Here is a 55624-nt window from a genome sequence, read left to right as displayed (position 1 = left end):
CCCGCGCCCGTAAGACGGCAGCATCCGATCCTGACGAAAGCATGAAGATCCCCCGCCATCGGGAAATGGAACGTCTGGAAATGGAACGCCTCGATCGGCCCTGCGGATACCACTGCGCAGCCTTTACAACAGCGTCCATTGTGACAAGGGGGCGCTGAGGCGTACACATGGTTTCCGGCCGTTCCCCTATTGTGGGGGAGCTGGTCGGCGTGCGCTGCGTGTGCAGGGTGAGTCCGACGGTACGGGGTTTTCCCATGGAGGCGGAACAGCGAATCCGGATATCGGTTCGCTGCGGTTGGCCGCCCGAACGCGCGACGGTGTCTGGTCGGTCCGGACGTACGACGGGGCCGGGGTGACCCGGACGCGCGTCACGACGTCCCCGGGGTGACGCTCCTCGGCGTTGCCGCGCCCCTGATGCCGCCGTCCGGCGACGGCGCGGACCTGGCGATGTTCGACGGCGCCGAACGCGGCAAGGTGATCGCCGCTCACCCGGGCGACGTCGAAGCGGCGCTCACCGTCTACGAACAGGCTTGGTTCCGCGAAGCGATGCCTTCTACGCCGACGCGCCAGAGATCCTGGACCTCCGCCTCGGCGGCCGCGCCCCGTCCGGATTCATCGACTTCTTCAACGGTGACGCACAGGAGCGACAGGGAGCCCAGGGGCGGTTCTGAGCCCCACCGCCCACGACCCCGATGGGACCGTGGGCGGTGAAGGCAGGGGGTGGCTACGTGCCCCGTTCGTGCGTGACACCCGGCGACGGACAGTTCGCAGCCGTCGGCCGAAGGGCCCGGGCGCGTTACCTATCCCACGTTTCAGCCGCCGTTTGAGCAACCGGTGCACGGCGATCCGTTGAACCCGGTAACCGGCGACCCACCCTGAGCCGGCGAGTGAGCGAGGTTTGCACATGCCCAGGACTTTTTCGCGCAGCGCCCCGCGCCGCCCCGCGACCGCGGCGCGCCCGCCGGCGGGCCGACCCGGCCGAGCTCATTCCCCGCGACCCACCCACTGATCGATCGATTCCATGGACTACTGCGTTCCTTGCCGCCGCCCTCTCAACGACACCGTGACGTGCCCGGAGTGCGGGGCGTGCGACGATGCCATGGCACTGCCGGGCGGGTCCGGCGACGATGCTCGGGCTGTCGAAACGGCTGTCGAAACGACTGTCGACAAGGCGGTCGACACGGCGGCGATGGAGGCCCTCTTCAGCGCCGGACCGGACCTCGCCGAGCCCTCCCCGCCTTCCCCGGCGCTGCCCACTCCGCGGGACCGGGCCGCCGAGACGACCGCCGCCCCGGCCGCGGCGCCCCTGGCCGAGGTTCCCGAGGTCCGGCGTCGTCACGGCGCGCCGCGCTGGAAGAAGCACGGGGCCCGGACCCTCTTCGCGGCCGCGTTCACCATGCTGGGCGGCATGGCTGCCGGCACGGTGCTTCCCGAGCCTGCGGGCAAGCCCCAGTCCGCGGGCCTCCCCGACGTGGCCCCGGGCCCGGGACAGACGTCCTCCGCGACGCCCCAGGGGGACGGTGCCGTACCGCCGCGAGCCTCACGCGCACCGGAACGTGCGGCCACGCACCCCGCCCGAGGAACCAGCAAGGGCCGTAACAGGGAGGTGATCCGGCCCCCTCGCGCAGCGGTCACGCAACCGGAGCAGCCCACGCCCGCAGCCCCTCCCACCACCTCGACTCCACGGCCCGCGGAGCCCACCCCGGCTCCCGGCCCGCCCAGCGGGCGCCCCAGCCCCTCACCCACCCCGGCGGCACCCTCCACTCCGCCCCCGGGCCCGCCCCCGAGCGGCACACCGGGCCCGAGCCCGAGCCCGAGCGGCAGTACGGCCGGCCCGCCCACGGCCGGCCCCGCCCCGACCCCCACGGTCAGGCCGCTGGCCGATGCGCTGCGCGGCCGGACGGGAGGACTCTGAGGCACGGCCAGGACGGGGGAGGCGGCGGTGCTTCCGCGGTGTCACGCGACGCGACCGAGGCCACCCGCGGCGTACGAACCCGGTCCGGCCGACCGCGACGAGGCAATGGCGAGAAGCGGCGAGAAGCATCGCCCCCGCTCAGGTCTTCCGTGCGTCCCCACCAGGCCGTCGACCGCTCCGGTCATCCGGAAGGAATACGAACCAGCTACGACGTCTTCGTGGTTACCGCCAGTACGGCACCCCGGCCGACGAGAGGGAGACTTCCCGCCAGGTGGTGCGGCCCGCCCCGGAGGCCGGCACCAAGGACAGAGGGGAACGGCATGATGAGCGGTCAGCTGTACGACGGGATCGGCGAGGCGTTCGAGGGCTTCAAAACCCTCCCTCTGGCGCGTTACGCGGAGGTGCCCGGCTTCCTCGCCCTCGTCGGCGACGTCAACAGCAAGTCGATCCTCGACCTGGCCTCCGGAACCGGCTTCTACAGCCGGGAGTTCAGGCGGCGCGGCGCATCCCACGTCCTCGGTGTCGACATCTCCTCCGCCATGGTCGACGCGGCCCGGGCCCTGGAGGACCGTGACCCGCTGGGCGTGCGCTACGAGGTCGGCGACGTCGCCGAGCTGCGCACCTTCGATGGCCGGACGGCGCGAGCGTCCCGGAGCGCGGAGGGGTGGACCGCGCCGGAGAAGTGCGGCGCGGCCCGATCCCGGTGACGGCTGCGACGGCCCGTCACGCGCGGTCCGGTGCCGGCTCCGGCTCGGAAGGATGCGCCGACGCACGGCGGGGGAGCAGCAGCGGGGTCGCCAGCAGGAGCACACCGGCCAGGCCGATGGCCGTACGCGGGCCGAGCACGCTGCCCAGCACGCCCCAGACGGCCGTCAGGAGCGCGGCCGAAGCCTTCGTCGTCACCGCCCAGGCGGACAGCGTGCGGGCGACCCGGCCGGTCGCGGTGCGCTGGAGGCGGTAGGTGGCGTGGACGGGGTTGAAGACCCCGCAGCAGAGGATGAGCCCGAGCTCGACGCCGATCACCAGCAGCAGCCCTCCGGTGCCCGGCCCCAGGAAGGCCAGGCCGACGGGCCAGATCGCGCGCAGCCATCCGGACACGACCAGGACCTTGTACGGCCCGAACCGGGTGGCGAGCGGTCGGGCCAGCCGTGAACCGAGCAGCCCTCCGATCGAGGGCACGGCGAAGGCGAGGCCGTACTGCCACGGTGTGAACCCGAGCGGGCCGAGCATCAGGACGGCCAGCAGCGGCTGGACGGCCATCACCAGGCCGTTGAACAAGGCGGTGTTGTAGAACAGCGGACGCAGCGCCGGGTCGGCGAGGATGTACCGCCAGCCCTCGAACAGGTCACCGGCCCGCAGGCGGGCGGCCTCCCGGCGGTCGGGCCGCGGCTCCTGCCCGCCCATCGCGCGGATGCCCAGGGCCGAGAGAAGGTAGCTGGCCGCGTCGGCCACCACCGTCGCCACCGGGCCCAGGAGCCCGATCGCGGCGCCGCCCAGCGGCGGTCCGATGATCGTGGTCGTCCACGCCGTGGAGTCGAATCGGGCATGGGCGACGAGCAGGTCCTCGGCCGGCAGCAGCGTCTTCAGATACGCGCCGGAGGCGGCGCGGAAGGTGATGTCGGCCGCCGCGACGACGACGGAGACCAGCAGGAGCTGAAGGAAGGTGAGCACGCCGAGCGCGAACGCGACGGGGATCGTCAGCAGCGCCGCGGACCGCACCAGGTCCATCGAGATCAGCACGGGCCGCTTGCGGCGGAACTCGACCCACGGGCCGAGCGGCACCGCGGCCGCCGCGCCCACCGCGGCCCCCACGGAGGAGAGCGCGGCGACCTCGGCCGGTCCGGCGCGCAGCACCTGGATGGCGATCAGCGGGAAGGCGCCGAAGGCGAGCCATGTGCCCAGGGCGCTGGTCCCGTACGCTCCCCAGAGCCACCCGAACCGGCGCCCCAGCCGCCGTCCGAGCAGATGCCCCGGCCGGTGTCCGCTCCCCATGCCCGACACCCCTCGTCACCCACTCGCACAGCCGAACCGCGATCGGAAACATCAAAGCGAGCACCGGGCCCGGGGATCAAACAACCACAGAGCCACCAGACACAACCAACGGTTGTACCTTTAGGCTGCCGGGATGGACCTCGACATCGTCCGCACCTTCGTCGCCGCCGCCGACACGGGGCGGTTCCAGGAGGCCGCCGCCGAGCTGGCGGTCACCCAGCAGGCCATATCCAAGCGCATCGCCGCGCTGGAGCGCGGCCTCGGCGTGCGACTGTTCACCCGGACCGCGCGTGGCGCCGAGCTCACCATCGACGGGCAGGCGTTCCTGCCCCACGCGCGCGAGCTGCTGCGCGTCGCCGAGCGCGCGGTCGCGTCCGTACGCACCGGCCGCCGTCCACTGCGCGTCGACGTGATCGCCTCGCGCGTGGCGCCATCGGGCCTGATGCGCGGCTTCCACGGCGCACACCCCGAGACCGACCTCGACGTGGTGACGCTCTTCGACATGGAGACGGCCATCGCCGCCATCCGGTCCGGCGCGATCGACGCGTCCTTCCGCGCCGTCGCCGTGCCCGGCCGGCCCCTTCCCGACGACATCGAGTCCTTCCGGGTGCTCGACGAACCGCTCCAGCTCCTCACCGGCCCCGCCCACGCGCTGGCGCGCGCCCGGTCGGTGACCGTCGCCCGGCTCGTCGGACACCGGATCTGGATGCCCGGCATCGTCCCTGGTACCGAGTGGGCCGCCTACTACGACGACCTCGTCGCCGAGTTCGGCCTCACCATCGAGGCGACCGGCCCCAACTTCGGCTCCGACGCGCTCCTCGACACCATCGCCGACACGCCCGCCCTCGCCACCTTCATGGGCGAGCACACCCGTCTGATCTGGCCCGCCGGCCACGGCCTGCGCCGCATCCCGGTGACCGACCCGACGCCCGTCTACCCGCACTCGCTCCTCTGGCACCGCGACAACCCCCACCCGGCTCTGGCCACCCTCCGTGCCCATCTCGCCGCCACAACGGCCGGCCACGGCGCCCCCGGGACCTGGACACCCGGCTGGGTGCTTCCGCACTGAGCCCCCGCAACCGAGTCCCCTTCACCGGGTGCCGGGCATCAGCTCCACCCGGACGCCGTCACGGACGTCGAGCACATAAGTTGTACCGGTGGCTGGTGTCCAGCCCAGGGGCAGCAGGTAGTAACGGCCACCCCGTTCGATGAGCCGCCGCAGGCCGGTGTACCGGTAGCGGAAGTGTGTGTCCTTGCCGAGGTCTTCGACGCGTATCCCCGGGCCCGCCAGGCTGAGGCGTTCGGTGGTCAGCACGACGACGGCCGTTCGGCCGACGAGGTTCCGTCCCGTCAGACGTGCTTCGGCCACTCCCAGGTCGTTGGCGGCCAACGTCACCGCCCACATGACCAGGAGCCCGGTCACCGACGTGGCCACCGCCTTGCCCACGGCACGGGCGTCACGACCGTCCGGGCGGCCCGCGGCTCGCCGCTGTGCGAGGGCGACGCCCAGCGCCAGCGAGAGTGCCGCTGCCCAGCCGTAGGGGTGGGTCCACCGCCAGAGGACGAGGGCGAGAAGACCCGCGGGCATCAGCAGCAGATCGGTGTGGCGGGCCCACGGGCCGGCGCGGCGCAGGAGCCGGGAGACGGGCGCGGGCCATGGGAGTCCGGTCACGAGGTCGGGGCGGAGGACCGCGTACGCCGTGAGGGTGAGGGCGATGATGACGGGCCTGCGCACCAGGTTCAGTGCCTGGATGGCCAGTTCGGGAAAGCCGATGCCCAGGGTGAAGACGTCGAGCCTGAAGTAGTGGTAGAAGGCGGTGAGATAGACCGCGCCGAGATAGAACATGGCGGCGGCGACGAGGGACGCCTGCGCGGCTGCCGCTCCGACGAGCCCGGCCGCGGAGCGGTCGGCCGGTGCGGGGGCAGCCGGGGGACGGGACCCGGCGGGACGGTGGAGGACGGTTCGTCGGGCCGCGGTGACACGGGCGCGCTGGAGCCGTTCGAGGCGGGCGCTGCGGGCGCTGCGGGCGCTGCGGGCGCTGCGGGCGTCGGCGGGGGCGGAACGGGCCGTCGGGCGACCCGTCATCGGCCGCCCGTGCCGGTCGGGTCCGGGACGTCGCCGGGGCTCGGGCAGGGCGGGTTCGACGGGCCGGGTGACGGTGAGCCCGGTGAGCCGCCCGAGGCGGAGGGGGCGGGGCCGTCCGGTCCGGAGCCTCCGTCCGCGCCGGAGGGTCCGGGGGACGTGCCGGTGCCGGGAGGGCAGCTGGGTACCGGCGTGCCGGAGCCGCCGCCCTCGCTCGCGCCCCCCGTGTCACCGCCGCCCCCGTCACCTCCACCGCTGGGGTCGATGCCGCCGCCCGGGTCGGGTCGCTGTCCGCCGGAGGCCGGGGGCGGAGGGACGGGAGGTATGGGGTCACCGCCGTATGAGGGGCTGCCCGCACCGCCGCCCGACGAGGAGTCGCCGGGCCGGTCACCCGTCCGTCCGCCGGAGCTGGTGGCGGTGCCCCCGCCGTGGGAGCCGGACGAGCTCGCGCCCTGACCCGTTCCGGATGCGTCGCTCCCGCCGGAGTGCTCGTTTGTCGGGACACCGCCTGCCGCGTCGGGATGGCCGCTCGACGGCGGTGCGGAGCGCACGGCACCGGAGGGTTTCGATGCGGGCTGCGACGCGCTCCTGTCCGCGTGACCGCAGGCCACGAGCACGAGCAGGACCGCGCACATCGCGGCCGACCTTCCGGCGTGCCGTCCCATGGGTGTCACCATGCCGCATCCCCCCCCATCCGGTGATGGTAGGAGCCGGCGCGGCCGGTGTCCCGCCCAGGACCGGCCATCTTCCGGCGCCGCAGCGCCGCGCGGAGCAGGGCGCGCGGCCCTGTTCCGCGCGGCGCTGCGGCAGGAACGCGTGAGCGCGTGGAGCGCGCGCCCTCCGTCGCCCGGGGGCCGCGATGGTCAGCCGGTCGCCGGTGTCATGGCGCGGGCGGCCCGCCGGGCCGGGAGGTGTCCGCCACCTCTTTGCGCGCTGCCCGCTGGTCCAGGTCGAACATCGGGATGAAGAGCTGCGCGAGCGGGCCGATGGCGACGGCGTAGATGATGGTGCCGATGCCGAGGGTCGCGCCGAGGAGGAACCCCACAACCAGGACGGTCAGTTCGATGACCCACCGGACGCCTCGGACCGAGTGCCCGCGGGCCGCCCAGCCGGTCATCAGACCGTCGCGGGGGCCCGGGCCCAGACCCGCGCCGATGTACGCGCCCGTGGCGACGCCGTTGAGCACGACACCCAGGATCAGCACGGTCCAGCGCAGCCACAGCGCCTCGGGCACGGGAGTCCAGGCCATGTAGAGGTCCATGACCGTGCCCACCAGCAGCACGTTGAACACGGTGCCGAGTCCCGGCTTGATGCGCAGGGGGATCCACAGCAGCAGCACCAGCGCGCCGATGATGTTGGTCCACATGCCGATGCCCAGACCGACGGTGCGGGACAGGCCCTGGCTCAGCGCGTCCCACGGCTCGACACCGAGTCCGGACTGGATCACCATCGCGTCGCTGACGCCGTACAGGCTGAGCCCGAAGAACAGTTGCGGCAGGCGGTGTGCGGGCCGGTCGGGGATCAGGGGGCGCTGAATGATCATGCCGATGCCGCGGGCCTTCCGGCCGGAGGCGGCCGGACGCGGCGTGCCGTTCGTCCGATCGGACTCGCCGTCTGCCGCGGGACCGAGACTGTCACGCGTCGATGGCATGGGAACTCCTGGGTTCTGGTTGCTCTGGGCGGTGGCGGGTGGACGGACGGGGAGCGTCCTCGGGGAAGGGGGCGGTGATCCATCGTGCCACCGCGTCGAGATATCCGGGGACCGCCATCAGGAAGGCGTCGTGGCCCGCCCTGGAGTTCTCCTCGTGGAAGTGCGCACAGCCGACACCCGCCTTGCCCAGTTGCTCCATGATGTGACGGCTGTGCTCGACGCCGTACAGCCGGTCCGACTCGAAGCTGAAGAGGTGCACGTCCGGTGACGCTTCGGCGACCTGTTCGTACGGCGTCGCGAAGGCGTCGAACAGGTCCATGGCGCTGGTCAGACAGAGGTAGCTGTTCGCGTCGAAGCGCGCGACCAGCTTGTCCGCCTGGTACTCCAGGTAGCGTTCCACGGAGAACGGTCCCCACGCGGGCACCCCGGGCGTGTGGGTACTCGCCGCGTGGGCGGAGTCCGGCGGCGGCGCGAGGTCGCGGGCGAACTTCGCCTGTAAGGAGTCCCCGGACATGTAGGTCAGGTGGCCGATCATGCGGGCGATGCCGAGTCCCGCGTCCGGTCCCTCACCGGGAGGGTAAGCGCCGTTGCGGAAGCGGGGGTCGCTGCGGATGGCGGCGCGTCCGATGGCGTTGAACGCGAGGTTGTCGGTGGTCAGCTGGGCCGAGGTGGCGATCAGGCCGAACCGCCTGGCGTCGTACGGGTGGCGCAGCAGCCACTCCAACGCCTGCATGCCGCCCAGGGAGCCCCCGACGACCGCGTGCAGCCGGCCGACGCCGAGGCGGCGTAACAGCTCGCGGTGGACGGTGACCATGTCGGCGACGGTGACCTGGGGAAACGGCTCCTCGGCGGTACGGTCGGCGGACGGGGCGGGGCCCATCGTGCCCGAGCAGCCGCCGAGGACGTTGGCGCAGATGACCTGGAACCGGTCCGTGTCGATCGGCCGGCCAGGTCCCACCATCGACTCCCACCAGCCCGGAGCGTCCTCGAGGCACCGCCGGGTCACATGCGCGTCGCCGGTCAGGGCGTGGCAGACGAAGACCGTGTCCGCGCCCGTGGGGTCCTCGGGCCCGTACCGCTCGAAGACCACCGGCACGTCGGTGAGGGTCCGGCCCGACTCCAGGCGCAGCGGTCGGTCCGCGCCGAAGAGCACCAGGCGCTCCGGGCGGCTGCCCGCGGGGCTGTCCCGGTGGTGGGCGGGGCGCGTCATCGGCGCCTCCGCGCGCGCTCGGCGGCGGCTGCCCCGAACGCGGTGAACAGCGGTTTGGAGACCGGGTCGGAGGCGGCGTACCACTCGGGATGCCACTGTACGGCGAGGGCGAAGGCGGTCGCGTCCGCCACCGAGACCGCCTCGACCACGCCGTCGGCGGTCGACGCCTCCAGGGTGAGGCCGGTCGCGAGCCGGTCGACCGCCTGCTGGTGCAGGGAGTTCACCCGTACGCTGTCCTGTCCGAGGGTCTCCCGCAGCAGGCCGCCGGGAGCCACCGCGATGTCGTGCACCGGGAGGTACTGCTCGTCCCGGGGCAGGCTGAGGTCCTCGCGGTGCGCCGCGCCGATCGGCAGTCGGCCGATGTCCCGCAGGGTGCCCCCGTAGGCCACGTTCAGCTCCTGGAGGCCCCGGCAGATCCCGAGGAAGGGCAGGCCCGCCTCGATCGCCATGGGGAGCAGCGTCATGGCCAGTTCGTCCCGCTCCGGTGCGCGCGGGCCCGGCGCGGGCGGCCCGTCGTAACGTTCGGGGGCCACGTTGGACTCGTGGCCGCCCAGCACGACTCCGTCGAAGCGGTCGAGGACCGACGGCAGCCAGGCGGCGGGGCCCTGGACCAGGGCGACCGCGCAGCCGGCGACGTTCTCCAGCGCCGACACGTAGACCTGGCGGACCGCCGCGTGCGGCACACCGTCGATGTCCTCGGTCACGCAGGCGAGGGCGACCAGAGGTGTGCCGGTGTCGGTGGTGTCCGTGGCGATTGCGTTCATACCGCCTTCAGCGCCTGGTCGAGGTCGGTGAGCAGGTCGTCGATGTGCTCGACGCCGACCGCGAGCCGGATGGACCCCTGGGTGACTCCGGCGGCGATCTGCTCTTCCTCGGGGAGTTGTGCGTGGGTGGTGGAGGCGGGGTGGGTGGCCATGGACCGTACGTCGCCGATGTTGGTGACGTGCGAGATGAGCCGGAGCGCCTCGATGAACCGGCTGCCGGCCTCCCGGCCGCCCTGGACCTCGAACTGCACCAGGGGGCCCGTGTTGCCGCCGAGGTAGCGGCGGACGCGGTCGGCCTCCGAGCCCTCGGTGAGGCTGGGGTGGATGACCTGATCGACGAGCGGGTGGCCGTGCAGGAAGGCGGCCACGGCGGCGGAGTTCTCGCCGTGCACCCGCATACGCAGCGGCAGCGTTTCCAGGCCCTGGAGCAGCAGGAACGCGTTGAACGGACTCAGGCAGGGGCCAAGGTCGCGCAGCAGGGTCTCGCGGGCCTTGAGGAGATAGCTGCTGCGGCCGAGCCCGCCGCCGAGGTCCTTGCCGGTGCGGGTCCACACGGCGCCGCCGTGCGCCGCGTCGGGCGTGGTCATCAGCGGGTGACGGTCCGCGTGCCGGTCCCAGTCGAAGGTTCCGCCGTCGACGATCAGCCCGCCGAGGCTGGAGCCGTGGCCGCCGATGTACTTGGTGGCGGAGTAGACCAGGATGTGCGCGCCGAGCTCGATGGGGCGCAGGACGTACGGCAGCATCGTGTTGTCGAGGACCAGCGGAATGCCGTGCGACTCGGCGGCCCGGGCGACCTCCTCGATGGGGAAGAGGCGCAGCCGGGGGTTGGGCAGGGTCTCGCCGAAGTAGCAGCGGGTGCGTTCGTCGGTGGCGGCGGCGAAGTTCGCGGGGTCCTCGGGACTGACGAACCGCGTCTCGATGCCGAACCGGGCGAACGTGTTCGCCAGCAGGTTCCAGGTGCCGCCGTACAGCTCGTTGGAGCTGACGATGTTGTCGCCCGCCTGGCAGATGTTGAGCAGGGCGAGGCTGACGGCGGCCTGCCCGGAAGCGACGGCCAGTGCGGCGGCGCCGCCGTCGACGGCGGCCATGCGTTCTTCCAGGACGTCACAGGTCGGGTTGTTGAGCCGGGTGTAGGCGTGGCCGTCCTGGAGCAGGTCGAAGATGCCCGCGGCGACACCGGTGCTGGGCAGTTCGTAGGCGGCGGTCTGGAAGATCGGCGTCACCATGGGCGGGGTCGGTCCCAGCCTCGCCTGGGAGCCGCCGTGCACCGCGGCCGACTCGGGACGGGTGAACTGCTTGGCTTCGAGGCCGCCCGTGTGACGGGCCGTGGCGTCGGCGGTGCGAGGGGCCGCGGGGGTCTCTATGTGGTCAGGCTGCGACATCGCGTCCCTCTTGGATCGGTTTGACGGGCGTGGCTTCTTCGGTGCGGCTCATGTAGCGGACGATCGCCGACATGGTGCTGGGCTGGCCTTCGGGCCCGCGCTGGAACAGTCCGCCCAGCGCTTTGTCGACGGCCGCGTAGTTGGGGTCGCGGAGCCGGACCTCGCGCGTTTTGCCCAGGTTCCAGAACGGGGTGCGCGGGTCGAGGTGGTGCTCCAGGTGGTAGTTATCGTTGTGGATGCCGGTGAGGAACTTCTCCCAGCTGCGGCTCTTGCGGTTGCGCGTCATGTACAGGTCGACGTTCGAGTCGCGCACCAGCGGCGTGTGCTCGGAGAGTTCGATGTACCAGCCGAGGATCTGGAAGCTCGTGAGGTACGGAATCACCCAGAACAGCAGAAGACCCAGCAGCCACCCGCCGTACCAGGCGAGCCCTACGACGAGTCCCCAGAACAGCCAGAACCCGGCCCGGTCCAGCATCCGTCGACGCCGCTGCGCGGGCGTGGACGCCTGGGTCCGCTTCTCGACGCCCTTGAGGACGCGGTAGCGGTTGCGCACGAGATAGCGCAGATAGGCCCAGGTCTGAGAGCCGAGCAGCGGGAAGATGACCACCCTGCGTACGTAGTTGGCCGTGGCCGACTCCCGGTACGCCCCCTGTTCGATGAAGAACCGCAGATCGGGGTCGCCGTCCGGGCTGCCGAGCTTGGGGTGGTGGGTGAAGACGTGGGAGACCTTGTAGGCGTAGTGCTGCTGGAAGATCGGATACGCCGTCAGCAGTGTCCCGGCGAACATCTGTAACCGTTTGTTGGCGACGCCCACGCCGTGCGCGCAGTCGTGCAGCAGGGTGGACAGTCCACGCTGCCGGGCCCCGATGACGAGGACGGCGAGCGGGTAGAGCCAGTAGGAACCGTAGACGCAGATCAGGACGGAAAGCGCCATCCAGAAAACGTCCTCGGCCCAGGCGACGAAGACATGCCAGTTGTCGGCCCGGTTGAGTTCATTGAGTTCTTGCTGGACGTCAGAGGGGAATCGGTACATCCGGTAACGACGGCCGTCGTACGCCCAGGAGTTGCCCGTACTCAACAGCTGCTCCTCTTTCCCCGCCCGGCAGAGATGGTGATGTTGGTCGTAATCACCGCGAGTCTTCTGTCGTAAGGAATGAAGGACAATAGGGTTTTAGGACAGTGTGAAATATTGCGGCTGTGCGACGGGGCGGTGATCTTCAGGGGGTTTGGCTGTACTGGTCGGGTGTTCCCCTTATGGCTGAATGTGTCGCAGGTGTCGTGGGAGAGGCCGGCGGAGCGGGTGAGAGGGGTTGTCGGTGACGCGGCCCACGCACAAGCCGAGAGGCTGATCCGGCCATGCCGATTCCCTGGAATGCGAAGCGGGCCGGGCGGTGCCGGAGTCACCTTCCGGCTCGTCAGAGGGGAGGGCGGGGTGTCCGGATCGGCGTTGTCCGTCGACGCCTTCCCTCTCGGCCGGAGGATGGCGCTGTACCCGTTCGCGAAAACCCCCGTCCCGGCGTGGCTCGCAGCGGTACCCGGGCGGCCGACCGAATCCGTGACGGTCCGCCCGCCGCTGCCGGGGCCATCAGCGGTGCGTGCGACGCATGCGGGTTCGAGCCACTGTGCCGTGTGTCGCCGCGCACCGTGCCGCGCGGCGAACCGCCCCCTTCCATCCGGTACGCACGGTGGACCGCGCCGATGGGCGCGCCGGCGATGCCGGGCACTCTTGGATCGCTCCGCCCGACGCGCGTATACGGGACGCGCTGGTGATGCGCGGGTCAGTACATGCGGGCGTCCTCCCGGCCCGGCCCGGCGTTGCGTGTGGGGTGGGAGGAATGGTCAGGGGCGGTGTAATCCCCGTCGGGCAAGTGGGTTTCGCTCAGTGCCGGGATGGAGGCGCGGAAGATCGCGATGGCGCCGGTCAGGCAGTTGCGGGTGAAGACGCTGTACATGCCCTGGTTCAGGCCGTGCAGGCGTTCTGAGCGGCGACGACGGTGCCGTTCGCGGTGTTGGTGCGGCGGTATTCCTCATATGTGCCGAGGATGATGAGGTTGCCGGCACGCTTCCGCACCCGTGTGCCGCCGGCGATGCTCCCGTTCATCGACACCATCCCGGGGACGGAACCCCGGATCCAGTGATCGGAGCGGTCCGGGTTCCCGAATGGCCACGCGATGTGTCCCGCTTCACCCACGGCTTCCTCGTCGAGGAAGAAGCAGACGCGCCCCGGATTGGCGGGATGTGCCTCGGGCACATCCGTGAAGGCGAGGCCGGCGAGAACCTACCCGGCGGTCGTGACGAGGGCGCCTGCGCGCGCCAGACCACCGCGAATGAATCCCCGCAACAGAATCTTTCGATGATTGGACGGCGCGGACTGCCCCTTGAGGTGACGTACAGGACATCCGGCACCGAAAGCCGGTTGTGCGGTGAAACGCGTTCTCATCATGCCGTCGGACAGGGCGCCGGCGATCGTCCAGCAGACCCGTGGGTTTCCTGGCGCACAACGGGGGCCACCCCGGACGTCAGACGGGGACCGGCCGCGGCTCCTCCCGCTGAACGCCTGCCGTGCCTGCCGGAACGTGATGATCGCCGTCGACGGCCACCGGCCGCAGGCCACGGGGGCTGAACCGCGCGCGTCGGCGTGATCCGGCCATCAACGGCTGGGTGGGCCGGAGCGGGCAGGCCCTCTCCGAGGGCGCCCGCGTCCGGGCGCCAGGGGTGGACGGGGTGCGCCGGCGGTGCGCGGCCCGGTGACGGCACGGGGCCTGACGACGCCCGCCCCGCCCAGGAAGCTGCGGCCGCGTCGCGGCCCGAGGGGGGACAGGCATTCACCCGCAACCGGGCCGTGGCACCGGCATCATGGGGTCGGCAATCGATCCTTCAGCACTGCCGGAGCGGACGATGGACACAGAGCTGGAACCGAGCGGCACCCCTGTCCTGAGCGCCCTCGAAGCGTTCTACGCACGGGACATCGACGATCTCGCCGCATGGAGCGGCAGCATGCTGGCGGAGTCCCGCGCGAGGGGCGACGACGTGGCGGCCACCGTCGCCGCGCTGCGCGTGGACGATTTCATGACCGTCTATCTGGAACAGATCCACAGCGTGGGCCCGGACCATTGGGCGCGGTCGCTCCCCATGCCGGACGGCCACCTCCGCTCCGCGCTGCTGGGACGTGAACTCGTCGCCGTCCCGAGATCGGGACGGCTCAACATGCTGATGGACGGCCGTCTGTTCGGGGCGGAGCGGCTGCCCCGTCAGCTGGCCGCCGATCACCGTGAACTGAAGGCCCCGTTGTGCTACGCCCACGATGTGATCTTCGAGGACCCCTTCGACGACGAGCATCATGCCCTGGTCCAGATGCGGGTCATCCAGCGGGAGTTCCCGGACACGGACATGCGACCGGCCCTCGAACCGGACCTGTTCGTGCGCACCGTGCGTGCCCTGGCCGACCTCGCACCGCTCATCCGGGCCGGAACCGTCATGTTCGTTCCCCGTCAGCTGACCGCCGCCCCCCGGAGCGTCGCCGTGGCGGGTTCCAGCATCGCCGGAATGGGAGGGGAGGTCTCCCGCAAGGAACTGGCCGAACGGACGGTGCGCGCCTGGCTGTTGACCGGGGGACGGGCCGTTCCGCTCTTCGCCTCCGCCGACGAGGAAGCCGCCTTCCGGGACTCCGCCGCGCTGCTCGCCCCTCTTCTGCCCGAGCGGGAAGGCGGCTTCATGCGGCGCCTGGCCGCTCTCGCCCTGCCCAACAGCGGACGACTCGACATCCGGCACATGCTGGAGATCCGGGAGGAGTCCCTGTTCCAGCAGTTCCGCACGCGCCAGCGCGCGGCACTGGCGGCGGTGGGCGACGGCGAGGACGCCACCGCGCTGCGGCTCTACCGCGAGGAGATGCGGGCCGCCGCCGCCGACACGAACCGGCGCAGCGGCAGCGGCCTGATGGCGAAGTTCACCGTGCCGAAGGCAGTGGGCTGGCTGACCGGCGCCATGATCCTTCAGCCGGGAAGCGGTCAGGCGGCGCTCGCGGCCCTCGGTGCGATCACCACCCACTCGGCGATGGAGGCGTGGCAGGAACGGGACAAGGGCGCCCGCGCCCTGCATCACCACTACGCGACGCTCGGCGCGCCTCCGGCCGCCCTTGCGGCGTCGGACGGCTGAACAGGGACGGCCGGCCGGAGCCACGACGGGAGCGGTCGGCCCGGGCCTCGACGGGAACGGCGACGTGGCACCGGGAGGTACCGTCCGACCAGCGCGGCATCGCTCACACCTGGGATCACCGCCGCCGCGGCGGCCCGCGCCTGAGGGAGTGCGACTGACGCCGGCTGAGAGGCGGGGGGCGCTTCCCGCCGGCGCGGGCGCCGTGGGCGGGGGCGACCGCCGGAGCGGCACCACGCGGATCGGAGCCGGTGCCAGCACCCCCCTGGACATCAACGGACAGCTCCAGGTCTGCGGCGTGCACCTGTGCAATCAGGACGACCGCCCCGTACAACTGCGGGGCATGAGCACGCATGGCATCCAGTGGTTCGGCAGGTGCTACAACGCCGCGTCATTGGACGCGCTCGCGAAGGACTGGAAGTCGGACCTGCTGCGCATCGCCATGTATGTACAGGAGAGCGGTTACGAGACCGACCCGGCGGGCTTCACCAGCCGCGTGAACGGCCTCGTCGACATGGCTGAGGCCCGTGGCATGTACGCATTGATCGATTTCCACACCCTGACGCCGGGTGACCCGAACCACAACCTCGGCCGCGCGAAGACGTTCTTCGCGTCCGTCGCCGCCCGCAACGCCGGCAAGAAGAACGTGATCTACGAGATCGCCAATGAGCCCAACGGCGTGAGCTGGACGGCCATCAAGAGCTACGCCGAGCAGGTCATCCCGGTGATCCGAGCCGCGGACCCGGACGCTGTCGTCATCGTCGGCACCCGAGGCTGGTCCTCGCTGGGAGTGTCGGACGGCTCCGACGAGAGCGAGGTCGTCAACAATCCCGTCAACGCCGCCAACATCATGTACGCGTTCCACTTCTATGCCGCGAGCCACAAGGGCACCTATCGCGCCACGGTCAGCCGCGCCGCCTCGCGACTGCCGCTGTTCGTGACCGAGTTCGGGACGGTGAGCGCCACCGGCGGCGGAGCGATGGACAGGGCGAGCACCACGGCCTGGCTGGACCTGCTCGATCAGCTGAAGATCGGTTACGCGAACTGGACCTACTCCGACGCTCCCGAGAGCAGCGCGGCGTTCCGGCCCGGCACCTGCGACGGCAGCGACTACAGCAGCAGTGGTGTGCTCACCGAGTCCGGGACGCTGCTCAGGAACCGGATCAGCACCCCCGACACCTTCCCCACCGGCTGACCTCCGCCGGGGCTCCGGCCAGGCCGGAGCCCGCCCCGGTGATCGTGAGCGCTCACGCGACACCGTCGCACCGTCCTTCGGCCGGCCGGAGGCGTCCTCGGTCGCGACCGTCGGTGTTCCGTGAGGACGACGAACGGGCTGTGGCGAACCGGAGGGGGCGCCCCGGTGTGGTCGCGCATCCCGGCGACTTGCAGGACTGGCCCGGCGACATGCAGGGCGGGTCCCCGGTGGTGGTCGTCAATGACGGGGGAGTGGCTCTTCTCCGCCGCTCGCTCCGGCATGACCTCACTGTGCGACCCGCCAGGCGCCCCGCGCGGCGCTCATCGTCAGGGCAGGTTCCGGGACTCCCGATCGGATGCCGGCCATACATAGGGCAGGTCGTCCGGCACCCCGGGGAACAGGCCGGCGTACACGTCCGGATCCTTGCGGACGAGGGCGGAGCGGTGGCTCTCGTGGAACGCCTCGTCGCCGAGCCAGGGCGGGAGCTCACCGGCGGCCGACAGCGCCGTCTGGTCCCGGACCGGGGCACCCGACCGGTGCGTGGCCAGCCCGGCGACCAGGGAAGCGGCGCAACTGTCGGGATGTCCCTGCTCCCGCCAGACCCGGCAGATCTCCAGGCCGTACCGTACGAGCGCCTCCTCGTACCCGCTCCACATCCGTACGGCCGGGTGCCGACGCCACCCGTAGCCGGGAACGGTCAGGCCACGGAGGACCTGCAGTGCCTCGACCCGCTGCTTGCCCAGCCGGCGCCGGTCCAGGAGCAGTCCCGTCCGCCGGAAGTCGGGATCCGGCAGGAATGTCTGCATCTGTCGTCACTCGCCTCCCGGGCGCGGACGGCATGCCCACGCCGACCTTCCGGAGCTGACGCGGCGTACCTCCTCCATCGTACGCATCGCATTGCCTCGCGCCTCCCGCCGCCGTGGCCGGTCCACCCCCGGTGGCCGCTCCCCGCCGGCCACCCCTACTCGACGGGGCGGCGGGGCGGGCCGGCCGGTGTGCCCTGACCGGGCATCGCCGGGGCAGCTGGTCAGCTGTCGGTCGCGGCAACCCCTGCCCCGGTCGAGGAGGATGCGGCGCGCCCGGTGATGTGCGACCTCTCCTCGGCGGTGGGCCCGGGGAAGGACCTTCCCCCGTACGGGCGGCGTTCAGGTGCAGTAGGCGATCTTGTCGTCGAGGATGTCCATGGCCCGGGACAGCGCCGCCACCCGCTGCTGCAACCCGGCACGGCGCTCGCGGAGGAAGGCGACCCGGTCCTGCGCGGAGTGCTCGGCGCGCAGGATGGCTCCCCTCTGACGGGACCCGTGTCTCGCCGGCGCCCCCGCCGCGCGGAGCGACTGCGGCCGGTCCGGCTGTCGCTGCCGCGCGGACGCCCCTTTTTGCCGGACTGGCAAAGGAAATGGCGTCGCCGAGCGGGTTGGGCGACGGTTTGCCCATGACCGACAGAATCGTTTCGGAAACTTCCTCCCCCGACACCTTTGCCTCCTCCGACGCCTACGTCGGAGATCCCGCGGTGCGGGCGGAGTGGGACACCCGCTACGCCGACCGACCTCAGGTGTGGAGCGGCCGGCCCAACGGCGCGCTCGTGGCCGAGGTCTCCGGGCTCGCACCCGGGCGCGTGCTGGACGTCGGCTGCGGCGAGGGCGCGGACGCGGTCTGGCTCGCGCGCGAGGGCTGGGATGTGACAGCGCTCGAAGTGTCCGGCATCGCACTGGAACGGGCGGCCGAGCACGCGAGGGACGCAGGCGTCGCCGTTCGCTGGGTCCACGCGACACTGACCGCGGCCGAACTCCCTCCGGCCTCCTTCGACCTGGTCTCCGCGCAGTACCCGGCCCTGCAGCGCACCCCCGACGCCGCGGCCGAGCGCGCGCTGCTCGCGGCCGTAGCGCCCGGCGGCGTGCTGCTGCTGGTGCATCACGCGGGCATGGAGACCCAGCCGGTGAACGACAGCGGCTTCGACCCGGCCGACTACGTCTGGCCCTCGATGGTCGCCGCGCTGCTCGACGACGACTGGGAGGTGGACGTGGACGAGCAGCGGCCGCGGCTGGTACCGGACGGCGGCGCGGGCGTTCACCACACCGACGACGTGGTGCTGCGCGCACGCCGACTGGGCTGAGGCCGCGCGACGGAGGCGCGGGCACTCCACCGCGCGTGACTGCCCCCGGCCGGCCTCGGGGTGCTCGTCGGCGCGCGTCGGCCGGGCCGGGGCGCGGCGAGGCGTCGGGTGTCCCTGGCCCGGCCGGTGCCGAAGCGGCCGGCCGGCGTTGCCGGTGGGGCGCAGTGTGTCGCGGAAACCGAGGCGGAGACGCAGGGGAGGGCGAGCGGCTTCTCGCCCTCCTCTCTCACCTGGAGTCGAAGGCGTCCCGCGCCCGTTCGATCCGGGGCATGTACGTCCGTACCCAGTCCAGGAGGACATCGACGGGTGGACGCATGGTCTTCCCCAGAGGGGTGATCCGGTATTCCACCGCGACAGGCCTGTCGTTCACGACCTCGCGCTCGACGATGCCGTTGCGTTCCAGCCGGCGCAGGGTGGCGGTCAGCGACTTCTGCGTCACCGCGGGGATCGCGCGGCGCAGGTCGTTGAACCGTCGGGGACCCTCGCACAGTTCGCTGAGCACGCTCAACGACCACTTGTCCAGCACTTGATCGAGCAGTTCGCGGTGCGGCGCCGGGATGCTCAGCTCGCTGTCATGGAAAGCAGCGGTATCGCTCATGAAACCTGGTCTCGTTGAAGTTTCCTGCGTCTCCTAGGTATCAAAGCTATACCAGCGTACGTCGCCGAAGGAGACCTTCCATGTCCGTTCAGCGTTTCACCCCCAAGGGCTTGTTGCAGCCCACGCCTTACCACCATGTCGCCGTCGCCAGCGGCAGCAAGCATGTCCACGTCAGCGGGCAGATCTCCAGCCTCGAGGACGGGACGCCCGTCGCGGTGGGGGACCTCGCCGGGCAGGTCGCGCAGGCACTGCGGAACACCGCGCGCGGCCTCTCCGGAGCCGGCGCCACGTTCGACGACGTGGTGCGGCTGACGGTGTACGTCACACAGTGGCAGCCGGAGAAGATGGGGGCCTTCATGGCGGGAGTCGAAAGCGTCGCAGACGAGGTCGGGTTGTCACTGCCCCTTCCCCCGGCGTCCCTCATCGGCGTGGACTGCCTCTTCGCGCCCGGCATCCTCGTCGAAATCGAAGCGACCGCAATCGTCGGCTGACGGCTCGTTCGGTCCCGCATGAGGGGGGGCGATCACGCTCTTCGGTGGCGTGGCGACCCGAGTCGCGTGGGGACAGGCCGAGTGGGGACGTCGGGAGCCGGCTCTCCTCGGCCCGCCACGATGCTGTGCCGCACAAGGGACATGGTCTCCCTTGTCCGCCGGCCCGAGCCACGAAGCGGGAGTCCGCGCCGGAACGGCGGAGCGGCCGATAGGTGTTCCAGGTTGTGGTGAAGGAGCAGCGGAGGGCCCCGCTCTCGCGTCCGGAGCGATCCGCCGACCACAGTGCTGCTTTCCGCGGTGGAATCGCCTGCTTCGTGCCCAGGCGGGTAGACGGTAGGTCTCCAACAGCAGGGAGGCATACGATGGCCGACACGTCGATGAGGGCTGTGGGCTGGGCCCGGTCGTTCCCCGTGTCCGGTGGGGTACGGGCAGGGCGGCACTGGGCGCGCGAGCACCTGGATTCCCTGGAGTGGACCAAGGACACGCCGGAGTTGGTGGATGACGTACTGCTGACCGTGTCGGAGCTGATCACCAATGCTCATGTGCATGCTCGCAGCGACGCACAGCTGGTCCTGACCTGGGACAGCCGGTGCCTTCACGTCAGCGTCCACGACTCGGGCCGTGGCCTGCCGGCGCCCCGCACCCCCGATACGAACTCGCCCGGCGGACGCGGACTCGTGCTCATCGACGCGGTCGCCGACCATTGGCACACCCACGCGCAGCCGGACGGGAAGACCATCACAGCCTGCTTCACCCCACCACCCCGCGAGCTCCCCGCCCGGCAGAGGACGTAGCGGCCGGCCTCGGTCCCGCTCCTGTGCGGCGCGGGCCCTGGAATGGCTGTCCGTCTTGATCGCGTTGCACTGTCAGGCCTCTCCGGGGCCTGCGGTTCGGCGCGGGGCTCGGTGACGGGGTCGAGAATCGCTGACGGCGTACGGGGCGGCGCCCCCTTCCGTGGGTCCGTCATCCGCACTCCGGTCGGCCGGAATCAGCCCGGGAGGCGTCGGCTTTGTCCGTTTGTCCACCGGGTTCCGCGCCCTGGACGAGGGGACGGGTGCGCGTAAAGCCCTCGGTCCACTCGTCCTCGTCGAGCGTGTGCTCCTCTACGACGAAGCAGTCAGGCGCCTCGGAAAAGTGACGCACGGCGGCCCCGCCGCCAGGGGCCGGCCCCTCCGCCGCCTCCACCGGTACCGAGGACCGTTCGGAGGGCCCGGCGGGGCTCTCCGCGCGCCTCCGGCACCGAGGACCACGACGAGCCCGCTACAGGCCCGCTGTTGTGGCAGACCGTCGCGCTCGGATCTTTCTGCGGCAGGGCCTGCTCCGGGCGGGAGCAGGCATGCTGCACGTGGTCCTCCGCGGCGGGCAGGCCCTGGCGGGAGCCTAGGTGTTGTCCGGTTCCCCGAGAAGGTCCGCGACCTCCGTTCGGCGCCAGTCCCACTGAGGGTGCTTGTCGACCAGCCCGAGGAACTCGGCGAACGCGAGGACATCGCCGTGATTGGTGTCGATCAGTCCTGAGAAGCCTCGGAGCGGGCCGGACAGGAACGTCCGTGCCGCGTGCATGGACTGGCAGGATACCTAGATCGCGCGGGGTTCCGCCCCGATCCTGAGCCTCGCGTCCTCGACCTCGTCGGGCTCGAAGTCCGAGAGGACATCGCCAGAGAAGTCCAGAGCGTAGGAGTTCCCGTTCCAGTGCAGGAAGTCCCCCTCGCTCAGGGGGTCCTTCTCGACTCCGAGGGACCGCACCTCGGCCTCGATGGCGGCGCACTCTTGTGCGCTCGCCAGCAAGACCACCGAAGGCCAGGACATGACTACCTCCGCATTCTCATGGAGTGATCGGCCCCGGGAGGGTTCCGGGACCGCTCGGGCGTACCTGGCCCGCTTGCTCCCGACCCCGGACGGCCGATGGCTTTCCCCCTGGTCGGCCGGATGACCCGGTGACCGGGTGGACGGCCGGATTCGCGTGGCCGTGTTCCTTTGCGGACCCCATACCCGCCCCGGGCGTCACCTGGATGACGGTGTTGCGGGACACGATGCCGAGCCGGTGACGTCCTCACCGTCTTCGCCGGGCACCCTGTATCTCGACCGCCGTCACGCGGCCAGGGAAACGGTCCTCGAACGCGGCGTGGACTTCGGGAACGCCCAAGTCCACCGTAACCCGGTCTGCCGGCAGGCCGGGACGGCGCTTGCGGGCAGACTGTGGTCATGGAGTGGAAGAAGTACGTGGGGATCCGTGAGGCCGAACTCGCGGCGGCGCGCGAGCGTGGCCCTGCTCATGTCATCGACCTGCAGTGGCGGCGCCTGCGGGAACAGGCCGTCGAAGCGGACTACACCGGCCTTCTCGGCCTTCTGGACGCAGCGGCTGCTGAGCCGAGGCTACGGAACCTCTTCCCGTTCACCAGCATGTGGGTGCTCTGTTTCAGCGCTGACACACACAAACCGTCGCTGGTGGAGTCGCCGGCCGTAGCAGCCCGACCTGACGGGCGGTTCCAGGTCATGGCCCAGCGGTGGGGCGACGTCATCGGCGAGACCGACTCCGCCGACGAGGCCATCGCGCTTGTCGTCGCCCACCTCCCGGAGTGCCTCGGCCGTGCCGGAACCCGGGCCGCCGGTGAGCGGGCTCCGGACGGCCTTCGGTGAGAGAGGCCCCAGCCGGGCAAACGGATCCCGGGCGTCGGCCCCCGCCTCCTGATCACGGCTGGGCAGGGGCCGCCCTGGCGGCCGCTACCCTTTGACGGATACGCACGGGGGCTCCCCCTGCGCCGGGTCCCCGGGCTCGCCGAAATACTTGAGGTCCCACCACAGCACCTTCTCCTGAAGCCAGTGGAAGCCCATGGCCAGCTCCCAGGGCTCGGAGCTGGTGGTGAACCTGACCTCCGCAAGGCGAGCGCCCTTCCGGCTGCCCCCGTGGGTGAGCCAACGCCGGGACTCGCGGTCGAACCGCAACTGCCCGTGTACGAAGTGATGCCGGACCTCGAACTGCTCCTGAGACTCGCACGCCCTTCGGAAGGTTGTCCGACAGGAATCCTCGCTCTGGGGCTCTGGGGCTCTGGGGCTCTGGGTGGCTGGGGGCCAGTGGGGTGATGGTGACGCCCGGCGCCGTACGCGGGAGTGCTTGGCCGGCCGCTTCCCGACGTCCCTGCCGCGGACCGCGTGAGAAGGGAATGCGACAGGCTGCCCGCCCGGAACCTCGACCGGCCCACCGGCCCACCGGCCCACCGGCCCACCGGCCCACCGGCCCACCGGCCCACCGGCCCACCGGCCCGCCGACCGGGAAGCCCCGCCGACCGGGACCCGGCCGGTCCGGCCCTCGCGCCCTCCCCGCATCCCCGTGGCCGGCGGCTCCGCGGCTGCCGGTGAGACCCGGCCGCCAGGCGTGGCACCTCGGGTGTCTCCCTCGGATCAGGCACGGGGGCGCGGAAGGGCTCATGACAGGGCGATGGCGCGCCCTTCCCCGGCCTCCCTGGGCCAGGCCGAGGTGCTGGGCATGGCCGTCGTGGCGGCGGCGGACAGCAGACGGACGACGAGGAGGCCGGTAGAGGCTTCACTGAGGGCGGCGGCAGTCGGGATGAGACGGTGGCGCTGGCCGGTGGGCAGCGCGAAAGCGACACAGCCGGAGTCCTGGCCGGGCAGGGTGAGGGAGAACGCCGCGCACACATTCCGTTCGGAGTACTCCAGAAGGTCGAACTGCAGGGCGTTGGGGCCGTGCCGGTCGAGGTTGTCGAAGAGGAGCCGGGGGCTGGTGATGGTGCGCGGGGTCAGTGGCACGGGCTGGTACCGGGCGAGGTGCTCCATCCGGCCGTCGAAGTCGAGACCGGCGAGGTGCGCCTTGCCCACGGCGCTGGCGTGGCCGGTATCGGTGAACGGCGCTCCGATCCGCACGGGCGGGGCGGAGGCGCTGTGGGAGGACTGCAGGATGCTGATCTCGCCGCCGGTGTAGGTGCTGAGGTAGACAGCGGCGCGCAGGCGGTCGCGCAGTCCGTCGAGGGTCTGCTGCATCAGCGAGGAGTGCCGGTCCGCGTTCATGGCCATCTCCAGCACCGAGCCGGGGTAGTGGACGCCGGCCACGGTCTCGATGAAGAACTGGGTACGCAGCCAGTGCAGCAGCCACGATGTCGCGGTGACGCTCATCCCGGTCCGTCGGGCGAGATCACGGGTGGTGGTACCTGCCGCAGTCTGGATGTGGATCAGCAGGTCCCGGGCCCGGACAGCGGTAGCCAGCTGCGCGGGTGGCTGTGCGGGCAGGCTGTGGCTGCGGGCCATGTCGGTGAGCACCGCCGGACGCAGGGCGTCCGCCGACCACGGCACCTCCCCATCGGCGGCCGGGGCCGGCGCGTCCGCCCGCGCCGCCGCCGCCGCGCCCGCGGCCGCGGCGGCCAGATACGGGGCGGGGTCGGGCAGCGGCTCGATCACCACACCCCTCCTGCCGCCGTTCAGCGAGCTCAGATGTGGCCGCTCCCCGCCACCCCCCTGTCCCAGCAGCGTGCTGAGGCCGGCCCCGGCGGGTCCCGGAAGGACGGGCGCGGGCACGAGTACCAGGCGGCGTCCCGCGGCGTCGGACAGAACGGCTTCCGCCTCGGCCGGTAACAGCATCTCCTCCTCCACGTCGAGCCCCGCGCGGATCTCGTCGAAGTACTCCGGATCCTCGACCTCCCGGATGGCGGTACCCGGTGCGGGGCGGCGGTGGGCGGTCGCAGCCAGCAAGCGGCGTGCGTCGCCGTGCCCGTGCCTGGCTGCCTCCGCCACCAGGAACTTCACCTCCTCGCCCCAGTCGGCCGTGGCCCGCAGCGCAACAGCGGCCATCCGGAACAGTGCGCCGGGGTGACCGGCCTCCGCCGCCTCGCCGAGCCAGTCCGCGGCCGTGGCCAACTCGCCCCGGCCCAGTGCCCGGCTCCCGAGCCGGAAGAGGGAGTTCGCGCGTTCCCGTACCGCCCGCTCACGCCCGTAGGCGGCGGTGAGGGGCCCGAAGTCGCCGTCGGGGCGGTCCCAGAAGTGCGGGGTGCCGGTCAGCTGGTGCCGTACGCCGGCCAGCTGGTCCCGAAGCTGCCTGAGCCCGGCCTCGAACAACGGCGCCGAGCCGCCGTCGTCCTGGTTGAAGCGGCTCACATCAGTCACCCATCCTTCTTCAAGTCACGAGTCTTTCGGTGTGCGTCCCGCACGAACGGCTCCAGCCGGCCCCGTAGATTCACCAGCGCCCTGTGCCGGTCCTTGTGGACGCGGTCGGCAGATATGCCCAGCGCGGCCGCGATTTCGACATCGGTCAGCCCCTGGCTCTGCAGGTACAGCACCTGCTTGAGCCGGTCGTTGATGTCCAGGCCGCTGATCGCCGGGACCACCAGGTCTCCCATGACCTCCACGGACCGCTCGACCGGCTCCTCCGGCTGGAGCAGTTCCAGTGTGGATTCCTCCACCGACAACAGCCGCCGTTCACCGCGGTCCTTGTCGATCGCCAGGTTCCGCGCCGTGGTCGTCAGGTATGCCTCCACGTTCGACCCCGGCTCAAGCAGTCCGGCCTCGGCCCGGTCGAGCACCTTCAAGAACGCCTCCTGCGCGACGTCCTGACATGCCTGCAGCGACAGCTTCCCCCGGTACTCCCCGCGCAACGCCCACGCCTGCTTGGACACCCAGTCCGGATAGAGGCCGTTCAACTCCTGCAGCAGACCCGGATCCGGCCCATGCCCCGCTTCGTTCTCCGGCCGCGCCTGGCCGTGCCGGCCATGCGGCCCCGGCTCGCTGTGCGCCTCCTCGCCGCCTACCACAGGCCGTCCGCTTCACGCGACGGCTTCTCCGGAATCGGGCCCGGAGCGACCGTGACGCGTACGACGACGCGGCCCGCCTCCGGCGGGACGACGTCCACCCGGACGTCAAGCTCGCGCTGGCCCGCGCGGCCGGCGCCGTCATACGCGACGGGATCCACGCGCACCTCGGGCAGGGACCAGCAGGGGCAGCCGGGTTCGTCGGCCGCGCCCGCGCGCCGGGGCAACAGCTTGCTCCGGCACACCTGGCCCAGAGCGAGCAGCGCGTGCACCGCGCTCACGGCGGTCGGGACGTGCCCGAGCCACTCTAAGGACGGCGTCATGAAAGTGGGTCTCCATATGGGTACGAGCGCGTTCCAACGCGCGGGGCGTGCTTCTTGCCTCTCAGACGATCCACACCGCCCCGTTCTCCCACTGAGATCGAAAGTCACCGAAGGTGATCAGTCGAGTCCGACTGGGCTGCTGGAGTTGACCACAACAACGCAGGTGTGATCACGCGCAGGGGCCCCCACGAGGCTGCCGCCGGTCGGCTGAACCACACGTCCCGGGGCGTGGCCCGTGGCTGCCGGTCGAAGGAGCCCACCGCTCTGCTCACAGCGGCCCGGCCCACTGCTCTGACCAGGCAGGAGGAGCACATCGGGTGATCTCACGGAAACTTGGGGAAGAAGTTGCGGCAGCCGATGGGAGGTTGTTGTGAGAGGTGGAGATTTGGAACTGGGCGAGTTGCTGGCCGCTGCGGAGGCGGCACCGCCCAGTGAGTCCGTCGATGTGGTGGCACACGATCTGCAAAAGCGATTCGGTGCGGAACGGGTGTCCTTTCTGTTCGTCGACCTCGTTGGTCAACGGCTGGTCCGGCTCGCCGCGGCCGGCGGTGATGCCGCGGACCCCGACGAGCCGATCGACCTGCTGGGCAGCGTCTACGACGGCGTCCTGCAGAGCCAGCGCCAGTATGTGGAGCCGGACGGTCAGGGCGGACGGCGCATCATCACGCCGGTCACCAACCGGGGCGACTGCATCGGCCTGCTGGAGGTGACCCTGCAGTCCGCCGACGACACCGTGCTCCGACAGGTCCGTGACGCGGCCCACGCGCTGGCCTACATCATCGTCACGGACCGCCGTTTCACCGACCTGTACCACCTGGGCCGGCGTACCACGAAGACCAGCCTGGCGGCGGAGATCCAGCATCAGCTGCTTCCCTCGGCCCCGTGCTGCGAGGCGTCCCAGTTCACTCTGGCCGCCGGGCTGGTCCCGGCCGACGACATCGGTGGTGACACCTACGACTACACCCTGGACCGCGACACCCTGCACCTGTCCATCACCGACGCCATGGGCCACGACACGAACTCGGCGCTGCTGGCCACCCTGCTGGTCGGCGCGCTGCGGCGGGCACGGCGCAGCGGCTGTGACGCTCTCAAGCAGGCCACCCACGCCCATCAGGCCATGCTCAGCCACAGCTCTGGCCTCGCCACCGGGCAGCTGTTCTGCGTCGACCTCGAAACAGGCTTCTGCGAACTTGTCAACGCCGGCCATCCCCGGCCACTGAGACTGCGGGACAACGCGGTGGAAGAGATCCCACTCGCCGTCGACCTGCCGTTCGGTGTGGCGGCACCCGCCCCGTACCGCCTGCAGGAACTGCAACTGCAGCCCGGGGACCGCCTGGTCCTGCTCACGGACGGAATGCAGGAGCGCGGTGCCGCAGCCGTCGACCTGGCCTCGATCGTTCACGACACCCGAGCGATGCATCCGAGGGAAGCCGTCCGCAGCCTGACCGCCGCAGTGCTCGCCGCCTGCCACGGCGACCTCCAGGACGACGCCACCGTCCTGATACTGGACTGGCACGGAGACCATCGCGGATCACCCGGAACCAGACCGGGCCCCCAGGGATGACCCCCGGCTGCGACCGTACGACACCACCGCCTGCCCGACGCGTCCCGACAGCTTCCCCCGGCACCTGGAGCGACATGAGGCTGCCGAGCTTCGACGCTCCGGGCGCGGGTGCCCCGTCGCGGGAGGATCCGCGTCGGCTCCCCGCCCTCTCCGTCGTTCCCTTCCCGACCGCCCGGCCCGGCCGGAAGCGTTACCACCGGCCAGGCCCCTCGCAGCCACGGTGCCGCAACATGACCGACACGCCTGCGTACGGGGGCGACGGCAGGTCTGCCGGCCGGATACGGGGGCATATGGATCCCACCTCTTCGGAAGGAGCTCTCCATGCTGGGTATAGCCGCAGCGGTCTTGTTCTTCGTCGCGTTCCTGATCAACGCTGCCGAGATCGCCACGAACGACGTGTTCTCGTCCGGGAACATCATGCTCCTCGGTCTGACGGCGCTGGCCCTGCACGTGGCCGGGGTCGGAGGAGGCTGGGCCGGCCGCGCCCGCAGGCGCTGACGCATTGCGGGCGGGAGGCCGGGGACGGAGGCGAAGTGCCCCGGGCCTCCGTCCGGGCGGCGGCTCGTGTGTACGGCCCGCGTGCCCGCCGCGCACGACCCGGGTGCCGCCCCGCCGGCCCACCACGCGCCCCCAGCCGCCGACCGGCCGCCAGGCGTCCGGCATCACATGTCCGGTGCCATGGCGTCCGGCGATCGGGTTCGCCGACGCCCGGCCCTGTCCGTTGACCCGGCAGGCACGGTCTCCTACCGTCCGTGGCGGGGTGTCGCGCCCCTCGCCTGCTTGTCACGGGGCGGGGCGACCGGGTCGGGCCCGCCCCGATCCGGACCCCGCGGTGGCCGTCATCGTCGGTCACCGCTGCTTCCATGACGCGGAGGTGAGCAAGTGACCCAGGCCCCACGGCTCCCGGGCGAGTCCGCTGCTGAGGTGTTCGACGAGGTGGGCGCGCGCTACGAGGAGGTCTTCGCCGACGTACCCGGCCAACTGGCCGCCCTCGACTGGCTCACCGGTCGCCTCGCTCCCGGCGCGGGAGTGCTGGACGTCGGCAGCGGAACGGGCCGCCCGACCGCTGAGGCGCTGGTTCGGGCCGGCTTCGACGTCACCGGCATCGACGTCTCCGCCGAAATGGTCCGGCTGGCCCGGGAGCGGGTGCCGGACGCCCGCTTCGAGCAGGCCGATGTCCGTACGTACCGTGCTCCTGACGGCGGGTTCGACGCGGTGTGCGCCTTCTTCCCCCTGCTGATGATGGACCAGCCGGAGGTGGCGCGGTCGCTGTCGCGCATCGCGTCCTGGGTCGCGCCCGGAGGGGCGTTCGTGATGGCCACCGTGCCCGGTGACATCAGCGGCCTGGAGTTCGTGTGGATGGGTCACCAGATCACCGTCAGCAGCCTTGCCGACGAGGACCAGCTACGCCTGCTGGAGGAGGCAGGGCTGGAAGTGGTGCACCACCATACGGCGCTCTACCACCCGCGCGGGCAGGACGCGGAGCCGGAGCAGCACCTGTACGTCCATGCCGTCCGCCCCTCCTGACTCGAAGGGAAGCAGCCCCTGCCGGCGGGGCCGGAGGATTGATCCGCGATGTCCGGCTCCTGTTCGGGCCCTTTGCTGCCAAGCTCCGTCAAGGAGCGGCCAGGTGGTCGGGGATCTGGGTGAGGAGGATCAGTCCGTCGGCCCGTATGTTGCACTCGCTCAGGGTGCGGGAGAACTGGGCGGTGTGGCCTTCGGGCAGTTGCAGGCGGAGAGTCAGGGTGACCTCGCCGAGACCCTGGCGCGGCCCGTCGGTCCGGACGAACTGGCGGTAGAGGGTGCTGGGCCAGCGGTCGGGGTCGGGATCCTGCCAGATCCGAACGGTGGGGTGGTGGAAACGGCAGAGCTGCCCGCCGTGGGGCTCCTGCAGGAGGGAGTGGCTGATGGGCAGGGTGCCGAGCAGCGGGGCGAGCCGGGTCCGCAGATCGGTGTTCTCGACGAGGCGCTGCCGCTGCCAGCTCCTTCCGGTCGGGGCGCTCATCCGCAGGGCGGCGAGGACGTAGGGCTCCTGCTGGGGGGAGTGACGGGGGTAGTCCGGCAGCCACGCCGGCCAGACCGGGGCGGAGGAGGACGCGGAAGGGATGGCGGAAACCTTCGGGTGGCTGGGTCCTGAGGCTTCGTTCACGTTCTCCCCCGTTTGATCACAGGCGAACAGGGTACTGCGGACGCGGACAGCCGACGGCGGCCTTCAGCCGCCGCAACGCCCGTCGGCCGAGCGGCGGCCCGGCCTGTCGGCCGCCGTCGTACCGACGCTCGACCGGCCGGCGCGCCACGTGCCTCACCCATCGGCGCGCGTGGAGGCGTGGCGGGCGCGGGCGCCGAAGGGGTGCCCGGCGCACCTGGAGAGGCGGAAGCCGCCCAGGTGCCTGACGCTGCGGCCGTGCCGAGCCACGCGCCGCAGACGGATCACCCACGGGGCGGCGGTCGGCAGGACGGCTCAGCCGCCGCAGGCGCAGCCCGCGGCCGTCGGCGCGGACGACGTGGTCCCGGCGGTCCCGCCCGAGCCGGCGCAGCAGGCGTCACCGTCCAGGACGCGGCTCCTGCCCAGCCGGCCGGCGTCGGCCTTGACGACGTACACCTCCCACGGCTCCTTGCCGGGGCCGGTCACCCACACCTTGTCCTGGAGGGCATAGCAGCAGGAGGTGTCATTCTCCTCGGACGTCGCGAGTCCGGCGTCCTTGAGGCGGGTGGCGGCGGTGGCGACCTGGTCGGTGGTCTCGACCTCGACGCCGAGATGGTCCAGGCGGGTCTCCTGGCCGGGCTCGCCCTCGATGAGGACGAGCTTGAGCGGCGGGTCGACGATCGCGAAGTTGGCATAGCCGGGACGGCGCTTGGCGGGCTCGACGCCGAAGAGCTTGGAGTAGAAGGTGACCGACGCTTCGAGGTCGGCGACGTTCAGGGCGAGCTGGGCTCGGGACATGGTGGTCTCCCCGATTCGGCTGTATCGATATCTGTCAATGCAAGCTTGCGCCCTGGATCGAAAAACGTCAACATAGACAAATGTCGAAACAGGAGCCTGTGCTGCTCGGTCAGGATTGTGCGGACGGATGCTGTCCCGCCTTGTTGACCACCCCGCTGGACGAGGAGCAGGCCACCGGCCTGGCGAAGGTGTTCAAGGCATTGGGCGACCCGGTTCGGCTGAGGCTGCTGTCGATGATCGCCTCCCGCGCGGGCGGGGAGATCTGTGTCTGTGACCTCACCCCGGCCTTCGGACTCTCCCAGCCGACGATCTCCCACCACCTCAAGCAGCTCAGGCTGGCCGGGCTGATCGGCTCCGAGCGGCGCGGCACATGGGTGTACTACCGCCTGCTGCCCGCGGCCACCGGCCGCCTCGCCGCGGTCCTCACCGGCCCCGCCGACGCCGCCCTGTGAGCAGCGGAAGCCCCTGCCTACGGGGGAGGGCGCAAGGCGGCTGTCGTTCCTCGACCGGTTCCTGGCCTCGGACGAGGTGATCACCATGGGCTGCGGCGACACCCGCCCGGTCTTCCCGGCAAGCGGTACCTCGACGGGAACCCGGAGGATGGCCGGGCGGGGTGCGGACGCGGTCCGGCCGATCCGCGGCGAGATCGAGCGGCGCGTCCGCGCCCTGCTCGCCGAGCTCGACGGTGGCGCACCGGAGCGGACCGGGGCGCCCGACTGAACCCGCCGACGCGCGTCCGCCCCTGGGCCGTCGACCTGCTCCGCCGCCCCCGGCGGCCGGGCCGCGACAGCGCCCTGGTCGCCTCCCGGGGCCCGCGCCGACCATGCCCGTGACCGGCAATGCCCTCCCCGGGGTCGCTTCGACTGCCCAGCCCGCGTGGTTCACTCCCCGCTGACGTGCCGACCGAGCTGCGCACTCACGCGTGGTTCCGGTCCCGGCGGCGTAGGGTCGCGGTCATGGTGCATGTATTGAGCAGTCGGGTACTGCTGCGGCCCAGTGATCCGCAGGCGTCACGCGTGTTCTACGGCGAGGCGCTCGGGCTCTCCGTATACCGCGAGTTCGGCACGGGTGCCGAGCGTGGCACGGTGTACTTCCTCGGCGGCGGCTTCCTCGAAGTGTCCGGGCGATCGGAAGGGCCGCCGACCGCGACGCTGCAACTGTGGATGCAGGTCGCCGACTGCGCGGCCGCCCACGACGAGTTGGTGGGACATGGAGTGCAGGTGCTGCGGCCGCCGGTGCGGGAACCATGGGGTCTGATCGAGATGTGGATCGCCGATCCCGACGGCCATCGCATCGTGCTGACCGAGGTACCGTCCGACCATCCTTTGCGCTATCGCCCCTGAACCGTCGCGCTGCCACGCCTTGCCGGGCCTTGCCGCCCTGCCCCGGCTCCCGCTCCGTCCGACGTCCGCCGTCGCCCGCACACACGACCTGAGCGCCGGCGGGGCCTGCTGGTGCCCTGCGGCCGTCGGCACAGGCTCCCCGCCGACGGGCGCTCGGTGCCTTCGCCGTTGTCCGTGGCCCGCCGGATCGCGCCACGGGCGACTCGTGCACGGAGGGACTCGGGTCAGTAGCGCTGGGCCTTGGCGATGACGGGCGTCAGTTTCAGATCGGCCGGTTTGCGGCTGATGGCGAGGGGCTGGGCCTTCTCACCCGGGGCGAGGTCCTGGGCACCGACGATCCTGGTCTCCACCGCCTTGCCGGAAGAGTCGGTGAAGTCGACCTGCACGGCGTAGGACGCCTGTTGCTCGGTACGGTTGGTGATGTTGACCACGACGACGCGCAGACCGCTGGTGTCAGCCGTCGGCCTCCCTGTCAGGGAGACGTCCGAGGTGGCGTTTCCGCGGCCCTGCACCTTCTTCAGCTCGGCAGCGGCCGCCGCGTTCGCGCGCACCGCCTCGGCCGAGACCGAGGCCTCGAAGGCGGACGCGGCGGCAGAGGCGGAGGAGGCCGCGGCGGAGGCTGCCGCGCGGGCCGATTCGACGACCGACGCGGCGGCCGAAGCCATGGCGGACGGCGGACTGCCGGTGAAGGAAGAGGTGTTGGGCGCTGTCGGGCGCGGACTGGCCGGTGGGCGGCTTCCGTTGCCTTCGTCGGTGCTGCACGAAGCCAGCATGATCACGCTCGAAGCCGCGCCGAGCAGGGCGGTCGCGACAGGCGGCAGCCGGCGCGTGAACACTCGGCCCTTCTCGCGTCCGGTCATAGGAGAGCTTCCCTTCGGTGTCGATGCCCGAGCCACCCCCTGGGCGTCGCTTCATGTTCTGTGCTCCGGTCGGCGGCCGCGAGCCGCCACGGTCCATTCGGGGTGTCACGGTGCGGCCGGCCGGCCCGGCGAGGTCGCGCGGGCGCCGGCGCCCTCGACAGCTGGCTGGCGTCCTTCGCTCAGGCCGTACCGGCGGCCCGTCAGAAGGGCCTGTGGCGGTACGAGCCGAGCGGACCGCTCACTGGGAGCCGGCGAGCTGTGCGGCGAGATCCTTCTCGTCCTGCTCCGCGAGGGAGGTCTTCAGCACCTCGCCGCCGTAGCTCCCGATCGCCGCGGTGAACTCGTCGTCCGCGATCCTCGACGCCATGATGACGACCGCCGCCGAGCCGGGTCCGAGGAGCGACCGGACCTTCTCCCTGAACGTGGCGTCGACACCCATCTGGCTCAGCTTGCCGAAGAGCCCTCCGATCGCGGCACCCACCAGGCCGGTGGCCGGACTGAGGATGAGCATGCCGAACACCAGGCCCCACAGCGCACCTGCGGTGGCCGACTTGGCCGTCTTCTCGCTCTTGCCCGGGGTGTCCACATGGGTCTCGCCGTCCTGGTCGACCGAGACGACAGCCAACCCGGTGAGGTCGACCACCGATTCCCTGTCCAGCCGTTGCACCGTCTTGAACGCCTCCCGGGCTACGGACGGGCCGTCGTAGCCGATCACGATGAGCTCGGACATCCATGCCTCCTTGACCCCGGACGGTACTTCGCACTTTATGTCCGATGTCTCGGCAGAGCAGAAGTCGCGGGGGTGTGAGCGGCCCGGTCGTGGTGCAGCGCGGCATCCGCCTGGCGGCGTACGGGCGTGCCGGGCGTCGCGGGCCGGGCGGGACTTCAGGGGCATCGGCTGGAGCCGGCGCAGGTGGCCGTATGCGGCGTACGGGCGACCTGGGCCATCAGGACGTCGGCGCCCGGCCGGCTGTGTGCCGGCACCACCGGCCCGGTGAGGACCGCGATGGCGAAGACCTGACCGTCCGGGTGTGGGCGAGAGGGGTCCGGTCGGCATCGAGGCGTTCCGCGGGAGGGCGGGGGCGGTTCGCGCATGCCGTGCCGGACGGTGATGCCGCGCGGGCCCCGCTACTGAAGGATGCCGGCGGCCCGGGCCGGCGGGGTGGGGCCGAAGGGCGTACCGGCGGCGGCCCCGACGGTGAAGTCGCCGCGCTCGCCGACACCGGCCAACGCGCGCCACGCGCCCACGGGATCCACGGAGTCGACCTCAGGCCGGAACGGCGTGGGCCGGCGCAAGAGCGCATTGGCCCGGGTGACCGCCCGCGGGAGAGGCTGGTCCCGGCACTCAAGACCACGCACGGGATGGGGCCGTTGCACCCTCATCCCCTCATGCGCCCTGCGTGCGGGGCCAGGAGGTTGGGACCATGCACCACATGCCCGTTCGGCAAGCACCCGTCCGGCAAGCACCTGTCCGGCACACCCTGACGCGTCGCACTCCACGACGTCTCGCCCCCGCACGTCCTGCCGGCCACCGCAATACGCGCTTCCGGCGTGTTCTGTTCACCGCGCTGGCCGTGCTCGCGCTCGTCCCGCTCACGGCATGCGGCCAAGGCGGTTCCCCGGGCCAGGCGTCCCCGTCCGCCACGGGGACGCGGCCGAGTACAGCGGTGGATCCGAGTACAGCGGTGGATCCGTTCGCCCGCGACTTCCGGAAGCTCGAACGCGTTTTCGGCGCACGGCTGGGCGTCCACGCCGTCGACACCGGCACCGGACGCGAGGTCGCCTACAGGGACGGCGAGCGGTTCGCCTACGCCTCGACGTTCAAGGCGCTGGCCGCCGGTGCGGTGCTGCGCGCGCACTCGCTCAGCGGGATGGGCCGGGTGATCACGTACTCCAGGGAGGACCTGGTCGCCTACTCACCGGTGACCGAGAAGCACGTCGACACCGGGATGAGCCTGAGCGCCCTGTGTGACGCCGCCGTCCGCTACAGCGACAACACCGCCGCCAACCTGCTCCTCGACGAACTCGGCGGGCCGGGGGGCCTCGACGCCGTTCTGGAAGAGCTGGGCGACGACGTGACCCGGATGGAGCGCCGCGAACCGGAGCTGAGCCGGTGGGCCCCTGGTGAGACACGTGACACGAGCACACCGCGGGCGCTGGCCGAGGACCTCCGGGCGTTCGTCCTCGGGGACGCGCTCGCCGAGGGTGAACGCGCGCAGCTCAGGAAGTGGCTGCGGACCAACACCACGGGCGACCGGCTCATCAGGGCGGGTGTGCCGGACAACTGGGTGGTCGGTGACAAGACCGGAACCGGCAGCGGATACGGCGCCCGCAACGACATCGCCGTGGTGTGGCCCCCCGGCGCCGCCCCGATCGTCGTGGCGGTGATGTCGAACCGGGGCGAGGCGGATGACGAGCACGACGACCGGCTGATCGCGGAGGCGGCGGCGGTGGTCGCCCGCGCGCTGTCGTAGCGGGGGTGCGGGCCGTGAGTACGGGGCGGGGCCTCCCGGCCCTTGCCCGGACGACCCTGCCGGGTGCCGGGTGCCGGGCCTCTGCGCCGCCGCCCGGCGCGGTGGGCCCTCAACCGTCCCGCATGAGGGCAGCCAGACCCTTGCCGAGGTCCTCCCGGTCCATGACCGGCGTGTACCAGATCTTGGCGCCGAGCTCCATGAAGAACGGCTCCGCGATCTTCGGCATCTGGAAGGGGGCTTCCAGGTCGAAGACGATGTATGCCGTGCGGCAGCCGTCCTCCGTACCGAAGTAGGCGGCCTCGGGGCGGATCGTCTCCAGCGCGGACTGCATCGTCTTCTGCAGGGTGCCGCGTTTGAGGGCCTCGTTGGTGATCCGGGTGTCCATCTGGACCTTCATGAGTACGCGCATGGCAGTGCCCCTTTCCCGACCGGGCGGGCGCCCATCCGGCACGTCGGGCACACCCGGCCGCGCATACGTTCAGCCTCCCGCGTTCCCGCCCCACGGGCCACTCGGACGAACCCTCGGACGGCCCGGTTCGCCGACCGAGACGAGGCCGCCGCATGGGGCCGCGCGGAGTGGGCGGCCTTGGTGACGGCCGCCCGCGAAGCAGCGGCCCTCGGCCATCCCAACGTTCCCGTCCACCTGAGCTCCGCGCTCTTCCGCCAGTTCGCGCAGCGCCGCAGCACGGACGACCGGACCGCCGTGCTGCGGGCGGCATCCCGAGCCCCGGACCTGGTGGAAGCCCCGGAACTGGCCGCCGGGCTGACGGCGGCCCTCGGGGTGGCGTACGGCATGGTGGGCCGTCACGAGGAAGCGGTCGCCCGTGACGGCCGGGCGGCGGAGCTGTTCCGAGCCCTCGGCGACCGGCAGCGGGAAGCCGCCGCCCCGGTCAGCCGCAGCGCCTCCCCGCGCTCCCTCGACCGCTTCGAGGAGGACGGCGCCGACCTGGCGCGGGCAGCGGAACTGTTCGCCGAGATCGGTGACGACTGGGGGACGGCCATGGTGCGGAGCAACCTCGGGCGACGCCCTCCAGACGCTGGGGCGCGTGCACGAGGCCGCCCGCCCGACGACAAGGCTCTGCGTCTGCCGGCCCGGTGCCGGCGGCCTCCGCCGCGCGCGTGCGTGACCGGCGTTGTCAGTGGTCGCACGTAAGTTGATTCGCGTCCCGCCGCAGTGGTGTGGACGCCCCCTTCACGCAGAGGAGATGGTGCGTTGTCGGACTGGGAGAGGTCGAGCACGGCGCGGGTGACAGCGCCCGCGCGGCCACGCAAGCTGGCCAAGGTCCCGTTCGTCGAGCTGGCCGACGGACGGCTGCAGGGAGTGGTGTCCAGCGGCTCGGACATCGAGAGGGTCTACGTCTCGTCGGTCGCGGCGGGCACCTACGCCTTCGCGTGCAGCACCAACAACAACCGGCCCTGCGGCGGTGCGCGCGGGTCGTTCTGCAATCACATCAGGGGCCTGATCAACGAGGCGGTGCTGCAGTACGGGGCCGAGCGAGTCGCCCGGTATCTGAGGGTCGAGCGTCCGGAGGGGGAGCCGACCGCGCAGACCATCACCTCGGCCATGACCGGCGCGCGGCCCCCGCAGGGGGACACCGGGTCCGCCGCGCCCGTCTTCAGCCGGTTCCTGCGCCATCTGGCCTACCTGGAACTCGCCCCGACCACCGCGCCGTTGCCGGAGATGCAGTGGTTCCCGCCGACCAGGGCGGTGGCGTGATGCGCGCGGACCTGCTCTCCGGCACCACCGACGGGCTCGACGAAGCCCTGACCGCCGTGGACGCCTTCGACGGGACCCTGGTCACCGGCCTGCTCCGTCCCAGGCCCGCGCAGGCCGCCGGGCTGACCGGACTGGCCGACGCGGTGGCCGGATCGCCGCTGGCCGCAAGGGTGGCGGAGGCAGCCGAGAAGGCGGCGGCCGGCACCGCGGGCGAGGACCACCTCCTCGCCCTTGCCGCCGCCCGAACCGCACTGCTCGGCTCCGTCCACGACGCGTTGTCGACCCGCATCGGGGAGGCGACCGGCCGGGCCCGGGACGAGTGGACCACCCTGGCGCCCGGCGGGCAGCAGACGGTGAACGTGCTGGCCGGCGCCCGTTCCTGGCTGGCCGATCTGGCCCGCGCGGGGTGGCAGGGCATCGACCACGACCTGGTGGCAGGGGCGTCGCCCGTGGTCTCCGCGATGCTCCCGGACCCGGCGCTGCGCCGCCTCGCCACGCTCCTGGACGGATTCGCCGCCGAACTCGCCGCCTCCTGCCCCGGGGCGACCCTGGACCGTGTCCCGGCACGCCGGTGGGCCGATCTGTGGTCCCGCGCGATGCTGCTGACACTGCCCGGCGCGTCCGACGTGCCACTGACCGGGACGGCCACCGGCCGTCTCCTGCCCCTCGGCGTCGACATGCAGGAACACGCGACGGCCGTACAGGCCCAGGTCCACGCGGTGTTCGAACCCTCGGACGGCACCCCGCCCCGCCTGGTCCGGGCCGGCGTATCGGTGCCGAAGCCCGACACGGTCGTCGGAGCGGGTCTCTGGCAGCTGCTCCGCCCGCACATGTCGCTGCTGGCAGCCGTCGGCGAAGGCCGCTCGATGGACCTCGCCGGCATGCCGCTCACCGCCGAGGGCGACCTGGTCTGGAACGACGCGCACGCGACACCGGGAGGGCCCGCCGACGCGTTCGCCACCGCCCGCGTCGCTCTGCCCACCGCCACCGACGCGGCGACCGCACCGCTGGACCGGCATCCGACCCGCATCGCCGTACCCGTGTTCCTGGAGGGCTACGCCGCCCGCGAGGACGAAGACGGGCTCACGTTCACCGTCGCCGGACAGCCCCTCGTCGTCGACACCGACCGCATCCCGGCGGCCGGACCGCTCACACCCCAGGCCGTCGCGACGTCCGGCGCGTGCATCGGACTGCTGCGCTGGGACGCGGGGACGTTCCGTGTACAGCCCCTGGCCGTCGAGACGACCGTACGGAAGAAGGCAGTCGCGATCCACGCCGGGGGATGGGCCGGAGGCACGGCCGACAAAGCCGGCGTCAGGGCCGAGAAGGCCGCCACCGACGCGGTGGCCGTGCTGCGGGAACGTGCCGGAAGGCTGCTGCGCACATGACGGACCACACGACCGGCCGGCCGGCCGGACCAGGGGACACCGACGAGCCGGTGACGTCGCCGGCCCCGGGGGCCGACCCGCACGACCACCACGACAACCGTCGCCAAGTCCTCTACTGGCGGCTCCTCGCCCGGCTCTTCGACCAGGAGGAGCAGGCCACACTGGAAGCCGCGAGCCTCGCCGTGGTCGAGGACATCGCTCTGCCGTCCGCGCTCCTCGATCCGCAGGCCTCCGTCGATTCGATCGTCCAGCGCCACCCGGAGCTGGCCGCCGAGTTCGACGGTCTGATGACACCCGGTCCGGACGACGAGGGGGCACGCGACCGAGCCGCGGAGGTACGCCGCGCGGCCCTGGTGTCGAAGGTGCTGCTCAACGTGTTCGCCTCCGGATCCGGTACGGTCACCGCCGGTCAGCTGACGCGTTGGCAGTCCGACGCGGGCTGGCTGGAGCGCGCGTTCGGCTGCCGGCCGGGCGAGCTGCGCGGCGGCCGCGCGGGCGGGCCGGGCGCGGGGCCGGGCGCCGGCCCGACCGGCACCGGCGGTCGCGGGACGACCCCCGACCTGGACCGACTGATTCCGCGGATCGGCCCGGAACTGGGAGCCATCGAGGCCGACCTCGTCAAGCGCATGCACCTGCGGGAGGTACTGGCCGACCCCCGGCTCGCCGCCCGGCTGACCCCGAGCATGTCACTGATCGAGCAGCTGCTGCGCGACAAGAACAACCTTTCGGGAGTGGCGCTGGCCAATGCCAAGACGCTCATCCGCCGGTTCGTCGACGAGGTCGCCGACGTCCTGCGCACCCAGGTCGAGAAGGCCACGGTCGGCACCCTGGACCGCTCGATCCCGCCCAAGCGGGTGTTCCGCAACCTCGACATCGACCGGACGATCTGGAAGAACCTCACCAACTGGAGCCCGGAGGAGGAGCGGTTGTACGTCGACCGCCTCTACTACCGGCACACCGTGCGCAGGACGACGCCCCAGCGGCTGATCGTCGTGGTCGACCAGTCCGGCTCGATGGTCGACTCGATGGTGAACTGCACCATCCTGGCATCGATCTTCGCCGGGTTGCCGAAGGTGGATGTGCACCTGATCGCGTACGACACCCAGGCACTCGACCTCACCCCATGGGTGCACGACCCCTTCGAGACCCTGCTGCGCACCAACCTCGGGGGCGGCACCGACGGTACGGTCGCCATGGCACTGGCCCAGCCGAAGATCGCCGAACCACGTAACACCGTCGTGGTGTGGATATCCGACTTCTACGAATGGCGGACCGAGCCCCTGTTCGAAAGCATGGCGGCCATCCACCGCTCGGGCGCCAGGTTCATCCCGGTCGGCTCGGTGACCAGCTCCGGCCGCGGCAGTGTCAATCCGTGGTTCCGGGAGCGTTTCAAGGACCTCGGCACACCGGTGCTCTCCGGTCACATCCGCAAGCTCGTGCACGAACTCAAGACGTTCCTCGCTTAGAAAGGCCCTTCATATGTCCGACCTGCTGCGCGCCCCCGCCGAGACCAAGTACGCCGAGGAACTGGACTGGCTGGAGTCCGTCGACGACAACCCCAAGCCCTTCTCCTGGCGCCTGTCCCCGAAGATGGTCCGCCTGTTCATCCTGGGCTCCGAGCGCTCCGACGGCCTGGCCCGGGACATCGCACCGAAGTGGTTCGGCGATCGCGGTTTCGTCGAGCGCTCCATCGTCACGCTCGCCTCCGACCGCGGCCTGCTGCTCATCGGCGATCCCGGTACCGGCAAGAGCTGGCTGGCCGAACTGCTGTCCGCCGCGATCAGCCGCAACTCCACCCAGGTCGTCCAGGGCACGGCCGGCACCACCGAGGACCACATCAAGTACTCCTGGAACGTGTCCATGGTGATCGCCAAGGGCCAGTCGCGCGAGTCGATGATCCCCTCGCCGATCATGAACGCGATGGAGACCGGCACGATCGGCCGCTTCGAGGAACTCACCCGTTCCACCAGCGACGTCCAGGACGCACTGATCTCGATACTGTCCGAGAAGTACATCTCGGTCCCCGAACTCGACAGCGACAACATCGTCTTCGCCAAGCCCGGGTTCTCGATCATCGCCACCGCCAACAGCCGCGACCGGGGCGTCAACGACCTGTCCTCCGCCCTCAAGCGCCGCTTCAACTTCGTACGCATCCCGGTGGTGACGAACAAGAAGAGCGAGGCGGAGATCGTCCGCTTCCGCACCGGGGAACTGCTGCGACGCCACCAGCTCGACCTCGATGTGCCGCCGACCCTGCTCGACGTGCTGCTCCAGAGCTTCGCCGACCTGCGCGCCTCGGCGGCCGCGGCCGGCAGCGACGACGAGAAGCTCGAATCGGCCCTCTCCACCGCCGAGCAGATCGGCGTGCTCGAGGATGCCATTCTGCACAGCGACTTCTTCGGCGAGCGGGCCCTGACCGCCCGCGCCCTCGCCTCCTCGCTCGTCGGATCACTGGCCCGGCGCGAGCCCGAGGACCTCGCCATCCTCAACAAGTACCTGCACGGAGTGGTCGAGCCGCGCAGCAAGGAAGAGGGCGGATCCTGGCCTGAGTTCCTGGAGGGCGGCCGCGACGCGATCGCCACCCTGTCATGAGCGGCCCGGACGAAGGCACCTTCGAGGCGCTGCGCGCGCAGCTGCGGGAGGCCGCCGCGACGTTCGCCGGCGGGCCCGACGCCCTGGAGGGCATCCTCCTGGGCCTCGTGGACGACGTCGACCGCGCGGTCCGCGAGCCCCTGGAGATCTTCCCCGTCTGCCACCACTCGCCCGCCTCCGCGACAGCGATGGCACGGCGTCTGCGGGAGAAGCAGCCGAAGGTCGTCTACCTGGAGCTGTGCGAGGACATGGCTCCGCTGCTCACCGAGCTGCGCAACTGCAGGCTCCCGGTCGCCGTCCAGGCGTTCGCCACCGACGTCGACGGCTTCCCCGCCGAATGGTCCCCGCTGTCGGTGGTCGCACCGATCACCGAGGCATCGGCCGAGTACCAGGCCATCGCCTACGCACTGGACACGCCGGGCGTCGAACTGGTCCTCGTCGACCGTTCCTCGGACCACGTCTTCCAGTGGGACGCGCGCGGTGACCGGACCGGCGACCGGACCGATCCCGACGCGCCGCCCGCCGAGGAGGAGGCCGCGCTGCACGGCGACGCCATCGGTCTGGGGATCGGCGACCTGCGGCCGCGCTTCACCGAACTGGAGGAGCACCTGCTGCGCCACGGCAGAGTGCGGCACTGGTCCGAGTGGTGGCACCAGTACGTCGAACTGCCCCTCGGCGACGGAGACCACGACAGCTACCGCCAGGTCATGCTCCTTATCGGTAGCCTCTTCCGGCGCCTCGCCCCCGGCGACGCCGACCGGGTGCGCGTGGACGAGGACCGCGAACGCCACATGTGGACCCGGATGCGCCAGCACCTGGCCGCGACCGGCATCGACCCGGAGGAATGCCTCTACGTCTGCGGTGCCTTCCACGCGGCCAGCCGCGTCGCGGAGTTCGGCGTCCACGGTACCGACACCTTCGAGATCCCCCCGCGCAGCGCCACCAAGTGGCAGCACGGGCTGATCCCCTCCAGCCACGCGGCGATCGAGGCGCAGTTCGGCCTGGCCGCCGGCTCGGTGTCCATCGCCGCGACGCTCTGGGCGAAGAACGTCAAGCGCGCCCGTGTGGAACCGTACCGCCTGGCCGGACAGGCGGGCGCGAAGAAGACCAGGGCCGGGAAGACCGCCGCCGCGGCTCCCGCCGTCCCGGACCTCCCGCCCGCGGACAAGCTGACCGGCTTCCTGCGGCAACCACCCGTCCTGGACCGGCTCGACGAGGCCGAGCTGCTCGGCTGGTCGGTGGAGATCGTGCGCGCCGCGCGCCGGAACGGATATCTCGCCTCCACCGCCGACGCGATCGCCGTCTTCGAGACGTCGATCCTGCTCGCCGGGATGCGCGATCGGGCCAGGCCCACGCCGTGCGACTTCCAGGACGCGGCCGTCACCTGCATCGAGAAGGACACCGTGCCCGGCCGGCGCGATGTGCGCCGACTCGTGGAGATCATGATGGGCGGGGACAGGGTCGGACAGGTCGGGTACGACGCGCTGCCGCCCCTGGCCCGCGACGTGCACGACCGGCTCGCGCCCCTGCAGCTGAAGCTCCAGCAGCGCGGTGTCCGGCGGGCGCTGCTGGACATAGCCGCCCAGCCGGAACTGGGCCGGTGCTCCGATGTGCTGTGGATGCTGCGCTACCTGATGCCGCACGGCGCCGCTCGGCCGATCATGGGCGAGCGGAAGCTGGGGGAGCGGCCGATCCAGGAGTCGTGGGACCTGGCACTGGGTACCCACCAGCGTGCGCTCATCGAGCTCGGCTATGAGGGCGTCAGCATCGAACAGGTCCTCGAACAGCGTCTGCGGCGTACGGCGTACGGCGCCCAGGCCACCGCGGCGACCGTCCTCGCGGCCGTCGAGGACGCGACGCTGTACCTGGGCAGCCGTCGGCTCGCCGACGAGCTGGGCACCCGGGCCCTGGAGGTGCTGTCGGCCGAACGCAGTGCCGATGGCGCACCGGAGGTACTGCGCCGAGTGCGGCGCCTGCTCGCGTACTACCGCACCAGTGAACCCGCGCTGCCGCCGTGGGTGGGGTCCTTCGTCAAGACCGGATACGCGCACTACTGCACCCTGCTGCCGACGGCCTTCACCGATGACGACGCCACGGACCGCCAGGTGGCGGCGATGCTCGGCTTCCTGTTCAGCATGGAGAGCCTGGCGTTGTCGTTGGGCTGCGACCGGACACAGCTGGAACTGGCGGTCGCCCAGTCGCACCCGCGGGATCCGTCCAGGACGGCGCTGCTGTGGGCGGCCCAGGTGCAGCTCGGGATCCTCTCCCGGGCGGACCTGCGGGCACGGTGCGACGAGCTGCTGGGCAACCCCCTGGCCGTACCGGCGTATCCGCGCTACCTCAGCGGCTTCGTTCACGCGCTTGAGCCCGTCCCGGGCCTCACCGACTTCGTCGTGGAGGCGGTGTCGAACGCGTTCGGACGGCTGCCGGATCCGGTGCTGCTGCCGTGGCTCCCGACCCTGATCACCACACTGCGGTCGGGCGGCGCGGAGCTGGCTCCGCTGCTGATCCGTGAAGCCGGGCGGATCTTCCCCGGTCGGCTGGCGGCACTGGACGAGTGGGTACCGCCGTGGCGGGCGCGGCCACAAGCGGCGCGTCCGATCCGGCGCGGGGGCGGCAACGGCGGTGCGGCGCTGCTCTCGGCCCACCCCGCGACCTGCGACGCGCTCGCAGGCCTGCTGGGCTGCGAGGGGACGTGGGAGACGGCGGACACCGACCCGGCGGGCGCGGCACTGCTCGGCCGCCACCCGGATACGCCTGCCGCGCTGGAGGTGCTGTTGGCCCGTGCCTGACGTCGGCGGGGCGGCTGACGCTCCACCGTCCCCCATCCGGCCACGCCGCCGGCACACGGGCCGCGCCGACCGGCGCGATCGCCTTTAGGCCGCACCCACAGGCCTGGAGGCACACGGCCGGGCGGTCGGCATGCCGCACTCGGCCGGCCGCATCCCGGGTGCGAAGCATCGGATTACTGGTTCCGGCGGCGGGGTCGAGCATCGGATTACTGGTTCCGGCGGGGGGCGAGCATCGGGATGCTGGTTGCGGCGGCCGGGTCGGCCGTCGCCTGCCCGCATGGGTTCGACCCCGCGCAACTCGCGGAGCAAGCGGCCCGTTCGGCGCGATCCTGGCGGCGCCGCAGGCCCTGTGCCCGTCGCTGGCCGGTCGGGTGCCGGAGCGGCCCTTCCCCGCACTGGCCGCGTGTGTCCGCCGTGTCCGCGGCCCGACGGCGTGGGACGTCGGCGACGCCCGCCCCGAGAACCGCACGTTTCGGTGTGCGGGCCTGCGAGCGGGCACGTGCCGCTCGTGTCCGGCGCAGCTCCGCCGCCTTGCGCCGGGGTCAGTTCTCCTGGGCGGACACGGTACGGAGGAAGCTCCGGAGGATGTCGTCGAAGGCGTCCGGCCGTTCCATGTTGGGATAGTGGGCGGTGCCTTCGACAGTTGTCGCACGACCGTCGGCGACCGTGCGTACGAGGCGTTCGGCCATGCCGATGTGGTCGTCCGAATCGATGCCGCCGTTGATGGCCAGTACCGGGACCCTGATCGTCGCCGCTCGGGCCCAGGTGTCGCTCACGGGCACCAGGCGCTCCGGCTCGGCGCCGGTGTGCTTGGAGACGGTCCGCCAGGTCATCTCCCGTATCCTGTGCACGACCTCCTGATCGACGTCGTCGAGGGTCCGGTGAGGTCCCGCCGCGAGCCGGACGAACGCCTCGACCCAGCGCCCGGCATCACCCGCGGCCAGCGCACGGGCCTGCTCGGCACGGATCTCGTGGACCCATGGATCCTGGAACTCGGGCTCGCTGGTGCCGACGCCACTGACGACCACCGCACGCACCAGGCCGGGATGTTCGAGCGCGGTGTCGACAGCGATGCCCCCGCCCATCGACACACCGACGAGCACCGCGGGGCCGACGCCGAGGTGGCGCAGCAGAGCCGCCAGGTCATCGGTCTGACGGAACGGTTCGCCCGCGTTGGCGGATCCGCCGTGTCCGCGGGCGTCCGGAGCGATCACCCGATGGTCACGCGCCAGGACCTGTATCTGGTCGTCCCACATGTGATGGTCCAGGAAGCCGCCGTGGAGCAGCACCAGCGGCTGCCCTGCCCCGGTGTCGCGGTAGACGAGGGAGCCGTCTCGTGTGTCGAACGAGCACACATCAGATGCGTCAATCATGACAACCAAGGTGCCATCTTCTCTCGGGGTTGGCAACCAGGGTGTCATTTTTATGGGGTGGTGAGCGCTGCCCCCCTGTGCCTCCGCGGTCTCGCCCGCCAGCTCGTGAACGTGTTCGCTCCGGCCGTTCGCCGCACCGCCGCTCGCGGCCGGGCGAGGGGGCAACCGGAGTCCACCGAAGGCTTTTTCACTGTCGGCCGCGCGCCAAGGGCGGGCGCGGAACCTCCGCCGTCCATGTCGGAACACAAAGTTGCTACCGACCAGTAGATGGAACGTTCCATTCCGTCCACCATGGGACGTGAGCATGTCACTTCGGTCGGCGCGCATCCACCGACCCTGCCCCCACCCGTCACAAACGGAGGAGTGACCCATGCACGGAAGAAGATGGACTGCGTCCCTCGGCCTCACCGTGGCCACCGCCACACTCGCCGCGACCGCCTCGGCCACCACCGCCCACGCCGGGACGGCGGACGCCGCGCCGCCCTCGTCCGCCTCCGCCGCCCCGCGGTCCGGTGGCACTGCCGCGTACGCCTCGGGCGTCGACTACGGAACCTGGCAGCGTGAGGTGTCGGCGGCCGTCGACGGCGCCCGCGCCTACGTCGAGCAGCGCACCGCTTCCCCGGCCGGCGACAAGACGGCCATCGTCCTCGACATCGACAACACCTCGCTGGAGACGGACTTCCACTACTTCTGGGAGTACCCCACGCCCGCGGTCCGCCCGGTGCTGGACCTCGCCCGGTACGCCCACTCGCGTGGTGTGCGGATCTTCTTCGTCACCGCGCGACCCGGGATCATCCACGCCCCGACCGCCTACAACCTCAAGGCGGTCGGCTATCCCGTGGCCGGGTTGTACGTGCGTGACCTGCCCGATCTCTTCGAGGAGGTCGCCACCTACAAGACCGCCAAGCGGACCGAGATCGAGGCGCAGGGCTACACCATCATCGCCAACATCGGCAACAGGCCCTCCGACCTGACGGGCGGTCACGCCGAGCGGACCTTCAAGCTGCCGGACTACGACGGCAAGCTGTCGTAACCCTCGCCCCACGACCACGACGGATCTCACCGAACCGGCCGACCGCCGAGCGGGGAGCCGGACTCGACTGTATGTTCTCCGTTCCGGGGGGTACGCCAGCTCCATGCAGCCTTTGACCCCTGAGGTGATCGCCGTGGTGCGCGAGGACATGGAGTACGTGAAGGAGGAGGCGGGTCTCATCCTGTCGGAGGCACGGCAGGGTGCCGCGGCACTGGCCGCGGGCGGTGCGTGCGGCCTGCTGGCCCTGTGGTCGGGCCACACGGCCCTGTTGCGGCGGCTGGAGCAGATCTGGCCGTCGCACCGAGTCGCGGGCGCGCTCGCGTTGGCCTACGCCGGAGGTGCCTCGGCCCTCTCCACGTACGGACTGAGAAAGGCGCGGCAGGCACGTGCCGCCTCCCGGGAGACGGTGCTCGCCTCCCGGGACATGGTGGAGCACATCGCCGATGAGCTGAAACAGGGCTGAGTCGCGTCGGCCCATGAGCAAGCGGACCGGCAGGGCGGCCCGGTTGGCTCCGCCCGCCCCGTCCGCCCCGTCGGCCCGTCCCGTCGGGCCGCCTCCGCGGGTGCCCCGACGGTTCCGGGGTTGGCCGGGACGCCGCAACCGGCACCGGCGTCCCCCGGCGCGCACCGGTGCGGTGAGCCGCCGCGCACACCCTCCCGGCAGAACCTCCTGTTCGACCATCCGCCCACGGCCGAAGGCCGGGCGGCTTGTTGCCCGGGTCGACCGAGGCCGAGGCGAGGGCCGGCGGAGGTGGTGCCGCATACGCGGTTGAAGCAGGGACGACGCGGGCGACGAGCGTGGGGCTCGTCCGGCAGCGCCGGGAGCCGGTGAGCGCGAAGGCTGGGCCTCCTTGCCGGTCAGCCCCACCGAACGCGCCGAACGGCAGGCCCGCCCCGCCGCCGGACACACCGTCATCTCCCGCATCTGCGATCACCTGCCCGACCGCGTGCCGGCCGAAGCCGCCCGGGGAAGACCGACCGACCTGGACCAGGCCGAACTGTGGTGGACCAAGGCTCGCCCGCCACCAATGACACACCATCTCGGCCACCTGCACGACAGCGTGCCGGCCGCCCCTCCACGACGCCGGTCACCTCCCCCGCGCACGGCAACCCGGCGGCAACGACCCGGCCATCACCGGGACCGGGAAGTCACCCGCCGCGTCATGGTGGAGGCCGACACCGCGGTCGCCGCCCTCTCCGACGCACTGCGGATCCTTCCCGTTCCCGGAAGTGCTCCGGCGGCCGCCCGGCATCGGCCTGGAGACCCGTCCCGGAGGGATCCGCGTCCACGCCCCGCGCGGCACCGCCGTCGGCCTGTGGACCGCGCCACCGAGGCCCGCCCCAGCGCCGACGGCACTGAAGGCGGACCTGGGGGATCCGGGCGCGGGTCCGGGTGGCCCCTCGCGAGGACGACCGTACGGCCCGGACCGTCAGGAGCCTCGGCCGGCGACACGCCGGGGCCGTACTGCACACGGGCGACAGATGGACGATGTGCCGTGCTTGGGGTGTCCGTGACCGCCGCGAACTGTGGGACAACGGCCGTGGCTCCCGCGCAGCGGGACACATCCCACCACCCACATGAAGGGATCACCATGCCCCAGTACCGGATCACGACGTACACCGGTGACCTGCCGAACGCCGGCACCGACGCCAACGTGTACATCACCCTCCATGGTGACGGCGGTACCGTCGGGCCCTCGGACCTGGACAACTCGGAGAACAATTTCGAGCGCGGCAAGGTCGACCACTTCACCCTCGACCTCAGTGACGTCGGCCCCGTGGAGCGCATCCATGTCCGGCACGACAACTCCGGGGACAAGCCCGGCTGGTACCTGGAAAGGGTCACGGTCGACGTCGACGGCGACCACGCGGAGTTCCCGTGCGACCGGTGGCTCGCAAAGGACGAGGACGACCACAGGACCGAGGTGGAACTGAAGCGGGCCTGACCCGCACCGGGGCCGGGGGCCGAGAGACGATCGCCGGGCCGGGGCGCCCGTGCGACCGCGGTGCCGGGGATTGCCGCCGGCGCCCGCCCCACGTGCGCCCGGCCCGCTCCGTAGGGGAGCCGTCCGCCCGCCCCACCGCCATGATCGACAGCGGTCTCCGGCCCTGGCAGGCTGATCCGATGCGCGTACCCAGGCAGGCAGCCAGAGTGGCGGTACTGGATCCCATGGGATCGGTCTTCATGTTCCGGTACGACAACGAGGAAGTCGGTGTCCACTGGGCGATGCCCGGCGGGGGGCTGGATCCGGGCGAGACCCCGCTCCTGGCGGCCCGGCGCGAGTTGCGCGAGGAGACCGGCTGGACCGACATCGAGCTGGACGGAACCACGCTGTGTCTCTGGGAACACGACTTCACCCGGGCCGGCGTACCCGTACGCCAGCACGAACGGATCTTCCTCGCACGGGGTCCCCTTCGCGATCCGGTCGGTGACCTCACCGCCTCGCACGCCGCGGACGGAATCCTGCGATGGCGGTGGTGGTCACCGGAGGATCTGGCCGGTGATACCGAGCCGCTGTGGCCACCGCAGCTGCCCGAACTGCTCACCGGCGTACGGGAGGGCCGGACATCGGCCACGCCGGTCGACCTGGGCCATGTCCGCGACGCCCCGCCCCGCAGAGGTCGACCGGCCGCCGACGGGTCTCCCGGTATCCGCGAGTCCAGCACGTGATCGCGCCGCCCGTCGCCCGCCGCCCGTCGCCCGTTGAGAGGGCCGGCGCCCGGCGTGCCGAGAGGAGCTGGTGAAGGAGCTGGTGGGAAAGTTGGTGGGAGCGGATCCTCCGCGCTGTCAGCGCCAGCCGAAGCGCCGGTCCACCACCGCGGCGAACTCCTCGGGAGTCAGCACGGCGTCCCCGTTCTGGTCGGCCGCGTCGAACAGCGCGGACGAGGCGTCGGTGTCCGACACTCCCCAGAACGGCAGATCCCCCGACGCGGCCAGCGACGGACCCTTCCTCCGCAGAGCGGTGATCACCTCTTCGCGGGTCAGGGTCCCGTTCTTGTCGAGGTCGAGCGCCTCGAACAGCTTGCGGGCCTTGTCGCTCATACGCCGTCCTTGTCCCTTTCGCCCGAGGCAGGGCCTCCCCGCACCCGTGGGATGAGAACGTCTCCCGCCCGGCCCCGGTTCCCCGCCTCCGGCTTCCTCCGGCATGCCCGCGCGGGGCGCCCGCGGTTGTACGTCACGGCGACTAGGGCTCCAGCCCGTGCCGGAAGCGCGGAGGCGCCGCCTCCGCAGGGGGAGACGGCCGCCCGTGCGGCCGGCCGGGCCGGATCAGACCAGTGCCGGGCGGACGCACGCCCACACGTAGGTCGCGACCGCGGTGCCGTCCTCGCGCAGTGCCTGGAACGTGTAGAAGTACGTGTTCCCCGGCTCGGCCGTGTCGTCCGTGTAACTCCTCGTCGCGGACGGCAGGAGACCGGCGTGCAGCGGTTGGTACGCCTTCGTCACGGGGTTCCACCTGCTGACGCGGTAGCCGGCGATCGGGTCGCACAGCGCGGCGTCGGTGCACACCCAGTTGATGGAGGGAGCGTTCGGGCCGGTGACCACGGTGCCCCAGCCCGCGCCGTCGAGGTGCCCCTCGGGTGTGACGGTCACGGACGGGCGGATGTCCAGCTCGGTTGCCGTGACGGCGGTGACCCTCGGGTCGGTCGGGTGCAGCTGGTTGCCCCAGCGGTCCTTGGCGACCACGGCGAAGACATAGGTCTCGCCGTCCGGTACGTGCGGGCAGACCACCGCCAGTGGATCGGACGTGCCCTCCCGGCAGCTGGCGGAGTCCAGCCACTGCACCGTTCCGTCGGGCCGGCGCACGCCGCGCCAGGCGACGTAGCCGGCGAGGTCGTCCTCGGCCGAAGCGGACCAGGACAGCAGTGTGCCGTCGTTGCGCGGCGTGGCCTTCAGGCCGGTGACGGCGCCGGGCGCGACCCGGTCACCGCTGCGGACGGTGAGCGGGTCGGACAGCACCGACTCGTTGCCGGCCGCGTCCACCGTCGTGACGGCGTACGTGGAGTAGGTGCCGGCGGCCATGCCCCGGTCCGCGCACAGGCCCCCGGTGCTCGTGGAGTCGCTGCCCTCGGCGCAGGTCACGAGGGTGAGCGCGGCGGGGTCGAGGGTCGTGCCGGGCGAACGGTACACGCGGTAGTGTCCGCCGTTGTCCCACTCCTGGATGAAGTTGCCGGGCGTCTTCCAGTAGACCTGCGTCTCGTGGGCGCGCACGACGGATCCCAGGTCGGTCGGGGGCAGCCACGGTGTCCGGTCCACGCCGTCGCCGGTGGCCGTGGCGGAGAACGCCGACGGGTTGCCGAGCGCGTCGAGGGCGCGGACACGGTAGTACCGCGGGGCGTTGGGAGGCGCGTCGTGGTCCTCGTACGACGGTCCGGTGGACGTCCCGAGCAGTGTGTACGGGCCGGCCGACGCGGATGCCGCGTGCACCTCGTAGCGGGCGGCGTCGGCGACGGCCCGCCAGCGCAGCTGGGCGACGTACGCGTCGCCGGTGACCGTGAGAGCCGCCGGAGCGGCCGGTCCGGTCCGGTCCACGGTGGTGGCTGTCACGTCGAGGCTGCCGAGGGACTCGTGTCCCGCCCTGTCGATGGCGCGGACCTCGTAGAGGAAGGTCTGCCCGGTGGCGGGCGGCGTATCGGTGAAGGAGGTCGTGGTGAGCGTGGGGGAGCCGCTGACCCGCGCCCAGCCGGTGTTGCTCAGCCGGCGGTAGACGCGGTATCCGGTGACGTCCATCTCCTTGTTCGCCGTCCACCGGAGGGCTGCCTTGCCGGTGGCCCGGTCGTACGCGACGGAGAGCCCGGTCGGCGCCAGCGGGCTGACCGTGTCGACGGTCGCCGCAGTGCGGGGGGCGTACGTGAACCCGACGTTGGCGGCACCCGTCCAGGTGGCGTAGTCCACCCGGACGGTGTGCTTGCCGGACGGGATGGTCAGGTCGAGGGCCTTGCGCTGCGTGGTGGAGACGTTCTTCCACAGGTCGATCTTGCGCACGCCGTCGAGGTAGACGCGGAGGCCGTCCTGCGCCGAGGCGGAGAACGTGAACGGGCCGCCGGAGCCGAAGTCGCGCGTGACGCTCCAGCGGACGCCGAAGTTGTCCGTGGGCAGGGCGACACCCGCCGGGTCGCCGGTGCCGTAGTTCTCGGAGATGGCCGCGTCGCACGCGGTCAGCCTGGGCGTGCCGCTGAGCGTGGTATTGGCGTAGTACTGCACCGTCCATACGGGAGAGGTGCATGTGACGGCCGCGGAGGCCGGGGCGGCGGTGAGGACACCGCCGGTGATGGCGAGGACGGCCGTCGTGGCGGTCGCCAGCAGCCGGGTGCGAGGGATCACGGAGAAAAGGCGCCTTTCCGGACCGTACGGCGACATACCGAGGCCCCACTGACACAAGAGCAAGAAGATGGAGGGAAAGGCGGTGCGGGTGGGGCCGGTGGTCCGCCGGAGGGGAATTCTACCTACCGGTCCGTTGACGGCAACAGAATTGTCGTCTGCGGGGAACGGAGCCTTCCGGACCGCGTCGATCGCCCCGGCGACAGCGGTCGGGCCGGGTCCGCCCAGGCCCCCGGCCAGGCCGGGGCGGAGGAGACGGCTTGCTCGCCCTCGTCGGGCCGGCGCGCGCTGCCGGGGGAGCGTCGTGGGCCCTGTCCCGGGTCCGTGCAGCGGCATCGAGGACTGCTGGAGTGCCGACGGAACCGACGTCGCGTCCACCGCCGACGACCGGCCTCGGGCGCTGCGCGCCCTCCTGGTCCTGGTCCTGGGCTCGCCTTCCGGGGGTGCGGAACGCGTGCGTCTGCGTCGCGAGGCGCGCGGGACGCGTGAGGCGTGCGCGCCGTCCGGGGCCGCGTGTGGCGGTGTGTGGAAGTCCCATGAGGGGGCATCAGTCGCTCGGGCCCCATCCCTGAACCACTGCCCCATGAGGGCACCCGATCAGTGAGGAAGACGACCGGATGAGAAGACCTCGGCTCAGAGCCGCGCTCAGTACGTTACTCCTTGCCCTGATACCCGTCCTCGGCACGGCGTCCGGCGCCACCGCCGCGCCCCGGGACACGACGCCGTCCACCTCCCTGCAGATCTCGTACCACGCCGACATGGCCGTCGACGCCGTGAACCGACGGCTCTACATCGCCGACATCGTGACGAGCTCCGTGCTCGTGACCGACTTCGAGGGCCGGGTCCTGCGGACCCTCGAGAACAAGCCCGGCGCCGCGGACCTCGTGCTCACCCCGGACGCGCGAACGCTCTACGTCGCGCTGAGGGACGCCGACGCGATCGCCGCCGTCGACACCCGCACCTACCAGGAGAAGGCCCGGTACCCCACGGGCGCCGGTACGAAGCCGGTGCGGCTCGCCGCGGTGGGAAGCACCCTGTGGTTCAGCTACGGCGAGGACTGGGACAGCAATATCGGCTCGCTCGGCCTGGCGGGCGGCAAGCCGGTCGTACGTCTCGCCCAGGTCCCCTCGTCGACCTGGGGCGGACCGCCGATGCTGTTGTCCTCCCCCTCCGCGCCAGGTCTGCTCATCGCCGGTGAGCAGTACGTGAGTTCCGGCACGGTGAGGGTGTACGACGTCACCTCGGGCCGGCCCGTCGTCAGAACGGAACAGGACAACCCCGGCGGTATCAGCTTCGTCTCCGACCTGGCTCTGTCGCCCGACGCCGGAACGCTCTTCATCGTCGGTGGCTACCCCTACACGCATCTCGCCTTCAGGCTGAGCGACCTTGCCGTCGAGCACACGTATCCCACCAGTAACTACCCCAACGCGGCAGCGGTTTCGCCGACCGGATCCATCGCCGCGGGCATAGACAACTCCTACGGCCAGGACGTCTACCTCTTCGAGCCGCGCGCCACCGCCCCCACCCGGGTCATCGACCTGGAACCGGGCACGGGACGCTCCCTGCGTCCCCACGGGCTGATCTGGTCCCCGGACGGCACACGGCTGTTCGCGCTGACCGGCGAGTACGGCTCCACGCTGACGCTCCATGTGATAGGCGGGGGCAGCCAGTGATTCAGGGCGGCGCGCTCCGCGAGAGCGCGCCGCCCCGATCGTCGCGAGGTCACGACCCGCATCGCCACCGACGGGTCAGACGGCGTCCGGCCTGCGTGCCGTCACGAGGGCGAAGCCGAGGAACTCGCCGCCGTCCGCGGTGAGCATGTCGATCACCGGCTGGTTCGCCGCGCGGCCGTCCGGCCGGTACTCGGCGCACGCCCGACTCCACAGCAGCCAGTCCCGCCAGCCTTCCGGCTGCAGCCGTGCGGACGTGACGGTCACCAACTCGGTGATGTCCCAATGGAAACGCCACCAATCGGCCGTGTGCCAGGCGATCGCCTCCCAGCCGACCACCGCCTTGATGTGCGCGGGTATCGCCCCCAGCTCGCGGACCTCGCGCGTCATCGCCGGTGTCGCCATGCCCAGCTGCCCACCGCGGCGCAGGAACCGCACCAGGTAGGGCAGGTAACTGTCCGCCGTGCCGAAGTACTCGAAGGCATCGATGCTCACGATCGCGTCGAAGCTCTCCTGCTCGAACGGCAGTACGTGTGCCTCCGTGTGCACGGCGCGCACCCGGTCGCCGACACCTGCCTCGGCGAAGACGGCCGCGGCCTCACGCGCGTCGACCCACCAGTCCGCCGCCACGACCTCGACGCCGTACTCGCGGGCCAGGAACACCGAGGTGGCCCCCTTGCCCGAGCCCAGGTCGAGCACCCGCATCCCCGGGCGCAGATCAAGGTTCTCCGCGAGATCCTCCAGAAGCCACAACGGGTGGGGGCCCATGTCCAGGCCGAGCAGCCAGGCCGGGTCGTAGCGGGACGAGCGCGGATAGCGGTCCGGGCGCAACAGGTCATCCAAGGCAGTCACGAGCAATGACCCAAGCGGATCACCGAGGGCGGCGCAATCCATTTCGCTCCGACCGGCCGACGCCGTCGTCGGGGAGTCCGGTCACGTTGGTGATCCGCCCGCCGTGGCCTCCCCAGGGGTCGGGCAACGGCCGTGCGGAGCCCGGCCACCGCCCTCCTCGCCCGCGACGACAGCCGGCCGAGCGCCTGGGCGGACCCTCGCCGATCGTGGCGGCGGGAACCGGTCGGAGGCCATCCTGGTACGCGTGAGCTCCGCGTCCCCCGTCTCGACCACCGTGAGCGAACAAGCCCCGGATGCCGCCCCGCGATCAGTCGTCCTGGCTCCGGCGGTGCCCCTGGGAGCCCCTGCGTCCGGTGCGGTGCCGTCGGCCCCGACCGCCGCACGTGCCCGTCGGGCCGCTCCGGTGTGAGCCGGGCGCACGGCAACGAGGACGTGCGCGTGGCGTCCGGACGGCTCTGGAACCCTCACAACAAGAGTTCCAGAACGCGATCGGTCGTGCGGCGGCACTGCAACGAGACGTCTCAACGAGACGTCGAATCCCGGGCGTACGAGGGCGGGTGCCGGGGGAGGACCCGGCGGGATCGCGTCCACCTGCGCCCACGGGAAACCGCCTTCGCCGAGGCGTCCCCCGGGTCGGGCGCGAGCGGGGGTGTACCGCAGAGAGGGGATTCGTCATGATCGTGGCGTACGAGTGCCGACGATGGTCATGATCAGTACACCTGGGCGGGAGCGCGTGATGGATCGACACGGACGGGTCGTTGCCCTGCTGGACGGTGCCGGCAGCTTCTTCGAACCGGCACGCACGGCGTTCCCCGGTGCGAGCGAGGCCGACTGGGCGCGCGCCGTGCTGCTCGACCCCGGTGCGGCCGGACCGGACGGGACCTGGTTGCTGGACTTCCGCTGCTTCGCGATCGCCCGGCCCGGGGGCCGCTGGGCCCTGGTGGACGCGGGAATCGGGCCGTCCGAGGGGCCCGCCGCCGAGTGGGGCCCTGTGCCGGGCCGGCTCCCCGCGCTCCTCACGGAGGCCGGTATCGCTCCGGCGGACGTGGAGACGGTGATCCTGACCCATCTGCACGAGGACCACGCGGGCTGGACCTCGACGCCGGACGGGGAACCGTTCTTCCCGGCCGCCCGGTACGTCGTCCAGCGCGCGGAGGTCGCGGCGTTGGACCGGGACGACCGGGTGTGGGACTGGACTGTGGCCCCGCTGCGGGCCACCGGTCAACTGCACGAGGTGGACGGACGGCACAGGCTCGCCCCGGGGCTCACCCTGCTGCCGACGCCGGGACACACCGCGGGACACCAGTCGGTCCTGGTGGAGCAGGGCGCGGGCGCCCGGGACGTCCTGATCACCGGCGACGCGGTCGTACACGCCGTGCAGTTGGCCGCTCCCGAGGTCCCGTACTCCCACGAGCGCGACCGTGCGACCGCCCGTGCCTCGCGGCAGGCGCTGCTCGCCGATGCCGTGGAACGGGGCGCCCTGCTGGCCACCGCGCACCTGACCCGTGCCTTCGTGGAGCCCGTCTGACGGGGGCCCGAGGGGAAGGCAGGGGCTCGTCCGTACGGGGCCGGCGGGCGGTTGAGGACGCGTGTCCCGCACGTCGCCGCCCCGGCGCCGGATGCTCCGCCCACCGGGCTCCGCCCTCCCGGGCGCCTTCCGGTGGGACGGGGGGACCGGGCACGGCGCGCGGCGGTGCCGCCCCCGGGGGAACCGTCCACGCTTGTGCCCCACCGGTCACCGGCCACGGCCTGCCGGAACGGCCACCCGCAGGGGGGACACCGGCGACGCGCCGGCCCGGTGCGCCGGGTCGCGGTCCGCGGGCCTTCGTCGTACACCTGTGGCATGAGCAGTGAGGAGAAGTCGTCGTGGCATCCCGGCGAGATCGTGCCGGCCAGCGGAATCTACGAGTGTGACTGCGGTGGCGAGCACCACTGGAGCACGGACGTGAAGGGGCACCGCTTCCCGCCGCTGCCCAGCGGCTGCGCGGGGGAGTACTGGGCGCTGCAGAAGCCGGCCCATCCCGAGAACTACCTCGGCTGATCCCTGCGGCGTCCCCCGAACCCCGAAGCATGCCCCGAC

General features: G+C 71.7%; 53 protein-coding genes and 4 pseudogenes (1 of these 57 cut by a window edge). 29 read left to right on the top strand and 28 right to left on the bottom strand.

From position 1 onward, the window contains the following. Positions 1 to 43, bottom strand: the 5' portion of a protein-coding gene (locus PUR26_RS10425; protein ID WP_329871412.1) for a hypothetical protein. It extends 1721 nt beyond the left edge of the window; 43 of the gene's 1764 nt are visible here — the first part of the coding sequence; the start codon lies at positions 41 to 43; its stop codon lies beyond the left edge, outside the window. A gap of 332 nt (positions 44 to 375) precedes the next feature. Between PUR26_RS10425 and PUR26_RS10420 the strand changes: the two are divergent. Both PUR26_RS10420 and PUR26_RS10415 read left to right on the top strand, forming a co-directional pair. Continuing rightward, positions 376 to 671 (top strand): annotated as a pseudogene (locus tag PUR26_RS10420) (FAD-dependent monooxygenase); the annotation flags it as partial. Positions 672 to 2238: 1567 nt separating this feature from the next. Beyond that, positions 2239 to 2550, top strand: a pseudogene (locus PUR26_RS10415) (class I SAM-dependent methyltransferase); the annotation flags it as partial. 88 nt (positions 2551 to 2638) lie between these two features. Here the strand turns inward: PUR26_RS10415 and PUR26_RS10410 are convergent. Continuing rightward, complete coding sequence (locus PUR26_RS10410) at positions 2639 to 3907, bottom strand: MFS transporter (RefSeq protein ID WP_329871410.1); 1269 nt, start codon at positions 3905 to 3907, stop codon at positions 2639 to 2641. Between the two features lie 133 nt (positions 3908 to 4040). On the opposite strand from PUR26_RS10410, the gene PUR26_RS10405 reads away from it, so the two are divergent. Then, positions 4041 to 4976 carry a LysR family transcriptional regulator gene (locus PUR26_RS10405; protein WP_329871408.1) on the top strand — a complete coding sequence of 312 codons (936 nt, stop codon included), beginning with the start codon at positions 4041 to 4043 and terminating at the stop codon, positions 4974 to 4976. Between the two features lie 21 nt (positions 4977 to 4997). Here PUR26_RS10405 and PUR26_RS10400 read toward each other — a convergent pair whose 3' ends face one another. The 8 genes from PUR26_RS10400 to PUR26_RS10365 all read right to left on the bottom strand — a co-directional run bounded on the left by PUR26_RS10400 (position 4998) and on the right by PUR26_RS10365 (position 13098). Then, a complete protein-coding gene (locus tag PUR26_RS10400; RefSeq protein WP_329871406.1) occupies positions 4998 to 5993 on the bottom strand; it encodes a hypothetical protein in 996 nt (331 codons plus the stop codon). An 877-nt stretch (positions 5994 to 6870) separates the two neighbouring features. Continuing rightward, positions 6871 to 7641 (bottom strand): membrane protein YczE, encoded by a 771-nt coding sequence (yczE, locus tag PUR26_RS10395; protein ID WP_329871404.1) that lies wholly within the window; start codon positions 7639 to 7641, stop codon positions 6871 to 6873. Beyond that, positions 7625 to 8851, bottom strand: coding sequence for a homoserine O-acetyltransferase MetX (gene metX, locus PUR26_RS10390; RefSeq protein WP_329871402.1), 1227 nt, complete (start codon positions 8849 to 8851; stop codon positions 7625 to 7627). The genes yczE and metX overlap by 17 nt, the downstream gene beginning before the upstream one ends. Continuing rightward, positions 8848 to 9615: a gamma-glutamyl-gamma-aminobutyrate hydrolase family protein gene (locus PUR26_RS10385; RefSeq protein ID WP_329871400.1), complete on the bottom strand. Its 768-nt coding sequence runs from the start codon at positions 9613 to 9615 to the stop codon at positions 8848 to 8850. Before PUR26_RS10385 ends, metX begins: the two co-directional genes overlap by 4 nt. After that, positions 9612 to 10997, bottom strand: coding sequence for an O-acetylhomoserine aminocarboxypropyltransferase/cysteine synthase family protein (locus tag PUR26_RS10380; RefSeq protein ID WP_329871399.1), 1386 nt, complete (start codon positions 10995 to 10997; stop codon positions 9612 to 9614). Before PUR26_RS10380 ends, PUR26_RS10385 begins: the two co-directional genes overlap by 4 nt. Further along, positions 10984 to 12075 (bottom strand): fatty acid desaturase family protein, encoded by a 1092-nt coding sequence (locus tag PUR26_RS10375; RefSeq protein WP_329871397.1) that lies wholly within the window; start codon positions 12073 to 12075, stop codon positions 10984 to 10986. Before PUR26_RS10375 ends, PUR26_RS10380 begins: the two co-directional genes overlap by 14 nt. A gap of 700 nt (positions 12076 to 12775) precedes the next feature. Further along, complete coding sequence (locus tag PUR26_RS10370; protein ID WP_329871395.1) at positions 12776 to 12949, bottom strand: hypothetical protein; 174 nt, start codon at positions 12947 to 12949, stop codon at positions 12776 to 12778. Positions 12950 to 12957: 8 nt separating this feature from the next. Next, positions 12958 to 13098, bottom strand: a complete 141-nt coding sequence (locus PUR26_RS10365; protein ID WP_329871393.1) for a hypothetical protein — start codon at positions 13096 to 13098, stop codon at positions 12958 to 12960. A gap of 797 nt (positions 13099 to 13895) precedes the next feature. On the opposite strand from PUR26_RS10365, the gene PUR26_RS10360 reads away from it, so the two are divergent. Together PUR26_RS10360 and PUR26_RS10355 are read left to right on the top strand one after the other, a co-directional pair. Continuing rightward, on the top strand, positions 13896 to 15152 hold the full coding sequence (locus PUR26_RS10360) for a hypothetical protein (RefSeq protein WP_329871391.1): 1257 nt from the start codon (positions 13896 to 13898) through the stop codon (positions 15150 to 15152). Between the two features lie 256 nt (positions 15153 to 15408). Beyond that, positions 15409 to 16344, top strand: a pseudogene (locus PUR26_RS10355) (glycoside hydrolase family 5 protein); the annotation flags it as partial. A 326-nt stretch (positions 16345 to 16670) separates the two neighbouring features. On the opposite strand, the gene PUR26_RS10350 reads toward PUR26_RS10355, so the two are convergent. Further along, the gene (locus PUR26_RS10350) at positions 16671 to 17150 is read right to left on the bottom strand and encodes an MSMEG_6728 family protein (RefSeq protein ID WP_329871389.1); all 480 of its coding nucleotides are present in this window, start codon (positions 17148 to 17150) and stop codon (positions 16671 to 16673) included. Between the two features lie 339 nt (positions 17151 to 17489). Then, complete coding sequence (locus PUR26_RS10345; RefSeq protein ID WP_329871387.1) at positions 17490 to 17735, bottom strand: hypothetical protein; 246 nt, start codon at positions 17733 to 17735, stop codon at positions 17490 to 17492. A 41-nt stretch (positions 17736 to 17776) separates the two neighbouring features. Between PUR26_RS10345 and PUR26_RS10340 the strand changes: the two genes are divergently transcribed. Then, complete coding sequence (locus PUR26_RS10340) at positions 17777 to 18457, top strand: class I SAM-dependent methyltransferase (protein WP_329871385.1); 681 nt, start codon at positions 17777 to 17779, stop codon at positions 18455 to 18457. Positions 18458 to 18683: 226 nt separating this feature from the next. Here PUR26_RS10340 and PUR26_RS10335 read toward each other — a convergent pair whose 3' ends face one another. After that, positions 18684 to 19055 carry a winged helix-turn-helix transcriptional regulator gene (locus PUR26_RS10335; protein WP_329871383.1) on the bottom strand — a complete coding sequence of 124 codons (372 nt, stop codon included), beginning with the start codon at positions 19053 to 19055 and terminating at the stop codon, positions 18684 to 18686. A gap of 80 nt (positions 19056 to 19135) precedes the next feature. Between PUR26_RS10335 and PUR26_RS10330 the strand changes: the two genes are divergently transcribed. Further along, on the top strand, positions 19136 to 19546 hold the full coding sequence (locus PUR26_RS10330) for a RidA family protein (protein WP_329871381.1): 411 nt from the start codon (positions 19136 to 19138) through the stop codon (positions 19544 to 19546). Positions 19547 to 19908: 362 nt separating this feature from the next. Then, on the top strand, positions 19909 to 20340 hold the full coding sequence (locus PUR26_RS10325; protein WP_329871379.1) for an ATP-binding protein: 432 nt from the start codon (positions 19909 to 19911) through the stop codon (positions 20338 to 20340). A gap of 586 nt (positions 20341 to 20926) precedes the next feature. Here the strand turns inward: PUR26_RS10325 and PUR26_RS10320 are convergent. Both PUR26_RS10320 and PUR26_RS10315 read right to left on the bottom strand, forming a co-directional pair. Then, positions 20927 to 21106, bottom strand: a complete 180-nt coding sequence (locus PUR26_RS10320) for a hypothetical protein (protein WP_329871377.1) — start codon at positions 21104 to 21106, stop codon at positions 20927 to 20929. 15 nt (positions 21107 to 21121) lie between these two features. Continuing rightward, positions 21122 to 21352 carry a hypothetical protein gene (locus PUR26_RS10315; RefSeq protein ID WP_329871375.1) on the bottom strand — a complete coding sequence of 77 codons (231 nt, stop codon included), beginning with the start codon at positions 21350 to 21352 and terminating at the stop codon, positions 21122 to 21124. 396 nt (positions 21353 to 21748) lie between these two features. Here PUR26_RS10315 and PUR26_RS10310 point away from each other — a divergent pair, with 396 nt between their 5' ends. Next, positions 21749 to 22183 (top strand): DUF6193 family natural product biosynthesis protein, encoded by a 435-nt coding sequence (locus PUR26_RS10310; RefSeq protein ID WP_329871373.1) that lies wholly within the window; start codon positions 21749 to 21751, stop codon positions 22181 to 22183. A gap of 786 nt (positions 22184 to 22969) precedes the next feature. Here PUR26_RS10310 and PUR26_RS10305 read toward each other — a convergent pair. Genes PUR26_RS10305 through PUR26_RS10295 form a run of 3 tightly spaced genes read right to left on the bottom strand, consistent with a single transcriptional unit; the run spans position 22970 to position 25622 of the window. Then, complete coding sequence (locus PUR26_RS10305) at positions 22970 to 24658, bottom strand: IclR family transcriptional regulator domain-containing protein (RefSeq protein ID WP_329871372.1); 1689 nt, start codon at positions 24656 to 24658, stop codon at positions 22970 to 22972. Then, complete coding sequence (locus PUR26_RS10300) at positions 24655 to 25302, bottom strand: RNA polymerase sigma factor (RefSeq protein ID WP_329871370.1); 648 nt, start codon at positions 25300 to 25302, stop codon at positions 24655 to 24657. Before PUR26_RS10300 ends, PUR26_RS10305 begins: the two co-directional genes overlap by 4 nt. Continuing rightward, positions 25296 to 25622, bottom strand: coding sequence for a hypothetical protein (locus tag PUR26_RS10295; protein ID WP_329871368.1), 327 nt, complete (start codon positions 25620 to 25622; stop codon positions 25296 to 25298). The genes PUR26_RS10300 and PUR26_RS10295 overlap by 7 nt, the downstream gene beginning before the upstream one ends. A 370-nt stretch (positions 25623 to 25992) precedes the next feature. Here PUR26_RS10295 and PUR26_RS10290 point away from each other — a divergent pair, with 370 nt between their 5' ends. The 3 genes from PUR26_RS10290 (at position 25993) to PUR26_RS10280 (ending at position 28713) form a co-directional block, all read left to right on the top strand. Next, a complete protein-coding gene (locus PUR26_RS10290) occupies positions 25993 to 27186 on the top strand; it encodes a PP2C family protein-serine/threonine phosphatase (RefSeq protein WP_329871366.1) in 1194 nt (397 codons plus the stop codon). A gap of 321 nt (positions 27187 to 27507) precedes the next feature. Continuing rightward, the gene (locus PUR26_RS10285; protein WP_329871364.1) at positions 27508 to 27684 is read left to right on the top strand and encodes a hypothetical protein; all 177 of its coding nucleotides are present in this window, start codon (positions 27508 to 27510) and stop codon (positions 27682 to 27684) included. A 384-nt stretch (positions 27685 to 28068) separates the two neighbouring features. Further along, positions 28069 to 28713: a class I SAM-dependent methyltransferase gene (locus PUR26_RS10280; protein ID WP_329871362.1), complete on the top strand. Its 645-nt coding sequence runs from the start codon at positions 28069 to 28071 to the stop codon at positions 28711 to 28713. 88 nt (positions 28714 to 28801) lie between these two features. Here PUR26_RS10280 and PUR26_RS10275 read toward each other — a convergent pair whose 3' ends face one another. Both PUR26_RS10275 and PUR26_RS10270 read right to left on the bottom strand, forming a co-directional pair. After that, entirely contained in the window at positions 28802 to 29335 is a 534-nt protein-coding gene (locus PUR26_RS10275; protein WP_329871360.1) for a hypothetical protein, read from the bottom strand. A 312-nt stretch (positions 29336 to 29647) separates the two neighbouring features. Beyond that, positions 29648 to 30130 (bottom strand): ArsI/CadI family heavy metal resistance metalloenzyme, encoded by a 483-nt coding sequence (locus PUR26_RS10270; protein ID WP_329871358.1) that lies wholly within the window; start codon positions 30128 to 30130, stop codon positions 29648 to 29650. 80 nt (positions 30131 to 30210) lie between these two features. On the opposite strand from PUR26_RS10270, the gene PUR26_RS10265 reads away from it, so the two are divergent. The 3 genes and pseudogenes from PUR26_RS10265 (at position 30211) to PUR26_RS10255 (ending at position 31473) form a co-directional block, all read left to right on the top strand. Then, on the top strand, positions 30211 to 30582 hold the full coding sequence (locus PUR26_RS10265; RefSeq protein WP_329871356.1) for an ArsR/SmtB family transcription factor: 372 nt from the start codon (positions 30211 to 30213) through the stop codon (positions 30580 to 30582). 64 nt (positions 30583 to 30646) lie between these two features. Then, positions 30647 to 30850 (top strand): annotated as a pseudogene (locus PUR26_RS10260) (phosphotyrosine protein phosphatase); the annotation flags it as partial. A 236-nt stretch (positions 30851 to 31086) separates the two neighbouring features. Continuing rightward, the gene (locus PUR26_RS10255; RefSeq protein ID WP_329871354.1) at positions 31087 to 31473 is read left to right on the top strand and encodes a VOC family protein; all 387 of its coding nucleotides are present in this window, start codon (positions 31087 to 31089) and stop codon (positions 31471 to 31473) included. A 224-nt stretch (positions 31474 to 31697) separates the two neighbouring features. On the opposite strand, the gene PUR26_RS10250 is transcribed toward PUR26_RS10255, so the two are convergent. From PUR26_RS10250 to PUR26_RS10240, 3 genes are all read right to left on the bottom strand, one after another. After that, positions 31698 to 32333 (bottom strand): hypothetical protein, encoded by a 636-nt coding sequence (locus PUR26_RS10250; protein ID WP_329871352.1) that lies wholly within the window; start codon positions 32331 to 32333, stop codon positions 31698 to 31700. 238 nt (positions 32334 to 32571) lie between these two features. Beyond that, complete coding sequence (locus PUR26_RS10245; protein ID WP_329871351.1) at positions 32572 to 33063, bottom strand: DUF1269 domain-containing protein; 492 nt, start codon at positions 33061 to 33063, stop codon at positions 32572 to 32574. Positions 33064 to 33461: 398 nt separating this feature from the next. Continuing rightward, positions 33462 to 33590 (bottom strand): hypothetical protein, encoded by a 129-nt coding sequence (locus PUR26_RS10240; protein WP_329871349.1) that lies wholly within the window; start codon positions 33588 to 33590, stop codon positions 33462 to 33464. A 299-nt stretch (positions 33591 to 33889) separates the two neighbouring features. Between PUR26_RS10240 and bla the strand changes: the two genes are divergently transcribed. After that, on the top strand, positions 33890 to 34807 hold the full coding sequence (bla, locus tag PUR26_RS10235; protein WP_329871537.1) for a class A beta-lactamase: 918 nt from the start codon (positions 33890 to 33892) through the stop codon (positions 34805 to 34807). A gap of 109 nt (positions 34808 to 34916) precedes the next feature. Here the strand turns inward: bla and PUR26_RS10230 are convergent, their stop codons facing one another. Continuing rightward, complete coding sequence (locus PUR26_RS10230; RefSeq protein WP_329871347.1) at positions 34917 to 35216, bottom strand: hypothetical protein; 300 nt, start codon at positions 35214 to 35216, stop codon at positions 34917 to 34919. Positions 35217 to 35393: 177 nt separating this feature from the next. Between PUR26_RS10230 and PUR26_RS10225 the strand changes: the two genes are divergently transcribed. Genes PUR26_RS10225 through PUR26_RS10200 form a run of 6 tightly spaced genes read left to right on the top strand, consistent with a single transcriptional unit; the run spans position 35394 to position 43296 of the window. Further along, positions 35394 to 35960, top strand: a complete 567-nt coding sequence (locus tag PUR26_RS10225; protein ID WP_329871345.1) for a hypothetical protein — start codon at positions 35394 to 35396, stop codon at positions 35958 to 35960. A 60-nt stretch (positions 35961 to 36020) separates the two neighbouring features. Further along, positions 36021 to 36524, top strand: a complete 504-nt coding sequence (locus PUR26_RS10220; RefSeq protein WP_329871343.1) for a hypothetical protein — start codon at positions 36021 to 36023, stop codon at positions 36522 to 36524. Then, entirely contained in the window at positions 36494 to 37912 is a 1419-nt protein-coding gene (locus PUR26_RS10215; RefSeq protein WP_329871341.1) for a hypothetical protein, read from the top strand. Before PUR26_RS10220 ends, PUR26_RS10215 begins: the two co-directional genes overlap by 31 nt. Further along, positions 37909 to 39378 (top strand): vWA domain-containing protein, encoded by a 1470-nt coding sequence (locus PUR26_RS10210; RefSeq protein WP_329871339.1) that lies wholly within the window; start codon positions 37909 to 37911, stop codon positions 39376 to 39378. The genes PUR26_RS10215 and PUR26_RS10210 overlap by 4 nt, the downstream gene beginning before the upstream one ends. A gap of 13 nt (positions 39379 to 39391) precedes the next feature. Next, positions 39392 to 40504, top strand: coding sequence for an ATP-binding protein (locus tag PUR26_RS10205; RefSeq protein ID WP_329871337.1), 1113 nt, complete (start codon positions 39392 to 39394; stop codon positions 40502 to 40504). Continuing rightward, entirely contained in the window at positions 40501 to 43296 is a 2796-nt protein-coding gene (locus tag PUR26_RS10200; RefSeq protein WP_329871335.1) for a hypothetical protein, read from the top strand. Before PUR26_RS10205 ends, PUR26_RS10200 begins: the two co-directional genes overlap by 4 nt. Before the next feature lie 542 nt (positions 43297 to 43838). Here the strand turns inward: PUR26_RS10200 and PUR26_RS10195 are convergent. Next, entirely contained in the window at positions 43839 to 44669 is an 831-nt protein-coding gene (locus PUR26_RS10195; RefSeq protein ID WP_329871333.1) for an alpha/beta fold hydrolase, read from the bottom strand. Between the two features lie 370 nt (positions 44670 to 45039). Between PUR26_RS10195 and PUR26_RS10190 the strand changes: the two genes are divergently transcribed. From PUR26_RS10190 to PUR26_RS10175, 4 genes are all read left to right on the top strand, one after another. Then, a complete protein-coding gene (locus PUR26_RS10190) occupies positions 45040 to 45702 on the top strand; it encodes an HAD family acid phosphatase (RefSeq protein WP_329871331.1) in 663 nt (220 codons plus the stop codon). A 103-nt stretch (positions 45703 to 45805) separates the two neighbouring features. Next, a complete protein-coding gene (locus tag PUR26_RS10185; protein ID WP_329871330.1) occupies positions 45806 to 46165 on the top strand; it encodes a phage holin family protein in 360 nt (119 codons plus the stop codon). A 1129-nt stretch (positions 46166 to 47294) separates the two neighbouring features. Beyond that, complete coding sequence (locus tag PUR26_RS10180; RefSeq protein ID WP_329871328.1) at positions 47295 to 47648, top strand: PLAT/LH2 domain-containing protein; 354 nt, start codon at positions 47295 to 47297, stop codon at positions 47646 to 47648. A gap of 179 nt (positions 47649 to 47827) precedes the next feature. Then, the gene (locus tag PUR26_RS10175) at positions 47828 to 48373 is read left to right on the top strand and encodes an NUDIX hydrolase (protein WP_329871327.1); all 546 of its coding nucleotides are present in this window, start codon (positions 47828 to 47830) and stop codon (positions 48371 to 48373) included. Between the two features lie 117 nt (positions 48374 to 48490). Here PUR26_RS10175 and PUR26_RS10170 read toward each other — a convergent pair whose 3' ends face one another. Beyond that, the gene (locus PUR26_RS10170) at positions 48491 to 48745 is read right to left on the bottom strand and encodes an EF-hand domain-containing protein (protein WP_329871325.1); all 255 of its coding nucleotides are present in this window, start codon (positions 48743 to 48745) and stop codon (positions 48491 to 48493) included. Positions 48746 to 48970: 225 nt separating this feature from the next. After that, entirely contained in the window at positions 48971 to 51025 is a 2055-nt protein-coding gene (locus tag PUR26_RS10165; RefSeq protein WP_329871324.1) for a fibronectin type III domain-containing protein, read from the bottom strand. Between the two features lie 614 nt (positions 51026 to 51639). Here PUR26_RS10165 and PUR26_RS10160 point away from each other — a divergent pair. Continuing rightward, positions 51640 to 52695, top strand: coding sequence for a YncE family protein (locus tag PUR26_RS10160; protein WP_329871322.1), 1056 nt, complete (start codon positions 51640 to 51642; stop codon positions 52693 to 52695). Between the two features lie 75 nt (positions 52696 to 52770). Here PUR26_RS10160 and PUR26_RS10155 read toward each other — a convergent pair whose 3' ends face one another. Next, positions 52771 to 53550: an SAM-dependent methyltransferase gene (locus PUR26_RS10155; protein ID WP_443077024.1), complete on the bottom strand. Its 780-nt coding sequence runs from the start codon at positions 53548 to 53550 to the stop codon at positions 52771 to 52773. Positions 53551 to 54280: 730 nt separating this feature from the next. Between PUR26_RS10155 and PUR26_RS10150 the strand changes: the two genes are divergently transcribed. Further along, the gene (locus PUR26_RS10150; RefSeq protein ID WP_329871320.1) at positions 54281 to 55072 is read left to right on the top strand and encodes an MBL fold metallo-hydrolase; all 792 of its coding nucleotides are present in this window, start codon (positions 54281 to 54283) and stop codon (positions 55070 to 55072) included. 315 nt (positions 55073 to 55387) lie between these two features. Continuing rightward, on the top strand, positions 55388 to 55585 hold the full coding sequence (locus PUR26_RS10145; RefSeq protein ID WP_329871318.1) for a hypothetical protein: 198 nt from the start codon (positions 55388 to 55390) through the stop codon (positions 55583 to 55585). The last annotated feature ends 39 nt before the right edge of the window (positions 55586 to 55624 follow it).

This window comes from Streptomyces sp. SP18CS02 (assembly GCF_036322365.1).
Lineage (GTDB): Bacteria > Actinomycetota > Actinomycetes > Streptomycetales > Streptomycetaceae > Streptomyces.
The sequence above is the reverse complement of the archived record's forward strand: the minus strand, read 5'-3'. Positions and strand labels throughout refer to the sequence as shown.

What these genes read in the sequence shown, in the direction of transcription:
- PUR26_RS10320 (WP_329871377.1), bottom strand. Translation starts at nt 21,106, where the DNA reads ATGCACGCGGCACGGACGTTCCTGTCCGGCCCGCTCCGAGGCTTCTCA.
- PUR26_RS10205 (WP_329871337.1), top strand. Translation starts at nt 39,392, where the DNA reads ATGTCCGACCTGCTGCGCGCCCCCGCCGAGACCAAGTACGCCGAGGAA.
- PUR26_RS10245 (WP_329871351.1), bottom strand. Translation starts at nt 33,063, where the DNA reads ATGTCCGAGCTCATCGTGATCGGCTACGACGGCCCGTCCGTAGCCCGG.
- PUR26_RS10385 (WP_329871400.1), bottom strand. Translation starts at nt 9,615, where the DNA reads ATGAACGCAATCGCCACGGACACCACCGACACCGGCACACCTCTGGTC.
- PUR26_RS10150 (WP_329871320.1), top strand. Translation starts at nt 54,281, where the DNA reads ATGGATCGACACGGACGGGTCGTTGCCCTGCTGGACGGTGCCGGCAGC.
- PUR26_RS10405 (WP_329871408.1), top strand. Translation starts at nt 4,041, where the DNA reads ATGGACCTCGACATCGTCCGCACCTTCGTCGCCGCCGCCGACACGGGG.
- PUR26_RS10360 (WP_329871391.1), top strand. Translation starts at nt 13,896, where the DNA reads ATGGACACAGAGCTGGAACCGAGCGGCACCCCTGTCCTGAGCGCCCTC.
- PUR26_RS10180 (WP_329871328.1), top strand. Translation starts at nt 47,295, where the DNA reads ATGCCCCAGTACCGGATCACGACGTACACCGGTGACCTGCCGAACGCC.
- metX (WP_329871402.1), bottom strand. Translation starts at nt 8,851, where the DNA reads ATGACGCGCCCCGCCCACCACCGGGACAGCCCCGCGGGCAGCCGCCCG.
- PUR26_RS10170 (WP_329871325.1), bottom strand. Translation starts at nt 48,745, where the DNA reads ATGAGCGACAAGGCCCGCAAGCTGTTCGAGGCGCTCGACCTCGACAAG.
- PUR26_RS10400 (WP_329871406.1), bottom strand. Translation starts at nt 5,993, where the DNA reads ATGACGGGTCGCCCGACGGCCCGTTCCGCCCCCGCCGACGCCCGCAGC.
- PUR26_RS10145 (WP_329871318.1), top strand. Translation starts at nt 55,388, where the DNA reads ATGAGCAGTGAGGAGAAGTCGTCGTGGCATCCCGGCGAGATCGTGCCG.
- PUR26_RS10195 (WP_329871333.1), bottom strand. Translation starts at nt 44,669, where the DNA reads ATGATTGACGCATCTGATGTGTGCTCGTTCGACACACGAGACGGCTCC.
- yczE (WP_329871404.1), bottom strand. Translation starts at nt 7,641, where the DNA reads ATGCCATCGACGCGTGACAGTCTCGGTCCCGCGGCAGACGGCGAGTCC.
- PUR26_RS10325 (WP_329871379.1), top strand. Translation starts at nt 19,909, where the DNA reads ATGGCCGACACGTCGATGAGGGCTGTGGGCTGGGCCCGGTCGTTCCCC.
- PUR26_RS10265 (WP_329871356.1), top strand. Translation starts at nt 30,211, where the DNA reads ATGTCGAAACAGGAGCCTGTGCTGCTCGGTCAGGATTGTGCGGACGGA.
- PUR26_RS10210 (WP_329871339.1), top strand. Translation starts at nt 37,909, where the DNA reads ATGACGGACCACACGACCGGCCGGCCGGCCGGACCAGGGGACACCGAC.
- PUR26_RS10185 (WP_329871330.1), top strand. Translation starts at nt 45,806, where the DNA reads ATGCAGCCTTTGACCCCTGAGGTGATCGCCGTGGTGCGCGAGGACATG.
- PUR26_RS10350 (WP_329871389.1), bottom strand. Translation starts at nt 17,150, where the DNA reads ATGCAGACATTCCTGCCGGATCCCGACTTCCGGCGGACGGGACTGCTC.
- PUR26_RS10200 (WP_329871335.1), top strand. Translation starts at nt 40,501, where the DNA reads ATGAGCGGCCCGGACGAAGGCACCTTCGAGGCGCTGCGCGCGCAGCTG.
- PUR26_RS10335 (WP_329871383.1), bottom strand. Translation starts at nt 19,055, where the DNA reads ATGAGCGATACCGCTGCTTTCCATGACAGCGAGCTGAGCATCCCGGCG.
- PUR26_RS10330 (WP_329871381.1), top strand. Translation starts at nt 19,136, where the DNA reads ATGTCCGTTCAGCGTTTCACCCCCAAGGGCTTGTTGCAGCCCACGCCT.
- PUR26_RS10175 (WP_329871327.1), top strand. Translation starts at nt 47,828, where the DNA reads ATGCGCGTACCCAGGCAGGCAGCCAGAGTGGCGGTACTGGATCCCATG.
- PUR26_RS10255 (WP_329871354.1), top strand. Translation starts at nt 31,087, where the DNA reads ATGGTGCATGTATTGAGCAGTCGGGTACTGCTGCGGCCCAGTGATCCG.
- PUR26_RS10410 (WP_329871410.1), bottom strand. Translation starts at nt 3,907, where the DNA reads ATGGGGAGCGGACACCGGCCGGGGCATCTGCTCGGACGGCGGCTGGGG.
- PUR26_RS10230 (WP_329871347.1), bottom strand. Translation starts at nt 35,216, where the DNA reads ATGCGCGTACTCATGAAGGTCCAGATGGACACCCGGATCACCAACGAG.
- PUR26_RS10380 (WP_329871399.1), bottom strand. Translation starts at nt 10,997, where the DNA reads ATGTCGCAGCCTGACCACATAGAGACCCCCGCGGCCCCTCGCACCGCC.
- PUR26_RS10160 (WP_329871322.1), top strand. Translation starts at nt 51,640, where the DNA reads ATGAGAAGACCTCGGCTCAGAGCCGCGCTCAGTACGTTACTCCTTGCC.
- PUR26_RS10315 (WP_329871375.1), bottom strand. Translation starts at nt 21,352, where the DNA reads ATGTCCTGGCCTTCGGTGGTCTTGCTGGCGAGCGCACAAGAGTGCGCC.
- PUR26_RS10270 (WP_329871358.1), bottom strand. Translation starts at nt 30,130, where the DNA reads ATGTCCCGAGCCCAGCTCGCCCTGAACGTCGCCGACCTCGAAGCGTCG.
- PUR26_RS10370 (WP_329871395.1), bottom strand. Translation starts at nt 12,949, where the DNA reads ATGTACAGCGTCTTCACCCGCAACTGCCTGACCGGCGCCATCGCGATC.
- PUR26_RS10285 (WP_329871364.1), top strand. Translation starts at nt 27,508, where the DNA reads ATGCTGGGTATAGCCGCAGCGGTCTTGTTCTTCGTCGCGTTCCTGATC.
- PUR26_RS10340 (WP_329871385.1), top strand. Translation starts at nt 17,777, where the DNA reads ATGACCGACAGAATCGTTTCGGAAACTTCCTCCCCCGACACCTTTGCC.
- PUR26_RS10365 (WP_329871393.1), bottom strand. Translation starts at nt 13,098, where the DNA reads ATGAACGGGAGCATCGCCGGCGGCACACGGGTGCGGAAGCGTGCCGGC.
- PUR26_RS10310 (WP_329871373.1), top strand. Translation starts at nt 21,749, where the DNA reads ATGGAGTGGAAGAAGTACGTGGGGATCCGTGAGGCCGAACTCGCGGCG.
- PUR26_RS10190 (WP_329871331.1), top strand. Translation starts at nt 45,040, where the DNA reads ATGCACGGAAGAAGATGGACTGCGTCCCTCGGCCTCACCGTGGCCACC.
- PUR26_RS10295 (WP_329871368.1), bottom strand. Translation starts at nt 25,622, where the DNA reads ATGACGCCGTCCTTAGAGTGGCTCGGGCACGTCCCGACCGCCGTGAGC.
- PUR26_RS10250 (WP_329871352.1), bottom strand. Translation starts at nt 32,333, where the DNA reads ATGACCGGACGCGAGAAGGGCCGAGTGTTCACGCGCCGGCTGCCGCCT.